The 55469-nt window shown below is 53.8% G+C and carries 57 protein-coding genes, 1 tRNA gene and 1 CRISPR repeat array (1 of these 59 only partly in view); of the genes, 29 read left to right on the top strand and 29 right to left on the bottom strand.

Annotation, left to right across the window (positions count from 1 at the left end; genetic code table 11):
• A protein-coding gene (locus tag TGAM_RS06790; protein ID WP_015858955.1) for a cysteate racemase crosses the window boundary here: on the bottom strand, window positions 1-298 show its 5' end (the start). It extends 407 nt beyond the left edge of the window; the window shows 298 of its 705 coding nt (coding positions 1-298); its start codon is at window positions 296-298; its stop codon lies off the left edge, out of view.
• Between the two features lie 90 nt (window positions 299-388).
• On the opposite strand from TGAM_RS06790, the gene TGAM_RS06785 reads away from it, so the two are divergent.
• From TGAM_RS06785 to TGAM_RS11430, 3 genes are read left to right on the top strand one after another with little or no spacing between them, the layout of a single operon-like run.
• On the top strand, window positions 389-610 hold the full coding sequence (locus TGAM_RS06785) for a hypothetical protein (protein ID WP_015858954.1): 222 nt from the start codon (window positions 389-391) through the stop codon (window positions 608-610).
• A gap of 26 nt (window positions 611-636) precedes the next feature.
• A complete protein-coding gene (locus TGAM_RS11365) occupies window positions 637-855 on the top strand; it encodes a hypothetical protein (RefSeq protein ID WP_238516193.1) in 219 nt (72 codons plus the stop codon).
• On the top strand, window positions 822-899 hold the full coding sequence (locus tag TGAM_RS11430; RefSeq protein ID WP_394295131.1) for a hypothetical protein: 78 nt from the start codon (window positions 822-824) through the stop codon (window positions 897-899). The genes TGAM_RS11365 and TGAM_RS11430 overlap by 34 nt, the downstream gene beginning before the upstream one ends.
• On the opposite strand, the gene TGAM_RS06780 is transcribed toward TGAM_RS11430, so the two are convergent.
• Window positions 896-1237: a cupin domain-containing protein gene (locus TGAM_RS06780; RefSeq protein WP_015858952.1), complete on the bottom strand. Its 342-nt coding sequence runs from the start codon at window positions 1235-1237 to the stop codon at window positions 896-898. The genes TGAM_RS11430 and TGAM_RS06780 overlap by 4 nt on opposite strands.
• A gap of 84 nt (window positions 1238-1321) precedes the next feature.
• Between TGAM_RS06780 and TGAM_RS06775 the strand changes: the two genes are divergently transcribed.
• The 6 genes from TGAM_RS06775 to TGAM_RS06750 all read left to right on the top strand — a co-directional run bounded on the left by TGAM_RS06775 (window position 1322) and on the right by TGAM_RS06750 (window position 7942).
• On the top strand, window positions 1322-3757 hold the full coding sequence (locus tag TGAM_RS06775; protein WP_015858951.1) for a tRNA(Met) cytidine acetyltransferase TmcA: 2436 nt from the start codon (window positions 1322-1324) through the stop codon (window positions 3755-3757).
• Between the two features lie 61 nt (window positions 3758-3818).
• Window positions 3819-4328 (top strand): TIGR00288 family NYN domain-containing protein, encoded by a 510-nt coding sequence (locus tag TGAM_RS06770; RefSeq protein ID WP_015858950.1) that lies wholly within the window; start codon window positions 3819-3821, stop codon window positions 4326-4328.
• Complete coding sequence (locus TGAM_RS06765) at window positions 4318-4818, top strand: TIGR00288 family NYN domain-containing protein (protein WP_015858949.1); 501 nt, start codon at window positions 4318-4320, stop codon at window positions 4816-4818. The genes TGAM_RS06770 and TGAM_RS06765 overlap by 11 nt, the downstream gene beginning before the upstream one ends.
• Window positions 4819-4823: 5 nt before the next feature.
• Window positions 4824-5750 (top strand): calcium/sodium antiporter, encoded by a 927-nt coding sequence (locus tag TGAM_RS06760; protein ID WP_048811232.1) that lies wholly within the window; start codon window positions 4824-4826, stop codon window positions 5748-5750.
• Between the two features lie 38 nt (window positions 5751-5788).
• Window positions 5789-7534 carry a radical SAM protein gene (locus tag TGAM_RS06755; RefSeq protein ID WP_015858947.1) on the top strand — a complete coding sequence of 582 codons (1746 nt, stop codon included), beginning with the start codon at window positions 5789-5791 and terminating at the stop codon, window positions 7532-7534.
• Between the two features lie 12 nt (window positions 7535-7546).
• Window positions 7547-7942, top strand: a complete 396-nt coding sequence (locus tag TGAM_RS06750) for a PaaI family thioesterase (RefSeq protein ID WP_015858946.1) — start codon at window positions 7547-7549, stop codon at window positions 7940-7942.
• Here the strand turns inward: TGAM_RS06750 and TGAM_RS06745 are convergent.
• From TGAM_RS06745 to TGAM_RS06730, 4 genes are all read right to left on the bottom strand, one after another.
• Complete coding sequence (locus TGAM_RS06745; protein ID WP_015858945.1) at window positions 7939-9108, bottom strand: pyridoxal phosphate-dependent aminotransferase; 1170 nt, start codon at window positions 9106-9108, stop codon at window positions 7939-7941. The genes TGAM_RS06750 and TGAM_RS06745 overlap by 4 nt on opposite strands.
• Window positions 9109-9196: 88 nt before the next feature.
• Complete coding sequence (locus TGAM_RS06740) at window positions 9197-10177, bottom strand: PIN domain-containing protein (protein ID WP_048811231.1); 981 nt, start codon at window positions 10175-10177, stop codon at window positions 9197-9199.
• Window positions 10164-10628 carry a hypothetical protein gene (locus TGAM_RS06735; protein ID WP_015858943.1) on the bottom strand — a complete coding sequence of 155 codons (465 nt, stop codon included), beginning with the start codon at window positions 10626-10628 and terminating at the stop codon, window positions 10164-10166. Before TGAM_RS06735 ends, TGAM_RS06740 begins: the two co-directional genes overlap by 14 nt.
• 8 nt (window positions 10629-10636) lie before the next feature.
• Complete coding sequence (locus TGAM_RS06730) at window positions 10637-11098, bottom strand: DUF2284 domain-containing protein (protein WP_015858942.1); 462 nt, start codon at window positions 11096-11098, stop codon at window positions 10637-10639.
• A gap of 190 nt (window positions 11099-11288) precedes the next feature.
• On the opposite strand from TGAM_RS06730, the gene TGAM_RS06725 reads away from it, so the two are divergent.
• From TGAM_RS06725 to TGAM_RS06705, 5 genes are all read left to right on the top strand, one after another.
• Window positions 11289-11789 (top strand): hypothetical protein, encoded by a 501-nt coding sequence (locus tag TGAM_RS06725; protein WP_015858941.1) that lies wholly within the window; start codon window positions 11289-11291, stop codon window positions 11787-11789.
• A gap of 58 nt (window positions 11790-11847) precedes the next feature.
• A complete protein-coding gene (locus TGAM_RS06720) occupies window positions 11848-12108 on the top strand; it encodes a hypothetical protein (RefSeq protein ID WP_015858940.1) in 261 nt (86 codons plus the stop codon).
• A 9-nt stretch (window positions 12109-12117) separates the two neighbouring features.
• Entirely contained in the window at window positions 12118-12879 is a 762-nt protein-coding gene (locus TGAM_RS06715) for a 7-carboxy-7-deazaguanine synthase QueE (protein WP_015858939.1), read from the top strand.
• A 73-nt stretch (window positions 12880-12952) separates the two neighbouring features.
• Window positions 12953-13918 (top strand): TIGR01177 family methyltransferase, encoded by a 966-nt coding sequence (locus TGAM_RS06710; RefSeq protein WP_048811422.1) that lies wholly within the window; start codon window positions 12953-12955, stop codon window positions 13916-13918.
• 35 nt (window positions 13919-13953) lie between these two features.
• Window positions 13954-14598: a DUF257 family protein gene (locus TGAM_RS06705; protein ID WP_238516192.1), complete on the top strand. Its 645-nt coding sequence runs from the start codon at window positions 13954-13956 to the stop codon at window positions 14596-14598.
• A 132-nt stretch (window positions 14599-14730) separates the two neighbouring features.
• Here TGAM_RS06705 and glyA read toward each other — a convergent pair whose 3' ends face one another.
• From glyA to TGAM_RS06685, 4 genes are all read right to left on the bottom strand, one after another.
• Window positions 14731-16014: a serine hydroxymethyltransferase gene (gene glyA / locus TGAM_RS06700; RefSeq protein ID WP_015858936.1), complete on the bottom strand. Its 1284-nt coding sequence runs from the start codon at window positions 16012-16014 to the stop codon at window positions 14731-14733.
• A gap of 89 nt (window positions 16015-16103) precedes the next feature.
• A complete protein-coding gene (locus TGAM_RS06695; RefSeq protein ID WP_048811230.1) occupies window positions 16104-17291 on the bottom strand; it encodes an aromatic amino acid transport family protein in 1188 nt (395 codons plus the stop codon).
• A gap of 121 nt (window positions 17292-17412) precedes the next feature.
• Window positions 17413-18648: a diaminopimelate decarboxylase gene (gene lysA / locus TGAM_RS06690; RefSeq protein ID WP_015858934.1), complete on the bottom strand. Its 1236-nt coding sequence runs from the start codon at window positions 18646-18648 to the stop codon at window positions 17413-17415.
• The gene (locus TGAM_RS06685) at window positions 18649-18834 is read right to left on the bottom strand and encodes a hypothetical protein (protein WP_048811229.1); all 186 of its coding nucleotides are present in this window, start codon (window positions 18832-18834) and stop codon (window positions 18649-18651) included. It abuts the gene before it with no gap.
• A gap of 67 nt (window positions 18835-18901) precedes the next feature.
• Between TGAM_RS06685 and cobB the strand changes: the two genes are divergently transcribed.
• On the top strand, window positions 18902-19690 hold the full coding sequence (cobB, locus tag TGAM_RS06680) for an NAD-dependent protein deacetylase (RefSeq protein WP_015858933.1): 789 nt from the start codon (window positions 18902-18904) through the stop codon (window positions 19688-19690).
• Between the two features lie 54 nt (window positions 19691-19744).
• On the opposite strand, the gene TGAM_RS06675 is transcribed toward cobB, so the two are convergent.
• On the bottom strand, window positions 19745-20974 hold the full coding sequence (locus TGAM_RS06675; RefSeq protein ID WP_048811421.1) for a phosphoglycerate kinase: 1230 nt from the start codon (window positions 20972-20974) through the stop codon (window positions 19745-19747).
• A gap of 208 nt (window positions 20975-21182) precedes the next feature.
• On the opposite strand from TGAM_RS06675, the gene TGAM_RS06670 reads away from it, so the two are divergent.
• A complete protein-coding gene (locus tag TGAM_RS06670; protein ID WP_048811228.1) occupies window positions 21183-22424 on the top strand; it encodes an HD domain-containing protein in 1242 nt (413 codons plus the stop codon).
• Here the strand turns inward: TGAM_RS06670 and TGAM_RS06665 are convergent.
• Complete coding sequence (locus tag TGAM_RS06665; protein ID WP_015858930.1) at window positions 22421-23374, bottom strand: transcriptional regulator; 954 nt, start codon at window positions 23372-23374, stop codon at window positions 22421-22423. The genes TGAM_RS06670 and TGAM_RS06665 overlap by 4 nt on opposite strands.
• A gap of 46 nt (window positions 23375-23420) precedes the next feature.
• Here TGAM_RS06665 and TGAM_RS06660 point away from each other — a divergent pair, with 46 nt between their 5' ends.
• The 4 genes from TGAM_RS06660 to TGAM_RS06645 are packed head-to-tail and all read left to right on the top strand — an operon-like array spanning window position 23421 to window position 27534.
• Entirely contained in the window at window positions 23421-23954 is a 534-nt protein-coding gene (locus TGAM_RS06660) for a GNAT family N-acetyltransferase (protein ID WP_015858929.1), read from the top strand.
• Between the two features lie 2 nt (window positions 23955-23956).
• The gene (locus TGAM_RS06655; RefSeq protein ID WP_048811227.1) at window positions 23957-25405 is read left to right on the top strand and encodes a potassium channel family protein; all 1449 of its coding nucleotides are present in this window, start codon (window positions 23957-23959) and stop codon (window positions 25403-25405) included.
• A gap of 52 nt (window positions 25406-25457) precedes the next feature.
• Entirely contained in the window at window positions 25458-26588 is a 1131-nt protein-coding gene (locus TGAM_RS06650) for an ATP-NAD kinase family protein (RefSeq protein WP_048811420.1), read from the top strand.
• A 46-nt stretch (window positions 26589-26634) separates the two neighbouring features.
• Window positions 26635-27534 carry a hypothetical protein gene (locus TGAM_RS06645; protein ID WP_015858926.1) on the top strand — a complete coding sequence of 300 codons (900 nt, stop codon included), beginning with the start codon at window positions 26635-26637 and terminating at the stop codon, window positions 27532-27534.
• Here TGAM_RS06645 and TGAM_RS06640 read toward each other — a convergent pair.
• Together TGAM_RS06640 and TGAM_RS06635 are read right to left on the bottom strand one after the other, a co-directional pair.
• The gene (locus tag TGAM_RS06640; protein ID WP_015858925.1) at window positions 27531-28730 is read right to left on the bottom strand and encodes a cysteine desulfurase; all 1200 of its coding nucleotides are present in this window, start codon (window positions 28728-28730) and stop codon (window positions 27531-27533) included. The genes TGAM_RS06645 and TGAM_RS06640 overlap by 4 nt on opposite strands.
• Complete coding sequence (locus TGAM_RS06635; protein WP_015858924.1) at window positions 28727-29020, bottom strand: hypothetical protein; 294 nt, start codon at window positions 29018-29020, stop codon at window positions 28727-28729. Before TGAM_RS06635 ends, TGAM_RS06640 begins: the two co-directional genes overlap by 4 nt.
• A 140-nt stretch (window positions 29021-29160) precedes the next feature.
• Between TGAM_RS06635 and TGAM_RS06630 the strand changes: the two genes are divergently transcribed.
• The 3 genes from TGAM_RS06630 to TGAM_RS06620 all read left to right on the top strand — a co-directional run bounded on the left by TGAM_RS06630 (window position 29161) and on the right by TGAM_RS06620 (window position 32409).
• Entirely contained in the window at window positions 29161-29907 is a 747-nt protein-coding gene (locus TGAM_RS06630) for a cytochrome c biogenesis CcdA family protein (protein ID WP_015858923.1), read from the top strand.
• A gap of 57 nt (window positions 29908-29964) precedes the next feature.
• Window positions 29965-30072, top strand: a tRNA-Met gene (locus tag TGAM_RS06625).
• Window positions 30073-30270: 198 nt separating this feature from the next.
• On the top strand, window positions 30271-32409 hold the full coding sequence (locus TGAM_RS06620; protein WP_015858922.1) for a DNA topoisomerase I: 2139 nt from the start codon (window positions 30271-30273) through the stop codon (window positions 32407-32409).
• A 2-nt stretch (window positions 32410-32411) separates the two neighbouring features.
• Here the strand turns inward: TGAM_RS06620 and TGAM_RS06615 are convergent, their stop codons facing one another.
• Window positions 32412-32789 carry a hypothetical protein gene (locus TGAM_RS06615; RefSeq protein WP_015858921.1) on the bottom strand — a complete coding sequence of 126 codons (378 nt, stop codon included), beginning with the start codon at window positions 32787-32789 and terminating at the stop codon, window positions 32412-32414.
• A 185-nt stretch (window positions 32790-32974) separates the two neighbouring features.
• Here TGAM_RS06615 and TGAM_RS06610 point away from each other — a divergent pair, with 185 nt between their 5' ends.
• Complete coding sequence (locus TGAM_RS06610) at window positions 32975-33760, top strand: hypothetical protein (protein ID WP_238516191.1); 786 nt, start codon at window positions 32975-32977, stop codon at window positions 33758-33760.
• Here the strand turns inward: TGAM_RS06610 and TGAM_RS06605 are convergent.
• Genes TGAM_RS06605 through surR form a run of 3 tightly spaced genes read right to left on the bottom strand, consistent with a single transcriptional unit; the run spans window position 33744 to window position 35816 of the window.
• Entirely contained in the window at window positions 33744-34931 is a 1188-nt protein-coding gene (locus tag TGAM_RS06605) for a geranylgeranyl reductase family protein (RefSeq protein ID WP_015858919.1), read from the bottom strand. The genes TGAM_RS06610 and TGAM_RS06605 overlap by 17 nt on opposite strands.
• On the bottom strand, window positions 34928-35131 hold the full coding sequence (locus TGAM_RS06600; RefSeq protein ID WP_015858918.1) for a DUF362 domain-containing protein: 204 nt from the start codon (window positions 35129-35131) through the stop codon (window positions 34928-34930). The genes TGAM_RS06605 and TGAM_RS06600 overlap by 4 nt, the downstream gene beginning before the upstream one ends.
• Complete coding sequence (gene surR / locus TGAM_RS06595) at window positions 35115-35816, bottom strand: sulfur metabolism transcriptional regulator SurR (RefSeq protein WP_048811226.1); 702 nt, start codon at window positions 35814-35816, stop codon at window positions 35115-35117. Before surR ends, TGAM_RS06600 begins: the two co-directional genes overlap by 17 nt.
• A gap of 132 nt (window positions 35817-35948) precedes the next feature.
• Here surR and pdo point away from each other — a divergent pair, with 132 nt between their 5' ends.
• Both pdo and TGAM_RS06585 read left to right on the top strand, forming a co-directional pair.
• Window positions 35949-36629, top strand: a complete 681-nt coding sequence (gene pdo / locus TGAM_RS06590) for a protein disulfide oxidoreductase (RefSeq protein ID WP_015858916.1) — start codon at window positions 35949-35951, stop codon at window positions 36627-36629.
• A gap of 68 nt (window positions 36630-36697) precedes the next feature.
• The gene (locus tag TGAM_RS06585) at window positions 36698-37624 is read left to right on the top strand and encodes a hypothetical protein (RefSeq protein WP_015858915.1); all 927 of its coding nucleotides are present in this window, start codon (window positions 36698-36700) and stop codon (window positions 37622-37624) included.
• A gap of 86 nt (window positions 37625-37710) precedes the next feature.
• Here the strand turns inward: TGAM_RS06585 and TGAM_RS06580 are convergent, their stop codons facing one another.
• Window positions 37711-41349, bottom strand: coding sequence for a PEGA domain-containing protein (locus TGAM_RS06580; RefSeq protein ID WP_238516190.1), 3639 nt, complete (start codon window positions 41347-41349; stop codon window positions 37711-37713).
• 275 nt (window positions 41350-41624) lie between these two features.
• Window positions 41625-43065: direct repeats of the CRISPR family, unit length 30 nt; unit sequence CTTTCAATTCTCCTAGAGTCTTATTGCAAC.
• A 514-nt stretch (window positions 43066-43579) separates the two neighbouring features.
• On the opposite strand from TGAM_RS06580, the gene cas2 reads away from it, so the two are divergent.
• Window positions 43580-43837 (top strand): CRISPR-associated endonuclease Cas2, encoded by a 258-nt coding sequence (gene cas2, locus TGAM_RS06575; RefSeq protein WP_015858913.1) that lies wholly within the window; start codon window positions 43580-43582, stop codon window positions 43835-43837.
• Here the strand turns inward: cas2 and TGAM_RS06570 are convergent.
• Genes TGAM_RS06570 through TGAM_RS06535 form a run of 8 tightly spaced genes read right to left on the bottom strand, consistent with a single transcriptional unit; the run spans window position 43830 to window position 51211 of the window.
• Window positions 43830-44519 carry a CRISPR-associated protein Cas4 gene (locus TGAM_RS06570; RefSeq protein WP_015858912.1) on the bottom strand — a complete coding sequence of 230 codons (690 nt, stop codon included), beginning with the start codon at window positions 44517-44519 and terminating at the stop codon, window positions 43830-43832. The genes cas2 and TGAM_RS06570 overlap by 8 nt on opposite strands.
• On the bottom strand, window positions 44520-45293 hold the full coding sequence (cas6, locus tag TGAM_RS06565; protein WP_015858911.1) for a CRISPR-associated endoribonuclease Cas6: 774 nt from the start codon (window positions 45291-45293) through the stop codon (window positions 44520-44522). It lies immediately after the preceding gene.
• A complete protein-coding gene (cas8a2, locus tag TGAM_RS06560; protein ID WP_015858910.1) occupies window positions 45283-46329 on the bottom strand; it encodes a type I-A CRISPR-associated protein Cas8a2/Csa4 in 1047 nt (348 codons plus the stop codon). Before cas8a2 ends, cas6 (TGAM_RS06565) begins: the two co-directional genes overlap by 11 nt.
• Window positions 46330-47046: a CRISPR-associated endonuclease Cas3'' gene (locus TGAM_RS06555; protein ID WP_015858909.1), complete on the bottom strand. Its 717-nt coding sequence runs from the start codon at window positions 47044-47046 to the stop codon at window positions 46330-46332.
• A complete protein-coding gene (gene cas3 / locus TGAM_RS06550) occupies window positions 47047-49050 on the bottom strand; it encodes a CRISPR-associated helicase Cas3' (protein WP_015858908.1) in 2004 nt (667 codons plus the stop codon). It abuts the gene before it with no gap.
• Entirely contained in the window at window positions 49032-49835 is an 804-nt protein-coding gene (gene cas5a, locus TGAM_RS06545) for a type I-A CRISPR-associated protein Cas5a (RefSeq protein WP_015858907.1), read from the bottom strand. The genes cas3 and cas5a overlap by 19 nt, the downstream gene beginning before the upstream one ends.
• A complete protein-coding gene (gene cas7a, locus TGAM_RS06540; RefSeq protein WP_015858906.1) occupies window positions 49836-50840 on the bottom strand; it encodes a type I-A CRISPR-associated protein Cas7/Csa2 in 1005 nt (334 codons plus the stop codon).
• Window positions 50840-51211, bottom strand: coding sequence for a hypothetical protein (locus TGAM_RS06535; protein WP_238516189.1), 372 nt, complete (start codon window positions 51209-51211; stop codon window positions 50840-50842). The genes cas7a and TGAM_RS06535 overlap by 1 nt, the downstream gene beginning before the upstream one ends.
• Before the next feature lie 94 nt (window positions 51212-51305).
• Here TGAM_RS06535 and TGAM_RS06530 point away from each other — a divergent pair, with 94 nt between their 5' ends.
• Window positions 51306-51980 (top strand): LexA family protein, encoded by a 675-nt coding sequence (locus TGAM_RS06530; RefSeq protein WP_015858904.1) that lies wholly within the window; start codon window positions 51306-51308, stop codon window positions 51978-51980.
• A gap of 111 nt (window positions 51981-52091) precedes the next feature.
• On the opposite strand, the gene cas6 (TGAM_RS06525) is transcribed toward TGAM_RS06530, so the two are convergent.
• A complete protein-coding gene (gene cas6 / locus TGAM_RS06525; RefSeq protein WP_048811223.1) occupies window positions 52092-52883 on the bottom strand; it encodes a CRISPR-associated endoribonuclease Cas6 in 792 nt (263 codons plus the stop codon).
• 327 nt (window positions 52884-53210) lie between these two features.
• Window positions 53211-53909 carry an acetate--CoA ligase family protein gene (locus TGAM_RS06520; protein WP_015858902.1) on the bottom strand — a complete coding sequence of 233 codons (699 nt, stop codon included), beginning with the start codon at window positions 53907-53909 and terminating at the stop codon, window positions 53211-53213.
• Between the two features lie 170 nt (window positions 53910-54079).
• Here TGAM_RS06520 and TGAM_RS06515 point away from each other — a divergent pair, with 170 nt between their 5' ends.
• On the top strand, window positions 54080-55399 hold the full coding sequence (locus TGAM_RS06515; RefSeq protein WP_015858901.1) for a DUF4139 domain-containing protein: 1320 nt from the start codon (window positions 54080-54082) through the stop codon (window positions 55397-55399).
• Window positions 55400-55469: the final 70 nt, after the last annotated feature.

The raw sequence follows: 55469 nt of genomic DNA, 5'->3' as shown, positions 1-55469 counted from the left end.
GAATTCTTATCGCCCTCTGGATTGTATCGGCGAAGAAATGGGCCGTGTTGCAGGGCATTATTATGAAGTCCGCGCCCCAGCTCTCGAGCTTCTTGGCACTGTCAATGAGCTCTGGCCTTGGATCCGGGCCCCTCCCAAGTATGAAGGCCGTTCTGTCAGGTATCTTCGGATTGTTGTAGATTATGATCCTCGGATGATCCTGATCCCTCTTTGCAGGCGTCTTCTCCACTATCCTCCTGAAGAGTTCTGCAGTCGCGAGGGGGCCCATTCCGCCGAGGATGCCGATCGTTCTCTCCATTTGCGTTCCACCGATGTAGAATGTGCCTGGAAAAATTAAGCTTTTCCAAAACCCTTTTTAATTTAACAACGTACGGGACATGGTGGGATCATGGGAGTGAGTGTCATCAGGCTTCTCAATGACATCAGAGAGATGCGGAAGAAGCTCGATGAAATTGAACAGGAGCTTCTGAGGCTAATAGCCGAGTCTGAGGAGCCTGAGATCGTGAACGAGGAACTTTACGAGGAACTCCTCAGAAAAGCGGAGGAACTGGGGAAAAACCCAGAGAAAGGCATGAGCCTTGAGGAGGCCCTCAGGGAGCTTGAGGCATGAGGTGATTGAATGCCCTTTCAGGTGTGGTGGACAGGAATGTCATCAGGAACGCCAGGAAATACCTGAAAGAGAGCCAGAGGAAAAAGCTCTCGGAGTTCTTGAGGACCCTGCAGTACAATCCTTTTCCTAAACCTCCTTTCGATGTGAAGTCAGTGAAGGGAACCAAAAGTCGTCACACCAACACGTATCGGTTCGGATTGGGGATTACCGCATCTTCTACACGGTCTACTGGGAGGAAAAAGTGATAGTAGTGACGGATTTAAGACCCCGGGAAAGCGCCTATCGCTAATCCAGCCACACCGAGTCGTCTCCCTGGTAGTTGAGCTTGACCACGAACAGCCTGAAGGGCTCATCGCGCTCGTTGATCACCCAGTGGACGGTTCTCGGCTTGACGAGGAATATCTCGCCCGGTCTAGCGAGATACTCTCTATCCCCGATGCCGAGCCTTGCCTCCCCGCTCAGTATGCAGAACAGCTCGTACTGGTGAAGATGGTAGTGCTTCCTGACGGTCCGCCTCGGCTTGATTTCCACTATCTGGGCGTAGCTGTTCTCGGGCAGTTCCCCCTCAAAGAGGGGCAGCTTTCTATACGTTCCCCGGTCTATGAGGTTTTTGATCTCGGCCTTCATGCACAAAGCTACGCGGTGGAGATTAAAAGGTTTGAGCTACCTTTTTAAGCCAACTTTCTCCCTATCTTCCGGGAGGTGACGGCCGTGACCGTCAAGGTTCGCTTTGAGAGGGAAGTGAGAGACTATGCGAAGGGCGAGAAGGTTAAGGACTCGGTTCTCAAGCTCACCGAGACGGCTTTAGCCCAGGCCCTTGAGAACTTCCACAGGAGAATGATTGTAATCGAGGGCGACACGCTGAGGAAAGCCGAGTTAGCGGGAATACTGGCGGGGGCCTCTGCGAGGGTTTTGAGCGGGGTTCTCGACGAGCTGATGAAGAAGCGCCTCCGCGACGAGAGCGAGGACAGGATAGAGGTTCTCTACGCCACCGACGCGCTCGGCGAGGAGACCTTTGGAAGGAAGCGCTACGAGGCCTTCAGGAAGCACTTCGACGTCTTGGCTGGCCCAAACGTCGAGGTAAAGGCCGTTACCTTCAAGCACACCCGCGACATCCTTGGAAGAACCTACGATTTGCTCATCCTCGACATGAGCTACGACTACTCGCCGAACGACCTCGGAAGGATTATCGAGACCGTCCGCGGTGGGGGACTGATTTTCATCCTCGCTCACCCCTTCGAGAAGTGGAAGGACATGTGGACGGGCTTCCACAAGAGCCTTGTAACGCCACCTTACACGATAGACGACGTCAAGAAGAGATTCAACAGGCGCCTCATCAGGAAGTTCACGGAGCACGAGGGCATCTACATCATCACCGAGAACGGAAAGGCCAGGAAGAAGCCGAAGAGAAGCAAGAGCCAGGCGAGGATTAAAGCGAGAAAGGGCGTCCCCATCCCGGAGGAGACCCTCTTCCCGAAGGAGCTCTACGAGATGGCCCTAACCGAGGGTCAGGTTGAGGTTTTGAAGGCCTTCGAGGAGCTGGTAGAAGGCGGGATGCTCGTTCTGACGGCAGATAGGGGGAGGGGCAAGAGCGTTTCCGTTGGAATCGGCGCGATAGGTCTGGCCTTAGCTCTAAAGAAGAGGACGAGGATTGTCGTTACTGCCCCCGAGCTTGAGAACGTTCAGGCACTGTTCCGCTTCGCAAAGAGGGCCCTTGAAAGGCTCGGCTTCAAGCCCTACGTCGTTGAAGAGCGCGGGCTGATAAAGGAGCTCTACGCGAGGAAAATCGGCCTCCGCTATTACCCGCCGGCAGAAGGTTACAAGAAGAGCGCTGACCTCTACATTCTCGACGAAGCGGCAGGAATTCACGTCCCGATACTCCACAAGTACCTCAACAAGGAGCGCGTCGTTTACTCCTCAACGATTCACGGCTACGAGGGAGCGGGAAGGGGCTTCTCGGTCAAGTTCCTCAAGAGAGCCAGGGAGAAGAGAGAGTTCAAGGAGCTCCACATGGACGAGCCGATTAGGTATGCGGAAAACGACCCGATTGAGCGGTGGCTCTTCGACGTTCTCCTGCTCGACGCCGAGCCAGTAGAGCTCACCGAGGAGGACTTCGAGCTGATTGAGAAGAAGGAGGTCTATCTGGAAGAGCCCGACCTCGACGACTGGTTCGAGAACGACAGGCCTGATTTGAGGCACTTCGTCGGAATCTATATCTTGGCGCACTATCGCAACAGGCCGAGCGACGTGGCGCTTTTGGCCGACGCGCCCCACCACGAGGCTCGCGTGCTCAGGCTCAAGAACGGCAAGATAGTTACCGCCATACAGATTGCCAAGGAGGGAGGGATTCCGAAGAAGGTAATAGACAAGATGGCCAAGGGCTACAAGCCGCGCGGGAACATAATCCCCGACATGATGGTCAAGCACCATTATTTGAAGGAGTTTGCGAGGCTGAAGGGCTACCGCATAGTGAGGATTGCAACCCACCCGGACGCGATGGACAGAGGTCTCGGAAGCAAGGCACTGGAGCTCCTTGAAAAGGAGGCTCGTGAAAAGGGCCTCGACTGGATTGGTTCGGGCTTTGGAGCCAGTGAGGAACTCGTCCGCTTCTGGGTCAGGAACGGCTTCGCGGTGGTTCACCTCAGCCCCGCGAGGAACCCGGTCAGCGGTGAGTTTACGGCGATAGTCCTCAAGCCTATAAGCGAGAAGGCCAAGAAGCTCATCAAGAAGGCCAACGACGAGTTCAGGATAAGGTTTACGGAGTGGCTCGGAGATACACACAGGGAGCTTGAGCCAGAAATAGCGCGCTGGCTCTTCGAGACGCCCTTCGGCGAGGCCGTCGATTACCCGGTTCACCTCACGGAGATTCAGAAGAAGCGCCTCGACGCCTTCACGGGCAAGGTCCTGACCTACGATACCGTTGTCGACGCGGTGAAGCCGATAGTGAAGCTCTACTTCCTCGACGGCTGGATGAAGCCGTATCTCGACGAGAGACAGATAAAGCTCCTCATCTACCGCGTCCTGCAGGCCCACAGCTGGGAGGAGACGGCGAAGCTGATTGACAGAACCGAGACCTTCACAATGATCGAGGTGCGCGACATAGTGAGGGGCCTCTGGTACTACTACAAGCGCCTGCTAAGGGCATGAATAGCTTTTTAACTTCCTTCCCCTATTCCCCCGTGTAACAGCGGTGTCCCCGGTGTTCCCCATGAGCGGCAAGTGGGAGAAGATAGTCTCAATGACAAAGAGCGGCATAAGGATCATCGGCCAGATGAAGAGCAAGATATCGCGCGGCAAGAGAATAGCCCTTCTAATAGACGGTCCAAATATGCTGAGGAAAGAACTTGGCGTCAAGCTCGAGGATCTCGTTGAGGTTCTCTCCGAGATCGGGGACATCCGCGTCGCCAAGGTTGTTCTCAACCAGTACGCCCCCCAGGGGCTCATAGAGGCAGTTTCAAATCAGGGTTTTGAGCCGATGGTAGTCTCGGGCGAGACGGGAGTTAAGTTAGCTGTCGAGGCAATGAAGGAGATATACAACCCCCACATCGACGTCATCGCAATAGCCACGAGGAACGCGGAGTTTTTGCCCGTCATCCTCAAGGCCAAGGAAAAGGGAAAGGAAACGATCGTCATCGGTGTCGAGCCGGGATTTTCCGTTGCCCTGAAGCATGCGGCTGACTACGCCATAGTTCTCGGCGGTGAGAAAGATGAGGAATAGCATCTTCAGGATACTCAGGAGGGGCGAGAAGGAGGGTGAAGAACACCCCAAGAAGAAAATCGGCCTCATCATAGACGGGCCCAACATACTGCGAAAGGAGTTCGGCATAAAGCTCGAGGACATAATCGAGGCCCTAAACAGAATCGGGAGCGTCAGGATAGCCAAGGTGATACTCAATCAATACGCCCCGCAGGGACTGGTCGAGGCGATAGTGAACCAGGGGCTCGAACCCGTTATAGTTGCGGGGGACACCGACGTCAGGGTCGCGATCGAAACGATGGAGATGATCTACACCGCCGACGTGGACGTTATAGCCCTTGCATCCCGGGACGCGGACTTCCTGCCCCTCATCATAGAGGCAAAGAGGCACGGGAAGGAGACCGTTGTAATTGGCGTTGAGCCCGGCTTTTCCGTTGCCCTCCAGAACGCCGCCGATTACGTCATCAAAATGACACCCTCCCGGAAGGCCGAGAACGAGGAAGCCCGGTGATGAGAATGGAATCAACGGTCGTCGTTCTTGGAACCTTTGCGGTAGGCCTGGTTCTCCTGATCAAGGGAAGCGACCTCTTCATAGAGGCCGCGGCGAGGGTTGCGAAGGGTTTCGGTGTGAGCGAGTTTTTGATAGCCCTCGTCCTCGCGAGCGTCGCGACGACCCTTCCCGAGGTTACGGTCTCGGCTTTAGCCGCCCTCAGGGGGAGCAGTGACATAGCCCTCGGCAATGCCATTGGAAGTGCGTTGGCCAACATAGCCCTGATCTTGGGCGTCGCTTCGATGATCCTTCCCCTTGACGTGGATGAAACCTCGTGGAAGCACTCCGTGTTCCTGGTGGCAATAACGGCTTACGTTTCGCTCCTTATGCTCGACGGCACAATAGGGAGGCTCGACGGTTTAAGCCTCATCCTCATCTACCTCGGATTCCTGTACTACCTTTACCGGAAGCACATGAGCCTCGAGCCCATCGAGGCAGAGCGGGGAAACCCCAAGAGGGACGTTCTAATACTTTTTGGCTCGGGCCTGCTCGTCGTCGTTGGTGCAAAACTCGTCGTTAACAGCGCCGTCGAAATAGCCCGGGCAGCCGGGATTTCGGAGGTCGTCATAGGCCTAACCCTCGTTTCCATAGGCACCTCCCTGCCCGAGTTCACCAACGCCGTTATGGCTGCCTTAAAGCGGCTTCCCAACATAAGCGTGGGCAACATAATCGGCGCCGACATACTTGACATCCTCATGGTGATAGGCATAGCATCGCTCATAAGGCCCATCAAGGTTGATCCCGAGATACTCCACAGAACGGTTCCGCTTACTCTCTTGGTGATGCTCATCCTGACCTTTTCCCTCAAAAGGAACAACCGCGTCGGGAGGAAGACCGGCCTCGTCTTCCTGTCCCTCTACGCCCTCTTCCTCTACCTTTCGTTCTCTGGCTGAACGCTACCCTTTTAAATTTCTCCGCCCAGTCGGAGGCCATGAGGGTAGTTCTTGTAGACGGCTACACCGACGAACCGGCCGGTCTCGGCGTTCCGCCATACCTTGGCATCTATCCCAGATACGCCTACGGTGCGATAAAAAAAGCCAAGAAGGACGCTCGGGTGTTCTACCTGACGATAGATGACCTTCGGGCGACTTTCCTCGGCGAGCAGGGGATAAGGACGAGGAACAAGACCCCGAACTTTCCGAAGGTTAAGGAGATTCTGGAGAAGGCCGATTTGGTGGTTTACATAGGTGGTCTCCACACACCCGGAAAATATCTCTCAGCCGTTCCGGGAAGCGTTGAAGAGGTGGCACGGTTCCTGAGGGACGTGAAGGCAACCAAAATCCTCGGCGGGCCAGCGTTCATGGGTTCGGCCTCGATGGGTGGCGTTAAAATCACGAGCCGGGAGCTCCAGCTGGCCGAGAGCGTTTTTGATTACGTCGTCTACGGAGACCTGGAGGCTTTCCTCTTCGATTACCTGACTAGCCCAAAGGACGCCGACCCCTTCAGGTTCAGGAATTATAACGAATTGCGCGATTATGCAATTATCGGCGCTGAGGTGGTTAAGCAGTTTCCCGATTATCCCGACTTCGTCATCGTGGAGATTGAAACCCAGCGGGGCTGTCCAAAGGCGATGGGCATAGGGGGCTGTTCCTTCTGCACCGAGCCAGTTCGCTATAAAACCGTCGAGGACAGGCCTGTTGAGGACGTTGTCGCCGAGGTAAAGGCCCTCTACGACCTCGGAGTGAGACACTTCAGGGTTGGGAGACAGAGCTGTATATTCTCCTATATGGCGAGGCCGAACGGACGCGTTCCGGTTCCTAACCCCGATGTCATTGAAAAGCTCTTCGCCGGAATCCGTTCGGTCGCCCCGGACGTTAAAACGCTCCACGTGGACAACGCCAACCCAGCTGTTATAGCCAACTACCCGGAGGAGAGCGTGAGGATTGCGAAGGCGCTCATAAAGTACGGGACGCCGGGCAACGTCGTTGCCTTCGGCCTCGAAAGTGCGGACCCCAAGGTTGCCAAGCTGAACAACCTGAACGCTACAGCGGAGGAAACGTATGAGGCCGTGAAGATTCTCAACGAAGTCGGGGCTAAGAGGGGCTACAACGGAATGCCATGGCTTTTACCTGGGATAAACATAATCTTCGGCCTGCCGGGCGAGACGAAGAAGAGCTACGAGATAACCTTCCAGTTCCTCAAAAGGCTCCTTGACGACGGGCTGATGGTGAGGAGGATAAACATAAGGCAGGTCGTCGTCTTTCCAGGAACGCCGCTGTGGCATATGAGAAGCAAAGTCAAGACAGAGAAGCACAAGCGCTTAATCCAGCACTACCGCCACAAGATAAGGCACGAGATTGATTTGCCGATGCTCAAAAGGGTCGTCCCGGTTGGGACGGTTCTGAGGGACGTTCGTGCTGAGGTCTTTGATAACGGCCTAACTTATGGGAGGCAGATAGGGAGCTACCCCCTCATCGTCGGGATTCCCAAGGAGGTTCCCCTAAACCGCTTCTACGACGTTCTAATCGTTGATCACGGCTTCAGGAGCATAACCGGAATCCCAGTTCCGATAAATGTGAACCGAGAGAGCCCCAAAGTTCTGCAGCTCATCCCGGGAATCGGAAAGAAGACCGCAACCAGAATCCTCGCGAAGAGGCCCTTCAGGAGCAGAGAAGAGTTCTTTGAGGTCGTGGACCCGGGAGTGCGGGAGGTTTTAAAGGATCTTGTGGAACTCTAACCGGTGGTCGCAATGGAGCAGAGGACGCACAAACTTACCTCCGGGAGGCTCGTCGGGAAGCCTGTGAAGATTGAACCCGGAAGGGCGGAGGTTGAGCTTTTAACGACCGATGAGATGGCTGTTGACGAGTACGGCCTCGTTCACGGCAGCTTCACCTTTGGCCTGGCAGACTACGCGGCCATGCTCGCCGTCAACGAGCCCACCGTCGTGCTTGGGAAAGCTGAAGTGAAGTTCCTCAAGCCCGTTAAGGCCGGTGAGCGGCTGATTGCGAGGGCCGAGGTCGTTGAGGACCTTGGCAGAAAAAAGATCGTGAGGGCAGAGGTTCTGAACGATAATGGGGAGAGGGTCTTTGAGGGCACATTCCACTGCTACGTTCTTGAGAAGCACGTGCTGGAAAAGGGGGATTAAACGAGGTCCCTCTCCTTCAAGACCTTTTCCATCCTGTCCATCGCTTCCTCAAGCTTCTCGTAGGCTGTTGCATAGCTTATCCTGATGTAGCCCTCACCGGCCTTTCCAAAGGCCGAGCCCGGAACGACGGCAACTTTCGCCTCCTTCAGCATGAGCTCGCTGAACTCGTGGTCTGTCAGACCGGTATCCCTGATCCTCGGGAATATGTAGAACGCTCCCTTTGGCTTGACAGTTGGGAGTCCCATCTCGTTAAGACGCTTCCAAACGAGCTTTCTCCTCCTGTCGTACTCCTTCCGCATCTCCTCAACGGCCTTCCAGCTCCGTTCATCCTCAAGGGCCTTGGCAGCGGCGTACTGGGCGAACGTAACGGGACATGTGGCGTTGTACATCTGGAAGCGTGTCATCTTCTCGATGATCCAGGCCGGGGCCGCGACGAAGCCGAGCCGCCAGCCCGTCATGGCGAAGGTCTTGGAGAAGCCGTTTATCGTTATCGTCCTCTCGAACATGCCGTCGAGGGAAGCGATGCTGTGGTTTCTCGCTCCGTCGTAGACGAAGTGCTCGTAAACTTCATCGCTGAAGACGATGAGGTCGTGCTCTACCGCGAAGTCCGCGATCTCTTCAAGGTCCTTCTTGGTCAGAACCGCGCCGGTGGGGTTGTTGGGGGAGTTTATGATGAGCGCCCTCGTCTTCTCGCTCACGTGCTTCTCGAGGTCGTCAACGGAAAGACGGAACTCGTTCTCCTCGTAGGTCGGGACCTCAACCGGTTTTCCTCCGGCGAGAATAACGGCCGGGGCATAGCTGACGAACATCGGACTGGGTATGAGGACTTCCTCCCCGTCCTTTAAAAACGTGGCAAGGCCCATTATGAAGGCCTGGTTCGCCCCAACGAGCACCATTATCTCGCTCTTGGGGTCGGCCTCGATGCCGTTCTGCTTCCTGAGCTTCCTCGCTATCGCCTCGCGGAGCATCGGCAGGCCTGCGTTGGGGCCGTAGTGAGTCATGCCCCTGTCAAGGGCCTCCTTTGCGTACTCTTTTATATGCTCCGGCGTGTCAAAGTCCGGTTCGCCAATTCCAAGAGAAATGACGTCCTCCATACCGGCGGCCAGGTCAAAGAGCTTTCTAATCTCAGAAGGGTTGACGAGCTCGAGTCTGTCGCTCAGCGCCATGAGCATCACCGCTCTACCTTCGCGGCGATGTTTATAATCTTACCTCACCGAAAAGATGGACATCGAAGTGCTTTTATGTACCTTAAGGTTATCCCCTCATTATGGTCTCAAGACGCCTGCAGAGGTTCAGGTGGAACAGGAATTTCTGGAACAGGTCCTCGTCCCGGAACAGGAGCTTAAGTTCGTTGAGCTTTCTTTTTCCTCCAAACTCACCGTAGATTATTGTCCCGTTGAGATCAATAACGCCGAAAACGGCCGCGAGGTTAAAGATTAATGTTCTCAGCTGGTAGGCTGACACCTCGTGTGTTCCAAGCTCTTTCGTGGGGTACTCGAAGAGGAAGTACTCGAGGCCCTCCATCCTGGCCACGTCAGTTATTGCCAGGTCAGCCGTCAGGAAAACGAGCAGAGAAGGACTCATCTCGTCGAAGTGCTTGAGGGTTTTCACTATCACTTCGTCGTTGTTGTGGCCGCTTCCGTACCTTTCGGCTATTATTATCCTGTCCCTAAGGGCCTCAAACTCCTTGAGGGCTATGTAGGCAGCTTTTCTGGCCTTTTTGGTTCTCCTGTTGGAGAGCTCATGGAGCAGGTGGCCGTTCTTCACCTCACGTGAGATCTCCACGAGGAGCTGGCGCCTGTACTTGTAGTTCATCGCCGCCTCGATCTCGTTCTTAACGTCCTCGGCGACGACGATCTGATAACCGTCGAGCGGCCGGTAGGAGGAGATAAAGCGGTGGTAGAAGAGGTTCGTGTCGGGGGCGAAGGAGACGCCCTTCCGCAGAACCCGGTACACCTCGAGCATGTTGGCGAACTCGTCTATGTTGTCGTAGGTTATTATGCCGGACGAGATAAAGGTCTCGTAGAAGTCAGAGTAGGAGGGAAGTTCGGGGTGCCTGCCTTTGAAGTCATGCCTCCCCGCGAGAACGCTGAGGGTGTAGCCCCTCTCGCTTTCCCTGGCCGAGAAGAGGGGTATCTCATAGAGGGGGTAGCTCACGGTGATTCCGCTCCTTTGGAGGAGGTTTATCAGTATCTGGAGCTCGGGCTTCTCTATCACGACCTCAATCATTGCCATCACCGAGGAAGTTTTTGAGCCTCTGCATGTGGATGGGCAGCATCATGTAGGGCCTGTTTGGAAAGGCCACGTCGAGCAGTGCCATGTAGAGGATCTCCCTCAGGTTGCAGTTCCTGCTCTGGACTATCGCGGCCGCCACGAGGGCCTTCCTTCCGGAAGTCATGTTCAGAATCACGTCTTCGCCATCTATCTCCGAGAAAAGCTCGCGGAAGACCCTATCCGCCATCTGAAAGTCGTCGTCATCGATGACCCTCGTCTCTATCGCCGGTTCGAAGCCGTAAGCCCTTGAGATCTCCCTCAGGGCCTCGACGATCTTCGGGAGGGATCGGGAGTACCTCCGCTCCGTCACCACGTAAACGGCCCTCGGCCGGGATCCCCTCATCACAGAGGCGTAGTAAGTGTTCACGAGGGCCCAGGGCGTCCTTCCGAGCAGGGCTACATGGACGGTCATAACACCACCTACTCAACCATTATCAGGCCGTACAGGACGCTCTCCGAGAACTTTATCTCGACGAGGGAGCTCAGCTCCACACCGATGGCGTCCAAGCTCGGCCTCACTTTCTCGGGCATCCTGCAGGGTTCGCCCCTTTCAAAGGGGCAGTCGTCGCAGAGGTTGCAGCTTCCGGGGAAGAGGGCCATTGCGTAGAGCTTTCCCTGCCGGAAGAGCTCCCTCTCCCTGTCAAGAAGCCAGAGGATTGCCTTTCTTTTCTCGTTCTCGAAGTCGTCCATGTTGATCTCGAACTTCACGAGTAGGGCGCGTCTGAATGACCTGACCCAATCTCTGGCTTCCCTCCAGTCGGGGGCATGGGGAGGACAGCCCGGCCTTTTGCCGTACATCGGGCAGGCTCTGCACTTCCACACAGGTCGAGGTGAGACCACGATGTCCTTGGCAGGGATTTCCCTCTCCCAGAGCACACGCATAATTAAAAAAACGGTGTCAGCTTTTTAACTTTTCAGAAGGGGGGCGTTGGGGCTGTCGCCCCCCTGGGGATCCCGACGTCATCGCAACCCAATACTCGTCGGGCACTGGAACGTTATGAGTTTCCCGATAAAAGTCTTTCCTAGCCAAACCCTTATAACCCGTTCACCGCTCCAAGAACCGGTGCGCGACATGGTTGGTACCGTGAGCAGGATAGTCCGCTTCGAGGACGAAGAAGCATTCATAAACGATCTCGACCTCGCGCTGGAGGCGTTCTCATACCTGGCCAGCAAATACGGCCACAACCCCGTCGAGGGTGTCGTCCTCTGGGATCAGCTCGGGATAAAGGACGAGGAGGGAATGAAGGTTTTTCGTGTCGGTGAGTTTCCCTTCGTTGAAGGTTTGCTCAAGCTCGATCTGGAGAGAATACGGATCCTTGAGAGGTATTTCGACGAGATGGAGTCCAAGTGGGACGAACTGAGCGTTGAGGACATAGCGAACTACGTCGATCTCATGAATGAGGCCCTCGGCGAGGAGAGGGTTTACTACGATGCCTACTCCTTGGGTCTTGACAGGAACACCGCCTACATCATACTGAACCTCGTTTCACTAAACTACCTGGAGAGTGTTTTGGAGGGTAAAGACAGGGAGATCTTCGAGGAGGCCGTTGGCCTGCTCCTCAAGTACCTCTGACATAATAGCACAATTCAATAATTGGGTCATTATGTAATCGCATAATGAGGTGGTCGCGGTGCTCTTCAAGAAGCGCGGAACCTTCACGGAGGAGGACGCGAGAAAAGTGATCGAGTGGATGAGCGCCCATCCGGAGGAAAAAGAACTCATAGTGATGGCCGAAGCGGTTACGGCCGAGGCGAAAAGGCGCCTCTGGGACTACGCGAGGGCTGTTCAGCTCATGGCGGATTTCACCGGCGAGGAGAGGGAAGTCAGAGTCGAAATCCTCGAGGGTTACGTGAGCGAGAAGGTCAGGGGTATTGATGTTGAGAGCCTGTGAGGTGGAACTATGAAGCTCATAATGGCCGAGGTCTTCAACAGCTGGCAGGGTGAAGGGGGAAGCGTTGAGGGCTCTGCATTCGGCAGGAGGCAGATTTTCGTCCGTTTTGCAGGTTGCGACCTTAACTGTGCCTGGTGTGATTCCAGGGAGTACATCGACCCTTCCCGCGTTTCCCGCTGGAGGTACGAGGTGGAGCCCTTCACCGCGAAGTTCGAGTACAAACCCAATCCGGCGGAGCTTGAGGATGTGGTTGATGCAGTTCTGCGCCTCGATACCGGCGATATACACTCGATAAGCTACACCGGGGGAGAGCCCACCCTTCAGGTGAAGCCTTTAAAAGCCCTCATGGAACGCATGAAAAGCCTCGGCTTCGATAACTTCCTCGAAACTCACGGTGGCCTGCCGGAGCTCATAGAGGAAGTCGCCCCCCTCACCGATTATGCGAGCGTGGACATAAAGGACGAGACGGCCAGGGCAACGGAAGACTGGCGCTCCCTGGTTCTCCGCGAGGTCGAGAGCATAAGGATTTTGAGGGAAGCCGGCGTGAAGGTCTACGCCAAGCTCGTGGTCACCCCGGAAACGAAGATCGAAAACGTCCGCTGGTACGCGGAGCTTTTGAAGGGCCTCGCTCCGCTCGTAATCCAGCCGAGGGAGCCGATTGAGATCTGCCAGAGAAGGCTCATGGATCTTTACCGCGAGGCTGCATTGATCCTCGGCAGGAAGAACGTTGGGCTTAGTTTCCAGGTGCATAAGTACCTCAACGTCCTGTAACGTTAAGGCGCGAATAAGTGGGGGGTCTGCGGTGAGGAAGCTGTACGTTGAGATACTCGGCAACCTACCGGAGATGGCGAGGGACGAAGTGAAGGCAATGCTTGAACTCGGGGGAGGAGAGGTACTCGGCCAGGACTACCTCTTCCTCAAGGTTGGTGCCCCCGAGAGGGCCCTCCCGTTTCTGGATCGCTTAGGCCTTGCCCACGAGTACGGCGAGCTTTTTGTGGAGGCAGATTCCGTCGATGATCTCCTCCAAAAGGCCAAGGAGATGGAGTGGCCGATCCGGGGAACCTTCAAGGTGGACACGGAAACGATGGCCAACTGCCGCTTTAACGTTCTCGACCTTCCGAGGAAGCTCGGGGCTGTGATTCACTCGCAAGGCTTTCGCGTCAACCTCTCAAGACCCGACACGGTCGTGAGGGTTTACTGTGGTGAGAAGCTCTACGCGGGGATAAGGTTACGCTTCTTTGACCCCAAGGACTTCGAGAGACGAAAAGCTCATCACAGGCCCTTCTTCAGGCCGATCTCGCTCCACCCGAGGGTTTCTCGTGCGCTGGTGAACCTGACAAAAGCTCAGAGAGAGCTCCTCGATCCCATGATGGGAGCGGGAGGGATACTCATCGAGGCCGGTCTCCTTGGGCTCAAGGTCTATGGGGTGGACATAAGGCCGGAGATGGTTGAGGGCGCCGAAAGAAACCTTCGCCACTACGGCGTGAAGGATTACGAACTCAGGCTCGGCGATGCAACGAGGCTTGAAGAAGTCTTCCCCGGAAAGGAGTTCGAGGCAGTCGCCACCGACCCGCCCTATGGAACCGCTGCGACTCTCGCTGGGAGGAGGAGGGAAGACCTTTACCGGAAGGTGCTGGAGAGCGTTTACCGCGTTTTAAGGCCGGGTGGGAGGCTTGCAATAGCGTTTCCAGCGAGTTTTGACGGGAAGGCGGAGGCAGAGAGAAGAGGCTTCATTACCCTGGGAAGGTACTATCAGCGGGTGCACAAGAGCCTCGAGCGGTACTTTTATGTGTTTGAAAAACGAACCTAGAAAGCTTTTTACGCCGAAGATCATAGTCTCTATTGGTGAGGTATTTGACGAAACTCGAAATATCACTCGGTGAGTTTGTGGGGAGATTGAAGCCCGGGGAGGATGTTCTCGTCGAGTACTCATCGACGACCCCCGTTCACATCCTGTTCTACCGGTTCCTCAGGGCCTTGGCAAACCTTGGAAAACCCTTTATGATCCTCGACGAGCTCGACCAGCTCCACGTCCTTAGGGCACACCTCAAGATAATGGGACTCGACACGGGCCTTATCGACAGCGCTATCGTAGTGAAGATGGGAGGAATAATCAAAACTGGCTCTGTCGTCGGAAAGGTGGATCTGACCAAGGAGCCCCCTGTTAGAAAGAAGCACTACGAGGCAATACTGGCCAGGATCGGAGAGGAGAAAGGCTTTCGGCTCATAGTGGGGTTTGAAAAGGTGCTCGCCAGCTATGAGAACGATCTCCGTGAAAAAGAGCGCATCTTCGGATATCTCGTTCGCCCTCATCTGGGAAACCCGGAGCGGGTAACGGTCTACTTCGTGAATAGAGACCTGATCTCCGGGAAAACCCTCAACGAGCTGAGGGAGCACTGCACTAGGGTTCTGACATTGGACAAAAGGCCTTGTCTGGAGGTCTTGAAGTCACTGAACATCGAAGAATACGGGGCCGAGATAAAGTTCTGATGGCTGTGCGGCACCCGGCCGTTCAACCACCAGGGGGTGCATGGCTGACGAAGGCCGGGCACCGCACGAGAATAAACTACGCTCCGGGAACTTATAACGTTTTTCCGACGGGGGAAGAAAAGGAGAAAGAAATCATTCCCTGAGCGGCAGGCCATGGTCGAAGGAGTAGTATACCTTCTGGAACTCGGCGCGGAAGCCGTAGACGTCGCGCCTGACCTTCTTCGGATCCTCCTTGTCGATGAGGACGCGCCTGATGAAGTGAGCAATCTCCTTCATGTCGTCCTCGAACATTCCAACGCGGGTCATCTCCTGGACGCCTATGCGCAGACCGCTCGGCTCGTTGACCTTCTCAAGCGGGTCCCAGGGCAGGAGGTTCTTGTTGAGGATTATGCCGGCCTCCTCAAGGAGCGGTGCGGCCCAGCCTCCAGCAGCGGGGTGGAGGTCTGAAACGTCAACTATGACCTGGTGGCTCTCGGTGTAGCCCTTGTCCTCGCCGATGACCTTGAAGCCCTCCTCCGCTAACGCCTCGGCCAGAGCTTTCGCGTTCTTGACGACCTGGGCCGCGTACTTCTCACCGTACTCCAGCATCTCTGCGGCGGTGATTACCTTTCCGGCCATGTGGTGGAGGTGGTGGTTGCTCAGCACACCTGGGAAGATGGCCCACTGGAGCTTGGCTATCTCCTCCGTTTCACCGAACTTCTTGTAGAGGATTACACCGCCCTGTGGCCCGGGGAAGGTCTTGTGGGTCGAAGCGGTGATTATGTCGGCTCCCTCGCGGAGCGGATCCTGGAACTGCTTTCCGGCGATGAGGCCGAGGACGTGTGCTGCGTCGTACATAACATAGGCTCCAACCTCCTTAGCGACGGGTGCGAGCTCTTTGACCGGGTGCGGGAACGGGAAGAGCGAGCCGCCAAAGACGACTATCTTCGGCTCGAGCTCGCGGATGAGCTTCTCGGCCTTGTCAACGTCGATGTTGAAGGCCTCGTTGTCGAAGGGCCAGGTGTGGACTTCTAGCCCCCTCATTCCCGCCGCCCCGAAGGGCATGTGGCTTATGTGTCCACCATGACTGGTGTGGAGAACTATAGCCTTGTCTCCCGGCTGGGTGAGGCCAAAGAAAGCCGCCTGATTGGCGTTGGTTCCGGAAATCGGTCTCAGGTCAGCGAAATCGCTCCCGAAGAGCTTCGTGAAGAGCTCCACTCCAATCAGTTCGACCTCGTCAACGTATTTGCACCCCTGGTAATACCTCTGCCTCGGCCAGCCCTCGGCGTACTTATGCATGAAACCGCTCGCCACCGCTCTTGTTACGCTCGGAGAGGTCACGTTCTCGCTCGCTATGAGGTTTATCGTGTGGGCCCTCCAGTGCTCGTGGTCCTCAATAAAGTTCAGAACCCTGTCGCGGTATTCGCGGTAGCTCATGGGAAACACCTCGATTGTGCTTTGAACGACGTGGATATAAACCTTACCACAGCTGTCCACACGCACAAAAAAGTACATTAATAAATGGCTCACCGACGCCTCAGCCTGTCGACGAGCCAGATGAGTACCGGTAGGATTATGAAGGCCATCATGTCTCCAGTATCGCCAGCGAAAGCCAAGACGTCAGCGAAGTTCTTGACGCCGGCGAAGTAAACCAGAGCGGGTGGAATTACCGTCAGACCCCACGCTATCGGCCTCTTGAGCCTCACGAACTCCTCGTTGTTGCTCTGCTGAGCCAAGGCGATTCCGATGTAGCTCGTGGTTATTGCCAGGAGCGGGATGAGATTGCCGACGATTCTTCCAAGGTGGCCGTAAAGGAGCTCAAGGCCCTGCGTGGCTATCTGGGGCGTGTTCCTGCCGAAGGCGAGGAGGAAGGCGACCATGAATACCGCGTAGATGGCCGTCGGTATTATGAACGCCCAGACGAGGACTTTCTTGGTCTCCTCGTAGCTTCCGAGGCCCTTGTAAACGTCTGGGATTACCGTGTGGCAGCCGAGTGCGAAGATTGCGACACCAGTTATGCTCAGGATTCCCGAGAGGTCTGCATAGAGGCCGTTGCTCACCTTCGCGTGGGGAATCAGCATGAGGGTAACCGCTATGAAGAGCGCCAGCATGACGTAGCTCATCGCCAGCTCCGTCTTTCCGCTGGCTTCGAGGCCGTGATAGACGACGAACGAGGCCAAAACCCAAAAGACGAACGCTCCAACCGTTTCGTTTATCCCGAAGAGGCCCGCGAAGACGCTTCCCATTCCAGCTATGTATGCTAAGATAGCTCCGAAGCTCATTATGGAGATGCTCACGTACATCAGCCAGCCACCGACCCTTCCGAGGGTTCTCTGGGCTACCGTGCTCATCTGTGCCCCGCCCATTCCTGCCGAGAACCTGAGGACGATGAGGCCCGTCCAGAGCATGAGGAACATCACGCCGATGAGCACTGCCAGCGCTGGGATGAGACCGACCTTGCTGGCGGCATATGGTAGGCCCAGTACTCCCGCACCTATCTGAGTCCCCACGAGGATTGCCAGAGCCTCCCCCCGGGTTATGCGCTTCTTCTCGACGTGTATCGTGCTTGTCCTCAGTCCCCGAATTCCCTTCCTCCGTCTGATGTTCTGGATCACTATGAGTTTTTTCCGCCTCTGCGCCGCTATTCTTGCGGAGTAATAGCGACCGTGTGACGTGGTGACCTTTTTTCTCTCAACTCCCTCCGAGACCGGCATCTCTCTCACCCCGTTCAATGTCCAAATGAATACAATTTAAACCCTCCCACGAAAATCTGAATGAAAATTCAAAAAACGTTCGAAGACTCTGGAAGTCTCCAAACAGGATAGGAAGAATTAATCAGAAAATCGAACGGGACCGGCCAACGACGACTTCTTTTCCCTTGGGGCGGAGGTTGTAGTTGTTGGCCATGACGTATCCGTAGGCCCCGGCGTTCAGTATGGCTATGTAGTCCCCTTCCTCTATCTTAGGCAGCTCCCTGTCTACCGCAAATATGTCTCCGCTCTCGCAGATGTTCCCGACAACGGTGGCGACCATCTTCTCCTCGCTGGAGACCCTGTTGCAGACCACAATTTCATGATAGTAGTTGTAGAGGGCGGGCGAGTTGAAGACGTTTAAACCAGCGTCAACACCCACGAAAATCCTCCCGTTCTTCTCCTCCACTGTGTTGACCTGGGCCACCAGAATGCCGGCGTCACTCACAAGGTAGGTTCCAGGCTCCACGATGACTTTGAGGTCGCCGAAGCCGTACTCCTCCATGTGCTCTTTAACCCGCTGAAAGAACTCGTAAACGGGGAACTCTTCCTCTTCGGCACTGTGGGGAACTCCGTAACCCCCTCCGAGGTCGATAACCTCAACGGATCCGCCGAAGCGAGCCTCTGCCTTTTCGGCCACCTTGAGGAGGTTGTCCAGTGCCTGGAAGTATCTGCCGATCTTCTCCCCAACCCAGTCCGAGCCAACGTGGTGGTGCAGGCAGTGAAGCTCGAAGCCCTTCTCCTCTATCAGATCAAAGGCCCGGTCAATGGCTTTTCCGGAGATTCCGAACTTGACGGGAATGCTCCCTGCCTCTAGCCCACCAGTTGTGGTCTTCTCAACCCTGCCGATCCCGACGCCGGTGTTTATCCTGAGGCCGACCTTTCGCCCTTCCTCGCCGTTGAAGCGTCTCAGAGAGGAGATGGAGTCGAAGTTTATGAGCACTTTCGTTTTGGCGAGGAATTCAAGGTCACCGTTGCTGAGGGATGTTCCCGTGAATATTATGTCATCGTCCTCGAAGCCGATCTCCCTTGCGAGCTTAACCTCACCCGGCGAGGTGGCATCTATTCCACCGCCGAGCTCCCTGATCAATCCGAGGACTTCCCTGTTGTTGTTCGCTTTCATCGCGTAGTGTATCCTCCATTCCCTGAACCCTGCTTTCTTGAGGGCATCAGTCATTCTGAGGTAGTTGTCCCGTATTCTGCCCAGGTTGTAGATGTAAACGGGCGTTCCGTGTTTTTCGGCGAGCTCAACGACGTCGTGCTCCCCGATGAAAAGCCTGTTACCAACAGTTCGCAGATGACCGGGTTTTTCCCACCACATTCATCCCACCTCCTCCTTACGTATGGACATTATGGTGATTGCTCCGATCGTCGTCAGGAGCATCGCCGAGAGAACGTAGTACGCGATGATGTTCTCCCTCAGGAACTCGTAGAAGGACGTTATGTGCAGCCCCAGAAGAATATGGATAATAGCCCCTTTTCCATTGGAGCCATCGGCGACACCCACTCGAATGCCATCTTAACGTTTAGAATTGGTCAGTTAAAAATTTAAGTTTTGCCTCCCAAAGGGGATCATGCTCTGCGAGGAAGCCGGAAGGATTTTGGCAAAGGCGAAGTTCGCCATAGCCTTCACCGGCGCGGGGATAAGCGCAGAAAGCGGCGTTCCCACTTTCAGGGACGCCAACGGGCTCTGGAGGAACTATAAACCTGAAGAACTGGCAACTCCCGAAGCTTTCAGGAGAAACCCCAAGCTGGTGTGGGAGTTCTACAAATGGAGAATGAGGCTCATAGCGAAGGCCAGACCGAACCGGGCCCATCTGGCCCTTGCGAGGCTCGAGAAGATGGGGATCATCAAAGCTGTAATAACTCAGAACGTTGATGACCTCCACCGTGAGGCGGGAACGGAAAACCTGATAGAGCTTCACGGCAACATCTTTCGGGTTCGCTGTACCTCCTGTGCCTACAGGGAAAACCTGAAGGAGAGCGGAAGACTCGAGGAGTTCCTGACCTCGGAGGATCTTCCGAGGTGTCCCCGGTGTGGATCCCTTCTAAGGCCGGACGTGGTGTGGTTCGGCGAGCCCCTTCCGCAGGATGCACTCGAGAGGGCCTTTGAGCTGGCCTCTAAGGCTGATGTCGTTCTCGTCATAGGCACGAGCGGGGTCGTTTATCCGGCCGCATACATCCCCTACGTCGTCAAGGAGCACGGGGGAAGGGTGATAGAGATAAACCCGAAGAGGAGCGGGATAACCCCGATAGCCGACGTTTTCATCCCCAAGCCGGCGGGTGAGGGAATGGAGGGAATACTTCGGGGCGTGGAGGCGTTTTTAGGTGGCAAGGGCTCCGACCATCAACGCCGGAAGTGATTGATTGGCCTCCGCTTTTGAACCTTCCAGAACGGGTGGCGGAAAGGCCATCTCTCAATTTCGGGCCTTGAAGAGCCGATAGCTCTCCTTCAGGGCCTCGATGACAGGTAGGCTCTCGCCGGCGAAGTAGCTCAGCATCGCTCCCCCTCCAGTCGAGACGTGGCTTATTCCGGTTATGTTGTACCGGTAGACGCTCGCTATCGAGTGACCGCCGCCTACAACGCTGAACGCTTTGCTCTCCCCTATCGCCCTGAAGACCCCCACCGTTCCGAGGGCGAACTCCTCACGCTCAAAAACTCCCATTGGGCCGTTGGCGACGATTGTTCCCGCCTTCAGGAGTATCTCGCGGTACTTCTCAACCGTCCTGGAGCCTATGTCGAGTATGGGATAGCGGTCGAAGAGTTCCTTCTCATCGCTTAGGAGATCGACCTCAACGCGCTCGCCGTTCACATCGACGGCAAAATCAACCGGTGTTCTGACGTAGGGATAGAACTCGTCGAGTATTCTCTCGGCCCGCTCCACAAGCTCGAGGAGGCCCTTTCTTTCGAGGAACATGATGTTGGCATCGCCGAGGTTGAAGCCCTTGGCGAGGGTGAAAACGTTAGCCACCAAACCCCCGGTCAGGATGAGGTCGGCCTTTCCCTTCCTCAGAACGTTCTCCGCAACCTTCAGAGAGTCATCGACCTTGGCTCCGCCGAGCACGTAAACCCTAGGCCTCTCACCGTGTTCGTAGGCCTTTTCTAAGGCCATGAGTTCCTTCTCCATGAGAAAGCCTGCAACCGTTGGCATGAGCCGGGCGAAGCCCACCAGGGAAGGCTGACTCCTGTGGGCAGCGGCGAAGGCGTCGTTCACAGCGTAGTCCAACAGGGGGGCGAGTTTTCTGACGAGGTGGGTTTTTTCACACTCCTCGAGCGGCTTGTAGAAGATCTCCTCAGCGGAGAAGCGGAGGTTTTCGAGCATTAGAACCTCGCCGGGCTTTAGGGATCTTATCCTCTCGCGCGCGAGCCGTCCGAAGATATCCTCAACGTACTCAACTCCAGTACCAAGGAGCCTTCCGAGTATTTCAGCGTGCTCCTCAGTCGTCACGTAGTCGCTCTTGTACGGTTTGCTCTGATGGGTGGCGACGACGACCTTGGCCCCGTCCTCGAGGAGCTTCCGCACGGTCGGAAGAACCGCCCGGAACCTCGCGTCGCTGATTATCCTTCCGTCCTTGAGCGGTGAGTTAAGATCGACCCGCAGGAACACCGTTTTGTTATAAAAGTTGAAGTCGGTGAGCCGGAATATGCCTTCCATTCCTCTTCCCCCGCTCGTATCTTGCCCTGCCGGTGTTAAAAAACGTTCCGCACACTGCGGGTGATAAACATCGGGAAGGTGGAACAGATGCACCTGGAGCGCGAGTACCGATGAATTTCGTCCTATTTTTCCCTTGATCTTTTGTCCTTCTGCGGAAAACTATTTTAAGTCCGTTGGCAACTGTTCCCGGGTGGTGTGCATGGCAAAGGTCATACACGACGCCATACATGGAAGTATGAAAATAGACGGTGTTGTCCTCGACGTTGTGAAAACCCCCGAGTTTCAGAGGCTCAGGCACATCAGGCAGCTCGGTCTCGCGTTTCTGGTCTATCCAGGCGCCAACCACTCCCGCTTTGAGCACTCCCTCGGGGCCTGGAACGTGGCCAAGAGGCTTTCTGCCGAGCTTGGCTTACCCCGGGACGAGGCCCTCCTCCTCGAAACGGCCGCCCTGCTCCACGACATCGGACACGGCCCCTTCAGTCACACGTTTGAGAGTATCTACAAGCACTACACGCAGGAATACGACCACATGCGTCTCGGCCAGCGGATAATCCTTGGCAAGATAGACATAACGGAGGGAAACGGTGGTGGGGAGATACCTGAGATACTGGAGAGGTGGGGCATCGATCCGAAGGCCGTCGCCGATCTAATCCTTGGAAAGCATGAGAGGAGGTACCTGGGTCAGGCCCTTCACGGCGATGTCGACGTCGATCAGATAGACTACCTCATCAGAGACGCCCACTACACCGGGGTTGCTCACGGGATAATAGATATGGAGAGACTGCTGAAGGTCCTGACGATCCACGACGGTGAGCTCGTCGTCGAGGAGAAGGGAGTTGAGGCGGTTGAGGGCATGATGGTAGCGCGCTCGCTCATGTACTCGCGCGTCTACTTCCACCACACAGTCAAGATAGCGGAGGGGATGCTGACCAGGGCCCTGGAGTTCGCCCTTGAGGAGGGGCACCTCTGGGACTTCTGGAAGATGATAGACTGCCGGGTTCTTGTTGAGCTGGAGGATCTCGAAGGCTTCCCATCGGAGATCGTGAAGAGGGTCAAATACAGGAACCTCTACAAGGCTGCCGTTCTGGCTGGGGCAGGGGAGCTCAGCTCGGAGGAGAAGAGGGAGCTTTTGGCAGCTTATCGCAACGTGAAGAAGAGACAAGAACTTGAAAGAAAGCTCGCGAGTGAGGTCGGGGCAAGGGAGGGAGAGGTCATCCTCGAGTTCAGCATCGCCGATCTGATGCTCAGCGAGCCGAGGCTTAAGGCGACCGAGATAAACGTGCTTATGGACAACGGCGAGCTTGAGCCCTTGACCAAGGTAACGCCCCTTGCCAACGCACTCAAGAGGCGGCAGACCCCCAGATGGGCCGTTCTCATAGCTTCACCCGAGGAATACGTGGAGAAGCTCCAGAAAGTCTGGAGGGACGTTCTCTTTTCCTAAATGCTCTTCCTTATCTCCCTCTTGAGGCCTTCGATGAGCTCTATGAGTTCGTCCACGTCCTTTATCTCCTTCAGGCTCTCTTTGGGGATCAGCGGAACCTCGGAAACGACCTCCATCTTTGACTTCTCCAGGACAAAGAGGCCGCCCGTGTTGATGATTCTCCCGACCTCAGCGACCATCTCAGCCCTCCTGACTGTCGAGCGCGTCTTCTTCTCGTCTATCCCCGTTAGAATCGTGACCTCGTCTTCCCTTGAAAGGGCGTTGAAGGGGGCCCTCTTCACCTTGACCACTCCCATGCCGAGCTCTTTGAGCTTCTCAAAGACCTCCTGCTCAAGGGGCGTTTCCGGCTCCGCTGGCTTCAGCTCGACGTCGACCTTTGCCCTTAGAACGTCGATCGGTTCGGCTATGGGCTCGTCAAAGAGCTCCTCCATCCGGAGCGCAACCTCCAGCGAAACCGCCTGCTCGTTCCGCTCGTAGTTCAGGAGGCTCTTCCTCGAAACCCCGAGGAGGGATGCCAGCTCCCCCACTGAGTAGCCGTGCTTCTCACGAAGCTTCTTCAGCAGTTCCCCGTTGATCCGAACGTAGAGGCCGCCGCGTTCCGCAAATATCGCCGGAAGTTCGCCCTCTATCAAAACCCGGTAGAGCGTCGCTGGATTGAGGGCGTATATCCCGAAGCGCTCGTAGATGACTCCCTCCTCTATCTCCGAGTTCTTGGTTCGCACACCCACTATCATCGGAGTCGCCTTGAAAAGCTTGGCCAGCCTCTTCAGGTCCTCCGCCTGTTCGGGCGTAACCGTGTCGATGTTGGTAACGACCTTTATGAAGAGGAGCGTGAAGAGTCCGCTCGCAACGAGGTCAAAACACCCTCCCCTAAGCTCGACCCTCGCGACCTTCAGGCCAGACCTTCGAAGTATCCTCGCGACGATGTCTATGAGTCTCTCCCTCTCCATCAAGTTTTAAATACGGGACGACCCTTTTAAGTTTAAGGTGCTTGCGATGAGGCCGACCATACTCGAGGGGAGGAAAGTCAGCCTCGCCGTCCCGATGAGAGAGGACGTTCACCTGCTGTGGAGGTGGTACAACGACAGGGCCGTCAGGAGATACCTCACGAAACCCCACGAGATCTTTTTCTTCGAGGACGAGATGGAGTGGTATGAGGCAATAAGGCGGGAAAAGGCGAGAGAGAAGGTCTTTGCCATCATAAAGAACGAGGAAAAGACGCTCCTCGGCCTCATCGGCCTCCATAACGTTGATCTCCACAGTGGAAACGCCGAGCTTGGTTACTTCCTCGGGCCGGAGCACTGGGGGAAGGGTTATGCGACCGAGGCCGTTTCTCTCGCGATCACATACGCCTTCGAGTGGCTCAACCTCAGAAAGCTCTACGCCCGTGTTTTCAGTTCAAACGTAGCCTCTGCCCGTGTTCTCGAAAAGAACGGATTCAGGCTCGTTGGCAGGCTGAGAAAACACCAGTACGTTCCGGGGGAAGGCTTCGTGGACGTCCTGATCTATGAACTCTTCAGGGGGGAGTAGCGCTGTGTGAGTACGTCTACAGCAACGGGAAAAAGTGCAGGCTAAAGCCGGTTGAGGGATCGAAGTACTGTCCCCTCCATATTCCCTACGATGAGGGCGAGCGACTTCTCGGTGAAGAGATAAAGCGGATCAAGGCCGAGAAGTTCGCGGAGAGACTCAAGGCCGGTCAGAGCTATTTTGAGGGAGTTTACCTGTACGACGTTACGATAAAGGACTTCACATCCGAGAGGGTGCTCGTCTTTAGAAACTCCCACATCAAGAACCTCATAGTGGACGGCTCTTCCATCAAGGGTCTCGTGGTGGTCGGTTCGACGATAGAGAGGGTCATTGTATTTGACACGAAACTGGAAGTTCTCCTGTTCAAGGACTCGAAGGTGTTCGGCCTCAACATACTCCGTGTTGATTTCAGCGGCCACATAGCCGTCCGCGATTCCGACGTTAAGTACCTCATGGTAAACTCCACCCGCTACGTTGGTGGGGGAGAAGGAGGAGAAGAGGCGGCATACGGGGAGAGAAAGGAGATCATAGGATTCATCGAGATATCGGGCCTCAAGAACGTGAGGAAGATCGGGATAAACACCCGCTACCCCCTCCTCAGGAAAATCCTCGAGGAGCACGGCGTCAGCGTATCCGAGGGGAAAGCCCGGATGGTCAGGGCGAGAGAGCTCGTTCTGAGGGACGTACGCTTCGACACAGCTCCGAGGTTCAAGAGGCAGGTCAGGCTCACCGTGAGGGGCTTCTCCGGAAGGTTAACCCTGGAAAACCTTGAGGTCTTCGGCCACGTCGAGATAAGGCAGAGCAGGCTCCTCTCGCCGGAGTTCGTTCACGTCCGCATCGAGAGCAACTTCATCCTGCGCAGATCAACGCTCGTGATATCGCCGACCTGGAACCTCACTGTCCTTCCAACTTTACTGTTGGAGCTCAACGTTGAGGGCTTCGTTATCGTGGAGGACTGTCAGTTCAACAGTCCCCACGCGGAGGAGGTCTTCTATCGCCTCGCCAGAACGAGCTGGGAGCGGAGCGGGGACTTTGAAAAGGCCGACGAGTACTACTACCTTGAGATGGTCGCCAAGAGGAAGATAAAGGCCTCTGCGAGGAGAAGGGGATGGAGGAAGCTTCTTAAAAAGATGGAGATACTCTTCGAATGGCTTTTCGCAGATTTGACATGCAAATACGGAACCGACTGGAAGAGGCCGATACTGATATGGCTGGCCGCGGTCAACGTTTTCTTCCCGATCCTATTTTTCCTGACGGGGAGCGTTCGGGGACTCTCAAGCAGTATGGGCTTCCTCGACTACGAGTACTTTAGCATAGTGACAGCGACGACCCTCGGTTATGGGGACTACCATCCGGTGGGCGTTGGGCGGGCAATAGCATCGCTCGAAGCGCTCTTCGGAATGTTCATGTGGGCGGTGTTCCTCACGGTCTTCGCGAGGAAGTACATGAGGTGAAACCTTTAAGCCCTCGCTCATAAATTCGACGGGGATAGGAATGAAAGAAAGGATGAGAATCGGGTTCATAGTCAACCCCATAGCGGGGATGGGCGGAAGGGTCGCCCTGAAGGGAACAGACGGCGTCGTGGAGGAAGCGATAAGGAGGGGTGCGAGGCCCATCGCGGAGGATTTCGCAAGGCTCTTCCTGCGGGAGCTGAGCGGCTATGAAGAGGCCGGGAAGCTTGAGTTTCTGACGGGGCCGGGCCCCCTTGGAGAAAACGTTTTGAGGGAATTTGAATTCCCCTTCGAGGTCATCAGGCACAGGGAAGTGGGCTACCGGGAGGTTCTTGGCGTAAGGATACCCGACACGACCCCGGAGGACACAAAGGAGCTCGCCCGCGAAATGCTGGGGAGGATTGAGCTGATTCTCTTTGCAGGCGGGGACGGAACAGCGAGGGACGTCTTCAGCGTCGTCGGAAAAAGGATTCCAATCCTCGGTATTCCGACTGGCGTTAAGATGTTCTCCGGGGTCTTTGCGGCATCCCCGGAGGATGCGGCTAGGCTGCTCGTTGAGTTCATCAGGGGAAACGCAGCGTTAATTGAGAGGGACGTGATGGACCTCGATGAGAACGCCTTCAGGCGCGATGAAGTAAGGCCAAAGCACTACGGAAAGGCCCTCACGCCCCACGTTGAGATGCTCCTCCAGGGGGCGAAGGAGCCCGCGAAAACTGACGAGGCCGAAGACGTCGACGCAACAATAGAGGCACTCGCCGAGGAGCTGGAAGATGGCGTCTACTTCTTGGGGGCAGGTTCAACCATAAAGAAGCTCAAGGACCGGCTGGGTATAGACGGAACGCTCCTCGGCGTTGACGTAGTCGAGATAAAGGACGGCAAGGCCCGGCTCCTCGTGAAGGATGCGGCCGAGAAGGATCTCCTCAAGTTTGCTGAGAGAAACCCGAAGATCATCGTCACCGTCATCGGGGGCCTTAACTTCCTATTCGGCAGGGGGAACCAGCAGTTCTCCGCGGAGGTTCTGAGGCACGTTCCAAAGGAGAACATAATAGTCATTGCAACTCCCTCCAAGGTCAAGGACGGCTTTGTGAGGGTCTACACCGGCGACAGGGAAGTTGATGAGAAGTTCAGGGGCTACATCAGGGTCAGGGTGGGTCCCTGGAGAGAGAGAATGGTCAAGGTAATCTAGCGGAAGCCGTTTATAGTTTGTTCACCAGGATGGATCGGTGGACTCCATGAGGTACAGTAGAATAGCCGTTAAGCTGTTTGAGAGGGAAGGTGAAGACGTCTTTTACGACCCCGCCTACCACGGCAGGACTCTGAAAGTATTCGGAATGGAGGCGTTCCCCGACAAAGCCCTTGGGTACCTGGCGGGGGAGTACCATAAGAAGGGATACTCAAGGATAATTTTTGACACGAAGGGAAGTTTTGATGGAGTGGGCTTCGATACTGTCCTCAAAATCCGGGATACACAGCCAAGCGGCCTCGACCCAGTAAAGATGGCCGAAAAGGGTTACTTTGACTTCTACACCGCCGCTACGATAGTACAGACCATTTACGGGCTTGACCGGGCACTCACCGAGACCCTCTACTCTGATATCCTGGCCGGGAAAGTTGAAAGCGTCCCGGAAGCGCTGAAGGCCGGTCAAAAGTACTCCGAGGTAATCGCGGAGAGCTACACGGCCATAGATCAGCTCCTCTACTCGGGCGAAGTGCCGGAACTCGGCCAAAACATCCTCGTGGACTTTGGGGACGCCCACAGCATAACCCTCGTCGGAAACGCTTTCCTGATACTCGCGGCCGCCGTTGAGAAGAGAAAGAAAGTCATGGTGGGCCTCAACGACGCAGCGGTTTTAACGTACACCACAGCAGGAGGCGCGGGACTTCCCCTCCTAACAAAGCCCGCCCTTAAGAGGGCAACCGTCATAGCCAGCGAATACGCCCCCGATTCCCTACTGAACATATCCGGTCCGGTTCTGCTTCTCTACCACGACCCGGATGTTCAGAGTATGATCTACGAGGCCAACGGCGTCCCCCCGGGTCCGATGAGGAGGCACGTTCTCAAAGGTCAGGGAGCGTTCATCTACCGCACACCCGAGACGATAAACGTGGAGCTGGGGGAGTTGCACATCTAACCCCTCAAACTTTTTACAAGCACCTCCATGACTCCAAGGAACGTCTCAACTTCCTCAAGGCTGTTGTAGACGTGGAACGAAGCCCTCACCGTCCCGTCTATCCCCAGCTTTTTCATAACTGGTAAGGCACAGTGGTGGCCCGAGCGAACCATTATATTGTTCTCATCCAGTATCGCCGCGACGTCGTGCGGGTGGAGCGGCGGGACGTTGAAGCTAACGACTCCAGCGTGCTTATCGAGGTTCCTCGGCCCGTACCAGGGGATTTCGAGCTCATCAAGTCCCTCGGTGGTTCTCTTAACGAGCTTCCTCTCCTGCCTCTCGATTTTGTCTATCCCAATCTTCTCTATGTACCTTATTCCCGCGGCGAGGCCTATCGCTCCCCCTATGTTCGGCGTTCCCGCTTCAAAGCGCTCCGGCGGCTCGGTCAGCTTGTAACCGTCGAGGGAAACGTCCTCAATCGTTCCACCTCCGATTAGCGGCGGCTCGAAGACGTCGAAGAACTCCTCGTTGATGTAGAGCACTCCAATTCCAGTCGGCCCCATCGGCCCCTTGTGGCCCGAGAAAGCTAAAAAGTCCGCATGGAGCTTTTTAACGTCTACCTCCATGTGGCCTACGCTCTGAGCGGCATCGACGACGAATATCGCCCCTTCCTCCTTCGCAATCCTTCCGAGTTCTTCGACCTCATGGATGACGCCAAGCGCGTTGGAGACGTGCTGGACCGCGACGAGCTTGGCTCCCTTAATCTTCTTTTCCGCATCGCTTAAATCGAGGTTGCCCTCGTCGTCCCCTTCGATGAACTCAAGCCTGAGATCGAGCTTTTTAGCTAATCTCTGCCAGGGGAGCAAATCCGAGTGGTGCTCGTAGGGAGTCGTTACTATCTTATCTCCGGGCCTGAAGATGCCCTCAAGGCCGAGAGCCACAAGGTTAAGGCTCTCGCTCGTGTTCTTGGTGAAAACCACCTCCTCGAACTTCGCGTTGATGAAGTCCGCAACCACCTTCCTGCTCTCCTCGTACCTGTGCGTCGCCATCTGGGAGAGTCTGTGAACACCTCTGTGGACGTTGGCGCGGTATCTGAGGTAGTACTCGTTCATCGCCTCCACAACAGGTTTGGGCGTGAGCGAAGTGGCCGTGTTGTCGAAATAAATCACCTCGCTCGTCAGCGGGATGTCCTTTCTTACATCTTCGGGAATCCTCACGCTACCACCTCCAGAACTCCAGCGCAGTCGTAAACAATCCTCGCGATTTCCTCACCCTTTTTGGCGTCCTCTAAGAGCTTGACAATTATCTTCCCGCTCGGGTAAACGCTCACCTCATAGCCCTCCATCTCAACGATGAGCATCATCCCGGGCAGGAGCTTCTTGACGGCGTAGCCCCTCTCCTTCAAACACTCGGCCGTTTTCTTCAGGTCGAGCTTTATCCTCCTCTCCCACGAGTAGGCCCCAATGACGACGCCCTTCATCGTGACGCAGGGTTTTGAGATGATCATGCTCCCACCGCTTGAGTCTCAGCCGGCCGGATTTTATGGGTTTCCTAAACCTTAGGTTGAAGATGCTAGCGTTCAAACTCCTGAGGTTGAGAACCATCGGTTTAGGAAAACCTAATATCGGCCCTTCCTTAGCTGGTATCATGCCGGCGGAAATCCTGCGCAGGGGGGAGTTCAAGTACCTGCTCCTGATAATCGTGCTGTCCTTCGGGATAAGTGCTGTCGTTCTTTCCCTGATAGGCATGGCATACTTTATACCGCAGTTCCTTTCTCTGGCTCTGACCGATTCCGTCAATCCGTGCACCTTCGCGGTGTACACCCTCTTCCTCATCGCGCTCTCGGTGAAGGGCGTGGATAAGAGGAGGCTCTACCTCGTCGGCCTATCCTTTGTCATCGCCGTCTACATCTCGTACTACACCCTTGGGCTGGGCCTGACGTTCATAGCCGGCAGGATTCCCCTCAGGTGGGCCGGCTACTTTGCGATAGCCTTTGGCATCTACACCATAGCAACTGGGATAGCAGAGCGCTCGAGGACCGGTGACAAGAGGGCCCTTCGCAGGAAGATGTTCTCCACAGATACGACCGTCATAGGGGCGCTTATACTGGGGATCAGTGTTTCCACGACCCTCCTCCCGTGCTCCGCCGGCCCCTACCTCGTCTACGCGGCCGTTATAGCTAGATCATCGACCGCGATGGTATTTCTCCTCCTCGCCCTCTACAACCTGATATTCGTCCTCCCCCTGCTCACGATACTGTTCGCGATGGGGAGCTTGAGGGAGAGCAAGGAGTTCTCGAGGGCGATGGTGAGGCATTCGGCGGAGCTTTCGGTTATCGCTGGGCTTTTGCTCATCGCGATAGGCATCTGGCTCCTCGGCATTTTCAAGCTTTAAGGCATCGAAAGATTTAAAAAGCTCTTCCGAAAGGTATAGGTCGAGCGCTCGGGCCGTGCCGGGGTAGCTTAGCCTGGTCAGAGCGCTCGGCTCATAGGGCCGCTCCCCTTCGGGGGAGCCTGAGAAACCGAGAGGTCCGGGGTTCAAAGCCCCGCCCCGGCACCACAGAAACTTTTCTGGCAAAAAGTTTGATCAAAATGTTAACTATTCAAGAGGCCATGCAATTCCGTACACTTTAAAACAGGCGGTTTTGTTGGAGTCTCTCATCCCTGACCTCGGGACGTTTCGTTTCACACATGAAAAACCTAAACCGGGTGTCAGTAGGATTTTTATATCCCCGATCCCACACACTCAGGATGCCTCATGGTCACGCTCATCATAGCCGAAAAGCCCAACGTCGCGAGAAAAATCGCCTACGCCTTGGCTGAGGGCAAGCCCGTCAGGAAGACGATAGGAAAGGTGAGTTACTACGAGTTCACCCGCGACGGGAAGAAGGTAATCGTCGCCCCTGCCGTCGGCCATCTCTTCTCCCTCGCCCCGAAAACCAAAACCTACGGCTACCCTGTCTTTGACATCGAATGGGTGCCGGTCTACGTCGCCGAAAAGGGCAAGAACTATGCGAAAGATTACATCAAGGCTTTGGCAACACTCGCCAAGCGCGCCGACGAGTTCATAGTCGCCTGCGACTACGACACCGAGGGCGAGGTCATCGGTTATACAGCTCTGAAATACGCCTGCGGTGTTGACCCATCAAAGGCCAAGCGCATGAAGTTCTCCGCTTTAACGAAAAAAGACCTCCTCAAAGCCTGGTACAACCTCGAGCCGACGATAAACTTCGGGATGGCCGATGCCGGAATAGCGCGCCACGTCCTCGACTGGTACTGGGGCGTGAACCTTTCAAGGGCCTTAACATCCGCAATAAAGCGCGCCAGCGGGAAGTGGATGGTTCTCTCCACTGGCAGGGTTCAGGGGCCAACCCTAAAGTTCCTAGTCGAGCGCGAGAAGGAAATCCAGAACTTCAAGCCGAAGCCCTACTGGGTCATCAAGATGATTCTTGAGAAAAACAACAGCCAGTACACGGCGACCTACGAGAAGGACAAGATATGGGACGAGGAAGAGGCGAAGAGAATAGTCAGCGAGGCCAAGAAGGGGCCGGCCTTCGTTGAGAAAGTTGAAGTAAAACAGCAGAAGAGGAACCCACCAGTGCCCTTCGACCTCGGAACGCTTCAGAGGGAGGCATATTCGGCCTTCGGCTACAGCCCGAAGAAGACTTTAGAGCTCGCACAGCGCCTGTATGAGCGCGGGCTCTCAAGCTATCCGAGGACAAGCTCACAGAAGCTCCCCAAGAACCTCAACTTCCGCTCCATACTGCAGAACATCGCGAAGTTGCCGGAGTACAAGCCCTTCGCCCACGAGCTCTTAGGCAAGGGAACGTTCAAGCCCGTCGAGGGCAAGAAGGAAGACCCGGCGCATCCGGCAATCTATCCCACCGGTGAGCTTCCAAAGCCTGGAGAGCTCACAAAGGATGAGCAAAACCTCTATGACCTAATAGTGAGGCGCTTTCTGGCGCTCTTCATGGAGCCGGCAGTAAGGGAGAGCATGAGGGTGATCATAAACTCCAACGGGCATCGCTTCATCCTGAGCGGTGCGAGAACCCTCAAGGAGGGCTGGCTGAAGGTCTATGGGAAATACGTCAAGTTCGACGAGGTAATCCTTCCCCAGTTCAAGGAAGGCGAGCCAGTCAAGGTTATCCAGATCAAGCGCGAGAAGAAGAAAACCAAGCCTCCCGCGAGGTATTCCCCGGCGGCAGTAATCAAGAAAATGGAAGATTTGGGCATCGGCACGAAGGCAACGCGCGCGCAAATCTTGGAAACTCTCTACCAGAGGGGCTACATCGAGGGCAAGAAGAAGATAAAAGTTACACCGCTGGGAATGCGCGTCGTTGAAGCCCTAGAAAAGAACGTCCCCGACATAGTCAGCGTTGAACTCACGAGGGCCTTCGAGGAAAAGATGGAGGAGATAATGGCCGGGAAGGCGAAGAGGGACGAGGTAATCGAGGAGAGCAAGGAGCAATTGATTAAAATCCTCAAGGTCTTCAAGGAGAAAGAACTGGACATTGGAAAGATGCTCCTTGAGACGACCTCGAAGGACTCCGTGAAAGTTGAAAAGAGCTCTGAGATCTCTGGGACTTCCTCAAGGTCAGGTGCCAGTAAGGGTGAGAACGCCAAGTCCTCCGAGTCTTCCAGGAAGCGCTTAGTCCTCGGCAAGTGCCCCAAGTGCGGCGGCGACTTGGTTCTCAAATACAACAGGAAAACCGGCAAGCGCTTCGTCGGCTGTTCCAACTGGCCGAAGTGCAACGTCACCTATCCAATCCTCCAGCGCGGAGAAGTGATTCCCACCGGAAAAACCTGCTGCAACGGCGCTCCAGTTGTGAAGATTCGCGAGAAAGGCAGGGAGTACGAGATTTGCCTCGACATGAACTGCAAGGAGTGGAAAAAATAAAATCACGGGACTGCTGAAATGGAGAGTCCAATGATTGCGCCCAAGACGAATGCAGTAATGATAACCACTACTATAGTCATTATCCACGCCAGGAAAGCCTTTAGCCACGTTGTGTTAAAGACAGCCTTTATGACCCAGATGTAACCTATTATGCCGAGCAACCAGCCTATAACTGGAACAATCGACAATATAGCCTCCAATATTCCACCGCCTAAAACGGCTATCATTGACTTGCCGATGGTTGCGTCTTCGATCCCGACTATCTTTGCTCCAAAGTACAGGAAGAGACCAGCTACAAACAGGGCTATCAGGAACACAATTATTCCAAGAACTCCAATAGCCCCTAGACCCAAGACTCCTGGAGTCATTCCAGCGGGCATCTTGACACCTCCAACTCCCCTTTGTCATGAAGCAGTATATATTCATACCTCATTTCTGGTTATTAAAGTTTCGGTGTTCGGAATTCGATAATTTTAAAGTTAAAAAGTCACCAGATGTAACTGTGGGGGTTGTTTCAGTGAATAGTAGTCTGAATAGCAAAGGACTTAAAGACTTAAAACACTTGGTGAATATTCTCGCCAGAGATGCCGGTGAAACCTTAAGGAGGCTAAAGGAAAGGATAGAAAACCAGAGCATTGACTCGCTCTTTTTGCTGGACGTCCAGTCTACTTTCGTTTTGGGCCTATCCGATCTAAGCCTCTACTCCTTTGCACTGGAGCTTGACGATCTTGTCGAAGACTCCTACACTACTTTTGTCAGGGGCTACAAAGTTCTCCGGAAAAACGGTCTTCTCATCAATGTTCCTGAGCTGGGTCTGCAGCTTGGCTATCTCAGAGACTTAAACTTGAGTAGGGGCTTTTCCCTCGACAGGCGCTTTTCCCTCCTCGGGGAGCCACTGGAAATACAGGTATGGGTCAACAGGATAATCAAACTAAGGAATGCCCTTCATGGAGATTTTCCACGGGATCCCTTTAGAGAGCTTGGATACGGTGTTGAAAGTGGAGACAGACGATTCCCTGTTTTTCTCGTTGCACTCCGGAGACTGTACACTATGAGTCCCCCCGAAATTGAGAGTCTTTCCAGGCTCGTCCATCTGGAAATCTTGGAGGGCTTACTTCCTAGGCCACTTCCTTGTAGAGATGGATGGTGTGAGGTGATAGAATGCCTGAAGAACAGTGAGGGCTTTACAGTAGTTGAGGACAATGGTGACACCGTCTTACTTTACAGACTTGAAGGCGAGAGGAGGCTTAACTTCCCGTGGGGCAGTATCAAAATGGGCAAGCCCGCTGAGATCGTGGTGTTCTCAAGAAAAATGGGGAAGGGAATCAGGTGCATTAGAGAAGGCTTTTAAGAAGGCTCAGCCTTCTCTTGCTCATGAGGACCTTCGGATGCTTGAGGAGGGCTTTTATGACCTCTCCGTAGTCTCCGCCGGCTATCTTCTCCGCATCTGCTCCGCTGAGAACCTGTATGAAGAGGTCGAGGTCTTCATCCGTGAGCTTCTCGGTAACGCGCCTGACCTTTAGAACCTTTTCAAGCCTCTTTCCGTCGGTCTCCCACCACTCCTTGGTGTAGTTCTGGAGCAGGGAGAGGTTCTCCTCTTCGAGGGCCTTGACTATCCACTTGCTCGCTATCGTTCCCGCTTCCATCGCCTCCGCCATTCCGCCGCCGTGCATCGGGTTGACCTGCCTTGCTGCATCGCCGACGACGAGGACGTTGTTCTTGACGAGCTCCTTGACGAAGCCTCCAACCGGGACGACTCCGACGTTTATTTCGAGGAGCTTCTTAGCTGGTATGTTGTTCTCCTTCAGCCACTTGTCGAGGTAGTACTTGGCCGTCTGCGGGTTGTCGGAGTTAATTCCAATTCCCACGTTGGCCCTGTCCTCGTCCTTCGGGAAGACCCAGACGTAACCGCGAGGTGCTATCTCGTTGCCGAACCAGAGGTGGATTAAATCGGGGTCGAATCCCTCGATGAGCATCTCATATTCGTAGCTCGAATCGAACTCATGCGGTGGGGCGTAGGTGTTTATGCCGGCTTTCCTCGCTATCGTGCTCTCAACGCCGTCAGCCGCGACGATAACGTCGGCGTAAATCTCAATCGGCTCGTCCTCGTGCTTGGCCTTGATTCCAACGACCTTTCCATCTTTCCTTATGACGTCTAAGGCCTCAGTTCTCGCGAGAACGTCGGCTCCAGCTTTGGCGGCGTAGTAGGCGAGCATCTTGTCGAAGACCTTCCTCTCGAGGATAACACCGCTGACGTCCTTGTACCTCATCTCAAGCTCGTAACCGCTCGGGGAGTAGAGTTTTGCTCCGTAAATCTCGCGGTTGATGAAGCGCTTGTCGTAGGGAATGTCGTACTTCTCAAAGACCTTTATGCTTATGCCCTCGGCGCACTGCTTTGGAGTGCCTATCGCCCACTTTTTATCAATGAGCAGGACAGAAAAACCTGCCCTGGCAACGTTTCTGGCGACTATGGGCCCTGCTATTCCTGCCCCAACGACGACGACATCGTACTTCCAGCTCATGCTTTCACCTCCAGGGGCTCGGCGCTCAGCGCTCCAACCGGACAGGCGTTGATGCATATCCTGCAACTTATGCACTTGTCCTGCAGAAACTCCCAGCCGCTCGAGTGCACCTCTATCGCCAACGTCGGGCAGACCCCGGCGCAACCACCGCAGAGATAACAGCGGTCTTCGTTAACAACGATTTTAATCTTCTCCGGCATCGCCTTCACCGCCGAGCTTTGCCTTCAGCCTTTCGTCATCTATCGTTATAACGCCGTCTTTTATTCTTAACGGAACGAACCTGTCCAGCTCGCTCGCCTTCTGAAGCACCTCCCTCTCCTTGAGGTTGAGCCTGTCGCTGAGCTCGTCAACGGTGGCCGAGCCGTTGAGGAGAACGTAGTGGAGGATTGCCAGCTGGGTCATGTCACCGATTTCCTTGAGGTATGTCTCTTTGATCATCGCCATGAGCCTGTTCCGCTGGCTCTCTATCGCCTGGAGCTCCCTGAGGACTTCCTCAAGCTTTTTGCTTAAGTCCCTGAAGGTTAGAACCATCCCCCCGAGGTTTTTAAGCTCCTCCGGGAGCTCTATTGGGACTTCCGATCCCTCGCCCAGGTCGAGCCCACGGTACCAGAAGATGTTGGGGGTAATCGTGACGACGTACGTCTTGGCGATGTTTATGTTGTAGTACTTCCTCGCGGGCCCTATGAAGGGTCCCTCCCGCTCGTAGGATTTTAAGATTCCCTCGCGCTCCATTATTTTAAGGTGCTTGGCAACGGCAGTTGAGGAAACGCTGACCTTGCTGCTCAGAAAGCTGAAGTAGCACTCGGTGCACGTGAGGTGGCTCAGCAAGTCGCGCCTCACCTTGTTCCCGAGGATATAAAACAAGTCCGGCTCTTTCTCAGGCATGCCCAACACCACCCAAACCTGTGACGTAAAGCTTATATAGTGATCATTCAACCTAAGGTTGCAAACCTGGGGATTTTCACCCGGAGAAAATGGTTCGCGAGGATTATAAACCTTTAGATGGAGGTGTGATAGATGGGACTGATTAGCGATGCCGATAAGAAGATCATAAAGGAGGAGTTCTTCTCCAAAATGACGAACCCCGTCAAGATCATTGGTTTCACCGGAAAGGAGCACTGCCAGTACTGCGACCAGCTCAAGCAGCTCGTCCAGGAGTTAAGCGAGCTCACCGACAAGCTCACCTACGAGTTCTACGACTTCGACACCGAAGAAGGCAGGAAGGTAGCCGAGCAGTACCGGATTGACCGCGCTCCGGCCGTTACGATAACCCACGACGGAAAGGACGTCGGCGTTAGGTTCTTTGGCCTTCCGGCCGGCCATGAGTTCAGCGCTTTCCTTGAGGACATAGTCGACGTCAGCAACATGACCACCGACCTCATGCCCGAGAGCAAGGAGGCACTTGCGAAGATTGACAGGGACGTCAGGATACTCGTCTTCGTAACGCCAACCTGCCCCTACTGTCCGCTGGCAGTTAGAATGGCCCACAAGTTTGCCATCGAAAACACCAACGCCGGCAAGGGCAGGATACTCGGCGACATGGTCGAGGCGATTGAATACCCCGAGTGGGCCGACCAGTACAGCGTCATGGCCGTTCCGAAGATAGTCATCCAGGTGGACGGAGAGGACAAGGTTCAGTTCGAGGGAGCTTACCCCGAGAAGATGTTCATGGAGAAGCTCCTCGCGGCTCTGGAGTGAGTTCTTTTTCCCCTTTTCGGTTTCGATAAAGTTATTAACCCCTCCGCTCCACCCACTCTGGGATGACGATGGATTTGGAGATCGGAGGAGTCCCCTTCTCTATAACCGGGGAACTCGACGATGGGTTCCCGGAAGGTCTGAGAAGTCTCTTTGCACGGAGGTACCTCCCTGACGTTAGAGAGACCAATGGGGGGGAGCGCGTTCTCATAGAACGCTTTAAGGGGGAGCGCTTCAGGGTTTTCAGTGCTGTTTACGATCATCTCGGGCGGGACGAGTACAAAATAGAATCCGGCGTCCCCTCTGCGTACGGAAACGAGGCCCCGGTTTTCTTCACCCTGCAGGCCGCGGCGAGGGCCGGGGCCAAGGAGGGCAGGATCTTCGTCACTGACTCTGTGGGCGTTGTCTCCCCCTCCGGACGGGCGGTTCTCTTCGTGGGCTACCCGCACACGGGGAAAAGTACGATGTCAGTACTGGCACTGGCCAGCGGTCTTCCCGTTTTAAGCACCGAAAACACCGTCGTCGAGGTCAGGGGGGACAGCTTGTACATAGTCGGAGGTACCGACGTTCTTGTCTACGATCCCAGAGTGGAGGGCATTTACGGCATCAAGGTTCCTTACGATACGAAGACTAAAAGCGGGTACAGGATCAAGGATCTGTCCTCCAACAGGGGGCGTCTAAAACTCCTCCGAAAGGGTGTTGAGATCAACATGATTATCGTTCTCCACGCCGCCTTCAACTGCATGGAGGCGAGCTTCTCCAAGATAAGCGGGAGAAAGGTGAGAAAAACACTCTGGTACTTCTCAACGGCCCTCATAAAGGGGCTAGACTACTACGAGCCGATGCCCCTCCACGTTCCAGTGAGCGATGAAATAAACCGCAACCTCTGGGATTTCCTCCAGACGGCGTCCAAGGGCTATTCCGACAGGATGTTCGAGGCCTTCGGCAACCACGGGGCAGTCTTCGACAGGGTCATGGAGATGGCGGAGTCCACTTAATCTTACCCAATTGCAGAATTGCATGTTAATGTTTTTATGTAATTGTGGAAGAATGGGGTGGAAGTTGAAAAAAGTTGAGGAGGGGCTCAGCGCCTCCTCCTTGCGAGTACGGGCAACAGTACGAGCAGTACGAGCCAGGCAGGCCCGCAAATGCCGCCACCACTCTTTGAGCTGCTGCTCGTGCCGGTGTTTTCTGTAGTCGAGCTCGTTTCTCCAGTCTTGGAGGTGGTTGTGGTCGTTGAGGTCGTCGAGTGTTCCCTGTGCGTGGTGGAAGAGGTCGTGGTCCTGACGACGGAAGTCGTTGAAGTCTGAACCTTCTCGAGGGCTACACTGAGTTCCCTGCTCTCCCCGGGTTTCAGTGTGATGGTCAGGCTCTTCTCATTGTAACCCTCCTTTCTAATGGTGATCGAGTATTTGCCGGGCTTGAGCGTGAGTTCGACCGGAATCTTGCCCTTAAGTGTTCCGTTGATGTAGACTTCGGCTCCCTCAGGGGTTCCTGTTATCTTGAGTTTCGCCTTCATTTCCCCTGGAACGTACAGGGCAAGTGGTACGAAGTAGTGGAGGTTGTGGGCGGCCCCGTTGCCGGCGCTGACGCCGAAGTAGGCCGTTTCGGAGCCAAGCAACGCCGGAATGTCTACGTTCACCTGGGTGTAGTTCCTGCCGTCAACTTCGAGGGTCAGAGTCTTGGTCTTTGGATCCCAGTAGATGGTCATTTTGTGTTCCTTACCGTCCGCGAAGCTGACGTCAGCGAGCTTCCTTTCTCCTCCGGGAGTAACGAGGTAGATTTCCCTGTTTAACTCCCAGAGCTTGAACCCAACGGCCCTGCTTATGCCGCGGAAACCACAATCGCTTCCATATCCTCCGATGGCTTTGGGACCCAGAGACTGGAAGCCGACCGCGATTCCGTCACCTCCACTCTGCCTTCCAGCGTAGAACATCAAGATCGCCTTGAATGGCCTAGAGAGGTTCACCTGGTATTTGAACCAAGCAGCTCCTCTCTTGGAGGCCTGATCGGGTGTAAGAACTATTACACCTGTAGAGTTGTCAAAGTACGCATCTCCAACAAGCTGCCAGGGCATTATCTTCTTCTCCAGATCCGAGAGGACCCTCATGGCCTCGCTGAACTTCCACTCCCTCATGAGCTCTTTGGCCCGGGCTATTCCGGCGTTGAACTCATCCTCACTGATCTCCCCGATCTTTGAGGCTTTGTAGAGGCTCTGGAGGCCCGTTATCCTCTCCTCCACCATGAGGGTCATGTTGAGTACTTCCCTGAGTTTTGTCTCGAGCGATGCGGCAACGCGGCACGCCTCCACGTATCTGCCCTCTTTTCTGAGCTCCTCTATTGAGCTTATCTTCTCGTCCATTGAAGACACCGAGACCCCGTGTTCCCTCAGCTGCTCCTTGAGCTTGTTGATCTCCCGGATCATCTCCGCGATCTTCTGCTCGCTCATATTGAGCGCAAGGTTGTGGGCGGATTCGGAGTAGTTAAGGGCTGAGACCACGTCCCCCTCAAACGCCGCCTTCTTAATGGCCTGTACCAGCGCATCAAGTGCTATCGAGGAGATGTTCATCTGCTGGACAATAAGGGTGTCCTTGAGGTTCTCCTTTATCTCTGGAAGAGTCCTTCTAACCAGTTGAGTTCTGAAGGTGTAATAGTCCTGGAGCACCTTCCGGTAGTTTTCTTCCTTTAGAGCGGTTTCCATATCGCTGACAATAGGGGCGAGCTCGATGGTATCCCGCCCGAGTCCACTCAAAGTGGAGAGCATTGTCTTTGCCTTTTCAGGCACGGCGGCGAGCATGAACTCATCGGCCGGCACGAAGTAGTGAAGGTTTGTTCTTCCACCCGTTGCCGCGGTAACTCCAAAGTACACCTTTGCGGATCCGAACTTTGCGTTCAGATCGATAGTTCTGCTGGCATAGACGTGGCCGTCGACCTCAAGGGTGAGGCTCTTCGTTGTCGGGTTCCATGAAAGCTTGAGCACGTGCTCCTTCCCGTCGGCGAAGGAAACTCCCCCGGTAACGTCTTCCTCGTTTCCATCGTCCACGAAGGTTACCTTTTCTTTGTACTCCCAGAGCTTGAACCCAACGGCCGGGGTGATGCCCTTGAAACCGCAGTCGCCTCCACTCCCTCCAAGGGCGTCAAGTCCTCTGGCTTGAAAGCCAACCGCAATTCCATCCGCTCCTCCTTTGTGTCCGGCGTAGAATATTATGGTTGCCGTGAAGGGCCGGGAGAGGTCAACTGGCTTATCGAACCAGGCCGCACCCCTCCTTCCCCACTCGTCGGGGGTGAGAATTATGACCCCTTTCCTCGGATCGATTCTTGTGTTCCCCACAAAGCTCCATCCTGGAAGTGCTTCGCCTTGAAGCCCTACCACGAGTCCCGTCTCCCTATCAAGTATGAAAGTCTTCCCGATGTCTTCAAGCGTTAGGTTGACTGTGGCGTTTCCGTAGTCAATCTCCTGCTTGTAGCTGCTGTCCACGAGGTAGAGCATTTCAATTTTGAGCATCTTATCACTCCAGGCTGAGACGTTTAAGGATGCTCTCAGAGAGTCGCCAGCAAGGCTGGAGAGGTACTCTTCTATGATAACGTATCCCTTGTGATCATACCACTTGAGCTTAGGTTTGTGCACCTCATGAATTCCCCACCAATAGGAGTGTAAGTACAGATCCAGATACTCCAACTCCCAGAATCCACCAGCGAGAGGAGTTGTGAAGGTCTTCCCGACGTCAGCGGAGCTGATAGTGAGGTTGTATCCGTCGACGAAAGTCAGGGTGAGCTTTTCGGACGAGTCGAACCAGAGGGGCTTTACCTCCAGTGTCGTCATGTTGAGGTACTTTATCCAAAGGCCGACTGTGTAGCCCGAAGAGGTCTTGTTTATTCCGATTATATACTCCCGCGAGGTGTGGTTGAAGAGGATTACCGTGTAGGAGAGCTTTTCGTTGCCGAGCTTTATTCCAAGGTGGTAGATCGGCAGAACGTTTATCAGGCAGGAGTCATGCTCTATCTTCTTTGGGCTTGAGAGCGGGACGGGCGGTTTGACGTAGGGATAGGTTTTCTTGATCTCCCTGTACAGGAGGGAGCTCTTGCACGTCCAGCCGTAAACGTCCGGATAGTCTCCCCAGTACACACCGGTAATGACGTCCTTGATCGTCTTGTCGTTGAGGTACTTGAAGAGCCACTCCACCTGCTTGGCCTTTCCGATCTTTTTGTACTCGCTTATCACCTCACTCTTCCTGTACTCTGCGATCTTCTTCAGGTTGACCCCATTGTAGCTTCCGACTTTCTCGAGGAGCCAGTAGGTCACGACCTCAGTGGCGAGTTCGGTTTTGAATTCGCCCTTCTTCAACGTAAGGTTGAAGTGCCACAGGGGATCTGCGCCGTTTCCGGGCAGGTTGGGGATGGAGAGGTTGACCAGCCCGTAGGCGACCAGGTAGAAGCCCCTGCCCCCAATGATACCGTGGTAGGACTTCGTGAACTCGTCGGCCCCAACTTTCACGACTTTTGCGTTGGGATCTATTTCAAACCCTGAGCCTGGAGTTACCTCGACGGTGCCCTGGAGATCCCTGTCGGTAAGCTCGCGGAACGCGCTTTTAAGGGCATCCACGTATCCCTGAATGGATGTGTTTGAAGCTTCGGCTGGGTGCTCCAGAGGAGCAGTGCTCACCAGCACCAGAACCCCAATCAGGATTGCAATATGCCAAGTTGTTTTCCTATTCTGTTTCACAGTGTTCACCTCCAGTCCATTACGTCCTGTTCTCGAAAGTTACTGTTAAAAATTTTTTCTGTCCCATTGTATTATATTGAACTGAAAATTTAAGGTGCATTGAAACTTTAAAGAATATCGCAGGATGGAAATGAATTTTTATTGAGGATAAATTACTCCCATGATTTTGGATAAAAGCCCGTCCTTGGAGAAATATTCCAATAGGTAGGGGGAAAGTTGAGATCTGCGGGGGTTTTCGACCGTGATCTTATCTAAAAGATGTCCGGAGAGGAATTCTTTCGATTCTTTTTGAGTCTTATTGCAACTCGATAAGATAAAGTGGTTTTTCGCCGATTATTGTTCCGCTTTCAATTCTCCTAGAGTCTTATTGCAACCTGTACGAAGGCCTGAGCCAGTTCGTGACGTTCAACCCTTTCAATTCTCCTAGAGTCTTATTGCAACCCTTGACCGTGTACTCGATCTCCGCCGTGCTCCCGTCTTTCAATTCTCCTAGAGTCTTATTGCAACTGCTTTGGTCGGCGGCCCCGACCACCGGGGCCATTAGGCTTTCAATTCTCCTAGAGTCTTATTGCAACAAAAGTAAAGGCCGGGAAGTCAAACACGTTTTTTGTTCTTTCAATTCTCCTAGAGTCTTATTGCAACGTTCTTTAGTTGAAATGTATTCTTTTGTGCACTCTTCTTTCAATTCTCCTAGAGTCTTATTGCAACCCACTCCCGTCGCTGAGGAGATGCCCAACCTCGCTCCTTTCAATTCTCCTAGAGTCTTATTGCAACCAATAATCAGTAAAATCAATAAATACGTCATAGAAGAACTTTCAATTCTCCTAGAGTCTTATTGCAACAAGCATGCACTGATAACCCCAACCCACACGACCAACTCCTTTCAATTCTCCTAGAGTCTTATTGCAACACGATAGAAGCAACTATAACATCTTCAGTTACGAGTTCTTTCAATTCTCCTAGAGTCTTATTGCAACAGCCGTTGTGTGCCATTACGAAGTAGTCCCCGACAAACTTTCAATTCTCCTAGAGTCTTATTGCAACATGGGGGGATCGGCATGAGGCAAATAACAACGCTTCTTTCAATTCTCCTAGAGTCTTATTGCAACGTGTTTCGACTTCCAGTATCAATTCATGAACACTTAACTTTCAATTCTCCTAGAGTCTTATTGCAACTTGAGAGGTTCGGATACTCTTTGCGGGCCCCGACCAAAGTCCTTTCAATTCTCCTAGAGTCTTATTGCAACCGAAGGAGTACCTTGAGGTTGAGAGGGATTCAATGAGCTTTCAATTCTCCTAGAGTCTTATTGCAACCCTCTTTTTGCCAGTCCTAGCGAGGTAGAGCACCCCAACTTTCAATTCTCCTAGAGTCTTATTGCAACGAGTTAGGAGGAGGGTGCGGAGTTTCGTTAAGAACTACTTTCAATTCTCCTAGAGTCTTATTGCAACGCAGGTTGAGAAGGCCCAGGCCGTGTGGGAGATCCAGCTTTCAATTCTCCTAGAGTCTTATTGCAACTGATTATTTTGGGGCTGTTGGGGCCGGCTTTGAGTATCTTTCAATTCTCCTAGAGTCTTATTGCAACGCTTATCTCGCGAATTACCCGGCCCTCATTTACGCGCTTTCAATTCTCCTAGAGTCTTATTGCAACACCAGCCCTCCAGTCAAGCCAGAGTTGACCAATCTCCCTTTCAATTCTCCTAGAGTCTTATTGCAACAGGGCGGATTTTCCGTCCGTTTGCCCAACAGGGGGTTGTACGTTCTCATATATTTAAGCTTTTCTGGAAACCTTCTGGAAAAGAAGGCACAGATCCCCTCCAATTGGAGTCGTTGTGCATCTCTGGATTTCCAAAATGGTGGCCAGAAGAATCCTTCCTATAATGTTGGTAAAACGGTTTGAGAAATGCAAATCCGTTTGATGCCGTTAAACTCCAAAATCGACGATTAAAGATGTTGAATCTAAAATAACATCATTTTCCACAGGTTATGGCATTATCTGGGGGATTGACGAGCTCCGTTTCAATTCTCGAAGAAAATTCGTTACAGTTCAAGCGGGAATATGTAACAATAAGTAACAATTTTAAAACAACAAAAATTGATTTCCAGCCGTATTCGAGGGAAGATTTTCAATTTTCCTCCTCTCAAACAGCCTTTTTTGAAAATTGAAGAACTTCTAGCGTGATATGTCAGAAAAGGTTAAATCCAGAACTTCCTGACCCCTATGGTGGTATTATGTACATCATCGTTGTCTACGACGTCAACGTCAGGCGCGTCAACCACGTCAAGAAGTTCCTCCGCCGGCACCTCCACTGGGTCCAGAACAGCGTCTTCGAGGGAGAAGTCACGAGGGCCGAGTACGAGAGGATTAAGGCCGGACTGAGGGAGATAATAGACGAAAATGAGGACTCCGTTGTAATCTACCGCCTTCGCTCACAGCCCCTCCGCGACGTCCTCGGAACGGAAAAGAACCCGATGGAGGACATCATCTGACCTTTAGCTCCTCCCTATCAATCTCGGCGCAAATTGGCCGGTAAGGACAACGGTTGCACACCCAGTCCTTTCTCCCGACCGTCGATATCCAGCGCGGGAACTTCCCGCTTTCCAGCTCCTCTACGGCCTCAATGACCCTTTCGGCCCTCCTCAGGAACCTCCTGAAGAGAGTCTCATCAAACTCGACAGGAAACACCCGGAAGTCAAGCCCGTTTCTATCGAAGATGTAGATGTATCCCTTCTCCTTTCCGAGCATTCCCATGTAGGCGTTAATCTGCTCGACCCACTCCCGCGATGGCTCCGCGTGCTCAAGGTCGTAATTTTTTCGCGGAATCCCTTCCCCGTTGCCCTCAAACCCCTTGAACTTGAACTCAAGAACGTAGGGGCCCTTAACGGCCTCGGCCTTTCCAACGAGCTTCCACCCGTCTCTTATCTGATATTCAACCGGAACTTCGAACTCCGCGCTCCCCACTACGTCCGCCAGCCAGCCGTGCAGGGCGGAGCCTATCCTGGCCTCCCAGTTGCGTGAGGGGCTGTACGCGTTGAGGTAGATATCGAGGGCGGTCTTCCTGAGGCAGTAGCTTAGAGAGGTTACCCATATCCTCCTCTCGGGCCTGTGGTTGCCGTTTATGGCGTTCCTAATTCTCTCGTTGAAAGATTCGATTTCCTTAGGGAGGTTCATTCAGACCATCCCAATCATCCCAAAACCGTGAGCATTCCTCATTCCGAGTCCAGTGTCCCGGGCAACGCGGAGCAACTCCTCATCACCCTGCATTCTGAAGTAGAACTCCCAGGCGCGAACCTGAGTGTGCCTTCCGGTTCTGTCATCGCGTTTAATCCTGAACATCTTGCTCCTCGCGCTTTCCGGGAAAACCTCAATCTCGAAATCTCCCTCAAAAGACTCCCCGTAAACCATGAAATACTTCTCGCGAAGGTTTCTAAAGACCAGTTCCTTCCATACGGCTGGCTCATTCTCGAAGGGGCTGTTTGGCTGGCCAACCGGCGAGAGGTCCCACTGTCTGAAACCGTTGGGAGGATTGTTGTGGTAAACGCTGACCGGTGAGAGAGTTTTAAGCTTCCGTCCGGAGAGGCGCTTAGGGGTTTCAACAGGTCTAACTTCCACATCAAGAAGGCGTTTCCGGAGTATATGAAGCTGGCCGATGCCGATGGCGAGTCCGTTGGCAAGGGCCTCCAGAACTGGCCACGCAGGGGAGCCCACGAGGAGCTCGACCTTTCCGGACTTTACAAGCAGGCCTTTATCGGTTTTTTCGGCACTCCTCACCGGGAACAACTTAGAGGCAACGAACTTGATGTCCTTTTTGTTCTCGTGTATGCGTTTCGCTATCATTGGGTCTCCCAGCTTTATCGCATGGATTAGGAATAAGTAGAGCGGGCGAGGGTAGTTGTAGGGGATGAGGAAGGGCTCTTCAAAGTGGAGCAGGAGTTTAAGTCTCATCGATGAATGCCTCCATGCCTTCAACGACACTTTGAGGGGGAGTTATACCAGCTCTCTTTGCAATCCTGAGTCCTTGGTAAAGCCCCTCTGGCCTGTCATTAATGACGGCATCTATAACGGCCAAAACGGCTTCACTTTCCTTTCTGAGGAGCGCGTCAAAGAACCTAACCGTGTGGTAGGTGCTCCTCTTTTTCAGTTCCCAGAGAAAGTCCATCAGTTTCCCAAGATCTTCCTCACCATAGGAGCGTATGGCCTGGTTGTTACCATCTCTCTCGAGAGTATACGACCTTACAAGAAGGAACTTTCTCGTTACTTCTTCAACGGCGCCGAGACTTTCAGTATGGAGAATGTGGTAGAACAGCGCAAGACGGGGATTTGAGAGATAGCTCATATTAGCCTCGTAGTAGTGGGGAAAGTGTTTCTTCAGGTCCTTGAGGGCGAGCACTTCAAAGAGATTTAGTTCTTCTTGGGGCGCGACCTGATAGATGTGCACCCACGTTCTGGTGCCCTTAGTATACCTAATGTAAGGAGTGTAATAGTGGAATCCCACCCAGGCAAGAGCATAGTTTAGAGGATCTATTTTGAGGGGATTCCCTCCTTGAACCCCCATGTGTTTTGGTATGAATTTGCCAGCAGAGGGCATAAGAGTTATGGGGAGAGGATACTTTCCCCCAAGCTTTTTCCCTTCCTTTAACTTCTCACGGACATCCCTCAATCGCGATGGAACGCTATCCCAATACGTATTATTCACATTTGCCCCCGCGCTGAAGTCGGCGTCGCTTATAACTTTGACACCCTCACGGGAATAACGGTAGTTACCGAAAGCGTAGTGTAGCGAAAGCATCTCCTTAAGCGCACCAATTAGTCCACTCCTAAAGTCCCCGTCGCCTCTAACGCTGTAATAACCTCCTTCCAAAGTTCCCCTTGGAATAAGGGTTACCTCTTTCGCCCCGCCCCGCACAAGGGCTTCAACATAGCCGTATGCCACGTAAAGGTCGAATATCCCATCAACGCTAGGGGTTTGGTAAGTCTCCACTCATACCACCCCCATCCACTCCGCCTCAAGAACTTCAGCGAACTTTGGGGTCTCCCCTTCTCTATCCTCAGCGCCTTTGTAGTCACATAGGACGAGCGGAATGAGCAGAGCCCCAACGATTAAGCGAAGCTTTCCAGCGTCGGGAAGGTGGCGTGCCTTCACGCTAAGCTCCACCACAGTCCTGACGACTTCCCCCGTCTCCGCGTTGGGAACTTCAACGTCCGCACCAAGGTACTTCTTGAAACTTTTCCTCAGGAACTCGTCCAGTTCTGAGACCACTCCATCAAAGTTTCTCAGCTTGTCCAGGGTCACTTCTGCAGACAGGGAGTCCCTGTCAAAGTTGGCAATCTGCCCCATGAGTATCGGCTCGTGGTGGAGCATAACAACAAGTGAGCCAACGAACGCCGTTCTCTCTTCGAAGAGCTGTGAAAGGATTTTCAGAGCATAGTACGCACTCACCAGCTCGTGCCTGAAACCTCCAAGCTTCTCCCCGTCTTTAAGATAATCCTGGTAAATCCTCGCCCCCTTTCCGGAGTCATGAAGAATTATAAGCGCTCTCATAAGCCTATCCACTTTTTCTCTGCTTAGCTCGACGCCGTAAGCTTTCATCGCCCTGATTATGGAAGGTATGTATTTGCCCTTTACTTCATTCCATGCTTGCAACATAGCCTTCACGTGTTCCTCAAGGGGCTGACCCTTGAACGCGAGAAGAGTCATTCACTCACCCCCCACGAAGTCAAGAAGTGTGGCCTGACCTTTCTTTTCGAAGTTTTTCTTTTCGTGAGTTTTAGAAGTTCTGGTCACCTGGGTTTGGTTGACCTCTTTTCTCCCATTTACAGTGGCGTCGCTTGTCCGCCTCCAGAGGCCGAGCTCCTCGCTGTAGCAATCCTTGGAGACGGCGTAGATTGTCAGTGCTCTGGGGCTCTTCTCGTTGACGCTCTCAAGAACCCAGCGATACTTTTCTTTTTTCGAATCCCACTCTCTCACGACCTTTCTTTTGATGCAATTCTTTATTGAGTCCCACATAGCCCCCAAAGTGGAGTGACTGATGCGAATTATTCTGTTTGGATTGAGATTCACCTCGTTCCTCGAATTGGGCTTCAATTCCTTCTCCAGGTCCTCATCGAGAATATAAAGCATTGAATACAGCTCGGGCCGTGAGCGTAACTCGTATTCTGGCGGTGCAGAGAAAAGTTTAAGCTCCCTGAAGTAGATATAAGCGGAGTGGAATTCCTTTGGTACGATGTTGTTGGCGTAGTGGAACTCATAAACCCTATCGAGCGCTTTTCTCGCTTCTTCGACGTTGTAGAGGTAATGCCCTAAGGAGTCGAGCTCGTCGTAGGTGCGGAGCAACACGAGAGGGTCGTACGGGGCGGTGTCGTAGGGAACGATGAAGAGGTCCTTTGGTGGTTTTTTCTTTTTGAGCTCTTTAATCGTTTCGAGAGTTCCGATGTACCAGGTGGTCTGCTTCTTATCTGAAACAAGAGTTAGCTTGAGAACACGCTTGTACTCCTTATGGTTTTCGAACTCGACGAATGGCTCTATTTTTGCCCCGATTCTCTCCTCGATGATTCTGCGGGCCTCAGAGAAACTTTTAATCTTAGGAAAGCTACCGATATCTTGTGTTTCAACAAGCACTATCGCCTTACCCTTCTCTCCTTTTCTTCTCGCACATCTTCCAATGCGCTGTATGAGGGCATCGAGGGGAGCTATGTCTGTCACGACGAGGCCGACGTTCAGCAGATCGAGGCCCGCCTCCACAACCTGGGTTGCCACGATGAGTTGGGCTCCGTCGAGCGCCCTTTCCTTTTTCTTTCGGTCTTCAACGGCAAAGCGACCGTGTATCAGAAGGGCCTCCACCCCAAGCTCTTCGGCGACTGGCTTCAGCGTAAGATATGTTGAGACGGCCCTATCAACGGTGTTCCTGACGATAAGAACTCGCTCTTTCCTTTTTAGGGCCTTCTTAATGTCATCGAGCACGCTCTCGATAGTTCCCTCGACGACCTGAACGCTCACCTTCCCCCTCTCGGGTTTCTTACCATCATCCGACCTTACCATGACGATTTCTGGCTCTCCAGATATCATCTTCCTGAGTTCGCTCGGGATTGTTGCGCTCATCACGACTACCGGAACATTGGCTTTTGAGAGTTGCTTTACAACGAGTGAGAGAAGTCTAGGCATGTAAAGGCTCTCGTCCTGGTACATCTGAACTTCATCGAAGACGACGAGGCTCTGGGCTATGGCTCCAGCCGGGAATGTAAACCTCCTACCAACTGTTCTATGGGCGGCAAGACCGTAGAGGAAGGCGTCCCAAGTGGTAACGACGACCCAGCCGAGGAAGGCGTGGGTTGGTTCGAGGCCGTACTCAACGATTACAAGCCTTTCTGCGAGTTCTTTGGCTTCTCTCTCTGACTTCCCCTTGAGTTCCAGAACCTTCACAAGGAGTTTGCGTATTCTTTCGGCTTGTTTCTCAACGAGAGACCTCGTGGGGAGGGCGTAGATTAGCCTCGAAACCGCCCACGTTCCGTTGTATGCTTCAACCAAGAATGGCACGATGGCGGCCTCTGTCTTTCCTCCTGCAGTAGGAACCTCAATCACGACTTTTCCACCATTGGACATGGCCGTATCTATCTTCTCCCATGCCCTGAGCTGGTAGTCGTATGGCTCGTGGCCAGTTATGCGCCTGAAGAGTTCCTCAGCGCTCAGTTCCCGGGAAGCCATAATCCCAGCACCTCCCCGTTCAGCTCGATTGCATTCTCGACATCGGGGACCTTTGTAGTTCTCTCATAGTAAACGACTCTCTTCCTCCGCTTTTCCTCAACGGGAAGGTAGAAAACCTCCTCCCTTCTGCTCCCGTAGTCCGGCGACACGAGCATGGTCTCCGTATGAACTTTAACGGCCCCACCGTTCCTTACCTTGTTAGCTAAGGCCTGTGAAATCTCCTGATAGGGCGCGTAAAACGCCAACGGGGCACTCTTCTCACTCGGGCTAACAAAATCCGCCCAGACGACGGTTGCGAGGCTCTCTGTATCCCCGATGGTGTCAATCAGCATCGCGGCCTTCAGGTAGAGTTCCTTCTCCTCCCCAGATAAACCCTTAAAGACATAGGCCACGAGGAGTTCATGGGTGAAAACGTATTCACGCCTCATGGCGTCGTCCTTGGTCATTGCCTTCTCCCAGTCTTCTGGAGTTTTGAGTTTCTTCTTGTCCCTTATAGGTTCGAGGTTCCTCAGCCTCTTTAACAGGAACGCAGTTTTGACCATCGGCGTCAGCGGAGCGACTTCAACGGCCCTAACGTCCACCAGCTTGTCCTCGATGTCTTTCACAGCCTTTCTGGCGACTTCATCAAGGTTTTCTCCCTTGATGCCTTTCACTAGCACGAGACCCCTCGCAAGGGCCCCTTTGAGCGCCGAGGGTGACGGCAATAACAGGGAGGTCCTCACCTGAAACGACCTTCTGGCGACGGAATAAAATGGAAAACGGAGGCGCACGAGGAGAACGTCCATTCAGCTACTCCCTCCGCTGGAATATTCTAGCGTTTCGAGGAGTTTGCCCACGAGTTCTTCGACTGACGAAACTTCATTAGCACTTTCTACAAACTTAGTGTTGTAAGCAAAGGCCTTGATGTCGAAGCCCAGCTTACGAGCGTTCTCCACTATTGCCCCGCTTGCCTCAACGTAGTCATCGTAAAAGCCGTGGACGAGTGCGGGGATGGGTTCTGCGCTTGCTACCGCTATGAATTCCTCGACCTTCATAAGCGGGAAAGAGCGCGCGAGGTTCGCCCCGATGTAGCCGCTGAGCATAGGAATCAGAGCAAGCAGGGCGCTCTTGATTCTCTCCTTTCTCTCGTTGTCGGGGATTGCGCTTCCTCCGGCGATATTCGACTGGGGAACCCCAACGAGGCCGAGGTCGAGAACCACGGAGAAGCCGTAGAGACCTGTCGCGTACTCCCTGCTGAAGAGCATCTGAGCGGTTCCTTCCTCAGAGCTTCCTATGGTACCCTTCTCAGTAATGTCAACACGATTGTGCTTTACGGCATTTATCAGGCGCTCGCCTTCGACCTCCCTTATGAAGTCCTCCGCGGGAACCACGAACGAGGTCTTGACGAGGGAGACCCTCCTAACCCCGGTCTTTGGGGCAAGAAAGCCGTGGACGTCTGCATCGGCGAGGTGCTTTATTATTTTCCCCTCATCTTTGAGCTCAACCTCCGTGCCATCTGCCTTCTTTGCCTTAGTCTCGCCCTGCCCAAACCTCGTCCCGTTGTACCTCAGCGCCCTCTCGGTGAGGTTATCCTTGAATGGTGTCTTTCTAAAGTAGTCCACGAAGCCGACGAAGTGCCAGTGCTTCACCATGTTCCCCGTAATGGCCGGAACCTCGACGACGGCCCAGCCGTTGTCGGTCTTCACAGTCACTTTCGTCTTGGTGACCTCGATGTAGTTGCTTCCCCCTCCGCCCTGAGCGTTTAAGGAATGAGCGTTCAACCTGACCCTACCGCTTATCCGAACGTACATCAGTTTTCACCCCCTTCGTTTTTCTGCTCCTTTTTAGGGCAGTGATTCCAGTAGGCGAATGCCCAGAGGGCCAGCTTGAGCGCGAGCCTGCGGAGCTTGTGAGGGTCATTGGAAACGGATTCAACTTCCCTCTCAAGAGCCTCGATGTCCGCTGGAGAAGGTTTCCTGAAGTTACACTTTTTTTCAGCCTTCTTTTCCAGCTTCGGCGCGAGCCTGAGGGCCTTGTAAACGTTTTCGAGGAGTTCCTCCCCGGTTCTGGCTTTGGCGATGCCATCAACGATGTCATAGGCGTATTCTCCAAAGTTCTCATCTACCAGATAGCTGAGGTACCTTCCAATGTTCCGAATCCACTCTTCCATAGGGAACACCATACTAAACATAGTGCGGAAGCAATATTTAAGCATTGTTTTAGGTAGTTAAGTTAAGTTTATTAAGTATTGAGATTTAATCAAGTATGGTGGGAGAATGAGATACGTGGTTACAGTAGGGGAACACATCAATCACATATTCAGAAATGGAGAGGTGATACTGCCCAAGAGAATCAGCGAAGGGAACTCCCAAATCAGCAGTGCTGTCGTGCTTTATTCAATAAGGGAAGATGCCACCAAGGAATATCGAGAGATAGTCCTCTCCAAAGTTAAAGACGCAGAGGAAGGATTTAAAGGCCTAGGAATCCCTGTGGCAGTGATAGAAGTCAAAGAACCATACCTGTTCCAAGAGAGGATAGAAGAGTTTAAGAAGCTCATAATTCCCGAGACAGTAATAAACATCACAGGTGGGAGGCGAATAGTGGGGTATGAACTCCTCTATGCGGCCGTTCTTGTCAGAAATGAGAATCCAGAAGCAATAAAGTCCGTCTTTTACGTCACGGAGAAGGGCGGTGTTATAGAGTTTCCCGTGGTGGACCCCAAAGTTCAGCTAACTCCCTTAGAGTTACAGATATTGAAACTCGCACAGGATTATATAAAAAGGAGGAGACGGCCGCCGAGTCTTACAGAACTGAGAAATCAATTGGAACTCATAAACGATTCAACGTATTCCACGCCTTTTATAAGTGAGTATGTGTCTCGCTTGGAAAGAAAAGGTTACATCAAAAAGGAGAAGCGGGGAAGGAAAAAGCTCGTGGTTCCTCTGGTTTAAGAATTATCACTCCGACGGCTTATAGCATCTCACTCCGAATGAAGTGCTATGATCATGTGAATGGGGTTATCGAACACTAGAGGCTTTCTCACTTGCCTTTTTGAATACACATCAAGCGGCTTTACCTTCCCGATTTCTGCCACCTCCCTTCCAGCGCCTTTTCACTCTCTCTTTCCTCCCATCAACCTTCACCATCCCAAACCCTATCGAGTTCTTCTCACCAAAACCCGCCAGATAGCCGATCCTCAGCAGACCCTCATCGCCGTAGGCCCTGAAAACGAGATGCCACGCCCTCTGGTATATTCCGGGCTTCACCTCGAAGCGCTTCGGCTTGGCTAGGAGAACTCTCACCTTCAGCTCCCCGGTTTCCGGAGGCCTCCCGGTCAGGGCGGTGTACTTCTCGACGAGGTTCTCCCTCAGGTGCTCGTAGAACTCCGGCTCGTCCGGTCCAAGATCGTAGCTCCTCGGCCTTCCGAACTGGATCCTCTTCGTCGTCACCGCTATCGGCGAGAGAGTTACAAACTTTCTTCCGCTCAGCTTTTCCGGCTCTGCAATGGCCCTAACTTCCTCCACGGTAAACCTCTCACCCCAGAGGGTAAGCTCAGGGTTCTGGAGGAGTCCGCCTATGAACGCTTCCGCTATCTCCGGAACGGCAGTTGAGAAGTAGAAGTAGCCCCTCCCGGAGCCGAGGAAGTGGGGCTTTCCGTTGAGGAACTCCCTGCGTTCGGTCATGAAAAGCGAGAATGTGAAGAACTTCGGAACTTTGGGGTTGTGCAGCCTTAAGCTCAGGTTGGGGTTCATCCTTTGAATCCTCCTGTAGATAAGCCCCTGAAGGTGGCGGAGGTGGTTGAACGGGACGCGGTACGGCTCATTCTCCGGCATGAGTCTTATTGCAAACCTCATCCGCCGCACCCCATTTGTGTCACCTTATAACAAAAAGAGTACGCTTTTGAACTTTATAAGGATTTCCCATGCTGTAGAGTAGCGCGAAAACAGCTCATGATGTTCTAACAGACAAAAAGAAAAGTGAGTAATTCCTGTTTGGAGATCTTCAAAAAGTCTCACCAGTCCGTGACTTTAATCCCTTCGGGCTCTCTGGGGAGAAGTATAATGGCCATTAGTATAACCGCCATTATAATAACGGCTGTTATAATCCAGGTGAATGGAAGAAGGTTTGACTTCTAAATAGCGAGGAAATTTAGAATAATTATGGAAAGAGGGCAAAAGCCCTCAGAGGAGCATCCTCGCGTCGACGGCAACAGCTGAGTCCTCATAGGCAAAAATCGGGTTGATGTCGAGCTCCTTAATCTCTGGAAGCTCAAGGGCGAGCTCGCCGACCTTGACGATGATGTCTGCAAGGGCCTCAATGTCCACCGGCTTCTCACCGCGCGCTCCGGCGAGAATCGGGTAGGCCTTGATTTCCTTAATCATCTCAAGGGCTTCCTCCTTGGTAATCGGGGCGACGCGGAAGGAAACATCCTTGAGAATCTCGACGAAGATTCCACCGAGACCGAACATTATAGCTGGACCGAACTGCGGGTCGCGTATCATACCGACTATAACTTCCTTGCCGAGCGGGAGCATCTTGTAGATTATGACGCCCCAGAGGTCGGCGTCGGGCTTGTACTTCCTGGCGTTCTCCATGATTGTTCTGAAGGCTTCCCTCGCTTCCTCGTCGTTCTTGATGTTGACCTTAACACCACCGGCGTCGCTCTTGTGGATAATCTGCGGAGAAACGATTTTCATAACCACCGGATACCCGATTTCACGGGCGAACTTAACGGCCTCCTCCTCGTTGGTCGCGACCTTGAAGTCCGGAACCGGGACGCCGTAAAGGCGGAGTATCTCCTTCGCCTCGGGCTCGACGAGCGGCCTGTTCTCGGCCTTGGCCTTCTCGATTATCTTCCTTGCCTCTTCGACACGGCTCATTTCAATCACCTCGTAAGCCTGACGTTTATCACTCAGAGGGGAAGGTTAAAAGGGTTTCCATTTGCCAAGGAGTTAGGGCTTCCTAACGGCCCAGGAACACTTCAACGGCTTTTGAAGCTATGGTTATGGTATAAGTACCATGAAGAACCAATTGTTCATGGTGATGGGATATGAGAAACGCGTTTAAAGTTCTTGCCGGGGTGGCCCTCGTGATAATCCTCATGGTGGCCCTCCACGGCACCGAGCAGATCCGGGCCGCAAGTAGCGACACAACGGTTGCCCTCTATGACTCGGCCGAGATTGGCGTCATCAGCGAGGTTCTGAACCTGAGCCTTAAGAAGGGAATCAACAGGGTTCAGCTGGATGACCTAGCCGGCCTGAACGTTGAGGAGATAACGGTGAGACCCCTTGACCCCAACGTCCAGTTCCTCGGGCTCTACAGCTCTGAATCGAGTGAGAACATGTACGACTCGAACGTGGGCAGCGACGTCGAGGTGAAAACCTCGAGCGGGGACGTAATCAGGGGCAAGTTCCTCGGTTTAAAGGACGGCAAGCTCGTGATCCAGGGTGAGGACGGACTGTACGCGGTGAATCCGAGCGAGCTGGTCTACTTCAAAGCCTCGCGGATGGAAAAGAAAGGCGGCGTCTACGCCCTCTTCTCCGCCCCCGAAGATGGAAAGTACGCCGTTGAAGTGACCTATCGCGTCCCTGGAATGAGCTGGGGGAGCAGGTACAAACTCTACCTGGGCGAAAAAACCGCCCGCCTTTTTGGTTACATTATCGTGAAGAACCCCACCTCGAAGGAGTACGAAAATGCCAAGGTCGCCCTCGTCTCGGGTGACGTTCAGTTTTACAGCCCCTATTCCCCGAGGTACGTTTACACCCTCGCTGTGGCGGCGGAAAAGTCAGGGGGCAGTCAGGGAGAGCCGGTTAAGGTAGAGGCCTTCCACGTCTATCCCCTGGGCCCGACGGACATAAAGGCCGCGAGCACGATGATGATACCCTACATCTCGACGGAGGTGGAGATAAAGAGGCAGTACCTCTACGAGAGCTGGAGCTATGACAGAACGGCCAACGTTTACGAGTCCATCTCCTTCAAGGCTGACAGGGTTCTCCCTGCCGGAGTCGTGGAGATCTACCGGGAAACCGAGGGTGGAAACCTTCTAATAGGGGAGAACCACATCGAGCACACACCAAAGGGCGATGTGGTGAGAATCGGCATCGGCAAGGACTACGACCTCAAGGGCACTACGAAGGTTCTCGACTCAGAACACGGCGAGGGCTGGGCAAAGTACAGGATTAAGGTGACTATCGAAAACTTCGGCGACGAGTCGAAGACTGTAATAGTCCGCCACTACAAGTACGGTGGAAAGCTCATCAGCTCGACCATAAGCCCCTCTGATGAGACTGCGCAGTACGTGGAGTTTATTCTCACGGTCCCGGCGGGCGGTTCGAGGAGTGTAACCTTCGAGTACGAGGTCAACTGGTGAATCCGCCTTTTTGTTCTTTTTCATTTCTCCCTTTTATCCGCGTTGATTCTTTCGCCCCCTCTCGGCAACG

This window comes from Thermococcus gammatolerans EJ3 (assembly GCF_000022365.1).
GTDB lineage: Archaea > Methanobacteriota_B > Thermococci > Thermococcales > Thermococcaceae > Thermococcus > Thermococcus gammatolerans.
Note: the sequence above shows the minus strand (reverse complement) of the source record. Positions and strands in the feature narration are given on the sequence as shown.

Excerpts from the sequence above, each read along its gene's own strand:
- TGAM_RS06785 (WP_015858954.1), top strand. The coding sequence starts at position 389 with ATGGGAGTGAGTGTCATCAGGCTTCTCAATGACATCAGAGAGATGCGG.
- TGAM_RS06780 (WP_015858952.1), bottom strand. The coding sequence starts at position 1,237 with ATGAAGGCCGAGATCAAAAACCTCATAGACCGGGGAACGTATAGAAAG.
- TGAM_RS06770 (WP_015858950.1), top strand. The coding sequence starts at position 3,819 with ATGAGCGGCAAGTGGGAGAAGATAGTCTCAATGACAAAGAGCGGCATA.
- TGAM_RS06765 (WP_015858949.1), top strand. The coding sequence starts at position 4,318 with ATGAGGAATAGCATCTTCAGGATACTCAGGAGGGGCGAGAAGGAGGGT.
- TGAM_RS06760 (WP_048811232.1), top strand. The coding sequence starts at position 4,824 with ATGGAATCAACGGTCGTCGTTCTTGGAACCTTTGCGGTAGGCCTGGTT.
- TGAM_RS06755 (WP_015858947.1), top strand. The coding sequence starts at position 5,789 with ATGAGGGTAGTTCTTGTAGACGGCTACACCGACGAACCGGCCGGTCTC.
- TGAM_RS06750 (WP_015858946.1), top strand. The coding sequence starts at position 7,547 with ATGGAGCAGAGGACGCACAAACTTACCTCCGGGAGGCTCGTCGGGAAG.
- TGAM_RS06745 (WP_015858945.1), bottom strand. The coding sequence starts at position 9,108 with ATGGCGCTGAGCGACAGACTCGAGCTCGTCAACCCTTCTGAGATTAGA.
- TGAM_RS06740 (WP_048811231.1), bottom strand. The coding sequence starts at position 10,177 with ATGGCAATGATTGAGGTCGTGATAGAGAAGCCCGAGCTCCAGATACTG.
- TGAM_RS06735 (WP_015858943.1), bottom strand. The coding sequence starts at position 10,628 with ATGACCGTCCATGTAGCCCTGCTCGGAAGGACGCCCTGGGCCCTCGTG.
- TGAM_RS06730 (WP_015858942.1), bottom strand. The coding sequence starts at position 11,098 with ATGCGTGTGCTCTGGGAGAGGGAAATCCCTGCCAAGGACATCGTGGTC.
- TGAM_RS06725 (WP_015858941.1), top strand. The coding sequence starts at position 11,289 with ATGGTTGGTACCGTGAGCAGGATAGTCCGCTTCGAGGACGAAGAAGCA.
- TGAM_RS06715 (WP_015858939.1), top strand. The coding sequence starts at position 12,118 with ATGAAGCTCATAATGGCCGAGGTCTTCAACAGCTGGCAGGGTGAAGGG.
- TGAM_RS06710 (WP_048811422.1), top strand. The coding sequence starts at position 12,953 with ATGGCGAGGGACGAAGTGAAGGCAATGCTTGAACTCGGGGGAGGAGAG.
- glyA (WP_015858936.1), bottom strand. The coding sequence starts at position 16,014 with ATGAGCTACCGCGAATACCGCGACAGGGTTCTGAACTTTATTGAGGAC.
- TGAM_RS06695 (WP_048811230.1), bottom strand. The coding sequence starts at position 17,291 with ATGCCGGTCTCGGAGGGAGTTGAGAGAAAAAAGGTCACCACGTCACAC.
- lysA (WP_015858934.1), bottom strand. The coding sequence starts at position 18,648 with ATGTGGTGGGAAAAACCCGGTCATCTGCGAACTGTTGGTAACAGGCTT.
- cobB (WP_015858933.1), top strand. The coding sequence starts at position 18,902 with ATGCTCTGCGAGGAAGCCGGAAGGATTTTGGCAAAGGCGAAGTTCGCC.
- TGAM_RS06670 (WP_048811228.1), top strand. The coding sequence starts at position 21,183 with ATGGCAAAGGTCATACACGACGCCATACATGGAAGTATGAAAATAGAC.
- TGAM_RS06665 (WP_015858930.1), bottom strand. The coding sequence starts at position 23,374 with ATGGAGAGGGAGAGACTCATAGACATCGTCGCGAGGATACTTCGAAGG.
- TGAM_RS06660 (WP_015858929.1), top strand. The coding sequence starts at position 23,421 with ATGAGGCCGACCATACTCGAGGGGAGGAAAGTCAGCCTCGCCGTCCCG.
- TGAM_RS06650 (WP_048811420.1), top strand. The coding sequence starts at position 25,458 with ATGAGAATCGGGTTCATAGTCAACCCCATAGCGGGGATGGGCGGAAGG.
- TGAM_RS06645 (WP_015858926.1), top strand. The coding sequence starts at position 26,635 with ATGAGGTACAGTAGAATAGCCGTTAAGCTGTTTGAGAGGGAAGGTGAA.
- TGAM_RS06635 (WP_015858924.1), bottom strand. The coding sequence starts at position 29,020 with ATGATCATCTCAAAACCCTGCGTCACGATGAAGGGCGTCGTCATTGGG.
- TGAM_RS06630 (WP_015858923.1), top strand. The coding sequence starts at position 29,161 with ATGCCGGCGGAAATCCTGCGCAGGGGGGAGTTCAAGTACCTGCTCCTG.
- TGAM_RS06620 (WP_015858922.1), top strand. The coding sequence starts at position 30,271 with ATGGTCACGCTCATCATAGCCGAAAAGCCCAACGTCGCGAGAAAAATC.
- TGAM_RS06615 (WP_015858921.1), bottom strand. The coding sequence starts at position 32,789 with ATGCCCGCTGGAATGACTCCAGGAGTCTTGGGTCTAGGGGCTATTGGA.
- TGAM_RS06605 (WP_015858919.1), bottom strand. The coding sequence starts at position 34,931 with ATGAGCTGGAAGTACGATGTCGTCGTCGTTGGGGCAGGAATAGCAGGG.
- TGAM_RS06600 (WP_015858918.1), bottom strand. The coding sequence starts at position 35,131 with ATGCCGGAGAAGATTAAAATCGTTGTTAACGAAGACCGCTGTTATCTC.
- surR (WP_048811226.1), bottom strand. The coding sequence starts at position 35,816 with ATGCCTGAGAAAGAGCCGGACTTGTTTTATATCCTCGGGAACAAGGTG.
- pdo (WP_015858916.1), top strand. The coding sequence starts at position 35,949 with ATGGGACTGATTAGCGATGCCGATAAGAAGATCATAAAGGAGGAGTTC.
- TGAM_RS06585 (WP_015858915.1), top strand. The coding sequence starts at position 36,698 with ATGGATTTGGAGATCGGAGGAGTCCCCTTCTCTATAACCGGGGAACTC.
- cas2 (WP_015858913.1), top strand. The coding sequence starts at position 43,580 with ATGTACATCATCGTTGTCTACGACGTCAACGTCAGGCGCGTCAACCAC.
- TGAM_RS06570 (WP_015858912.1), bottom strand. The coding sequence starts at position 44,519 with ATGAACCTCCCTAAGGAAATCGAATCTTTCAACGAGAGAATTAGGAAC.
- cas6 (WP_015858911.1), bottom strand. The coding sequence starts at position 45,293 with ATGAGACTTAAACTCCTGCTCCACTTTGAAGAGCCCTTCCTCATCCCC.
- TGAM_RS06555 (WP_015858909.1), bottom strand. The coding sequence starts at position 47,046 with ATGACTCTTCTCGCGTTCAAGGGTCAGCCCCTTGAGGAACACGTGAAG.
- cas3 (WP_015858908.1), bottom strand. The coding sequence starts at position 49,050 with ATGGCTTCCCGGGAACTGAGCGCTGAGGAACTCTTCAGGCGCATAACT.
- cas5a (WP_015858907.1), bottom strand. The coding sequence starts at position 49,835 with ATGGACGTTCTCCTCGTGCGCCTCCGTTTTCCATTTTATTCCGTCGCC.
- cas7a (WP_015858906.1), bottom strand. The coding sequence starts at position 50,840 with ATGTACGTTCGGATAAGCGGTAGGGTCAGGTTGAACGCTCATTCCTTA.
- TGAM_RS06535 (WP_238516189.1), bottom strand. The coding sequence starts at position 51,211 with ATGGTGTTCCCTATGGAAGAGTGGATTCGGAACATTGGAAGGTACCTC.
- TGAM_RS06530 (WP_015858904.1), top strand. The coding sequence starts at position 51,306 with ATGAGATACGTGGTTACAGTAGGGGAACACATCAATCACATATTCAGA.
- cas6 (WP_048811223.1), bottom strand. The coding sequence starts at position 52,883 with ATGAGGTTTGCAATAAGACTCATGCCGGAGAATGAGCCGTACCGCGTC.
- TGAM_RS06520 (WP_015858902.1), bottom strand. The coding sequence starts at position 53,909 with ATGAGCCGTGTCGAAGAGGCAAGGAAGATAATCGAGAAGGCCAAGGCC.
- TGAM_RS06515 (WP_015858901.1), top strand. The coding sequence starts at position 54,080 with ATGAGAAACGCGTTTAAAGTTCTTGCCGGGGTGGCCCTCGTGATAATC.